This is a genomic window from Umezawaea sp. NPDC059074 (genome assembly GCF_042738955.1).
Classification (GTDB): Bacteria; Actinomycetota; Actinomycetes; order Mycobacteriales; family Pseudonocardiaceae; genus Umezawaea.
In genome coordinates this window covers 1-55,165 of sequence record NZ_JBHYHC010000031.1, presented here as the reverse complement: position 1 = coordinate 55,165, position 55,165 = coordinate 1, and the positions used below count along the sequence as shown (strand labels likewise).

The following is a 55,165-nucleotide window of genomic DNA, read 5'->3' as shown; positions in this document are numbered from 1 at the left end:
ACGTGCGGAAAAAAACCTAGCAGGTCAGAGCGGCTGCGAGAGCCACTCTGACCTGCTCGGAAGACGGTGAGATCAGTTCTTCTGGATCTGGTCGAAGCTCAGCTCGACCGGGGTCTCGCGACCGAAGATCGACACCAGGACCTTCAGCTTCTGGCCGTCGGCGTTGACCTCGCTGATCGTCGCGGGCAGCGTCGCGAACGGGCCGTCCATGACGGTGACCGACTCGCCGACCTCGAAGTCGACCTCGATGGTGGACTTGGCCGGGCCGGACGTCGACTTCTTGCCCTCGGCCGCCTTCGGCTCCACCTGCGGGAGGAGGAACTTCAGCACGTCGTCGATGGTCAACGGGGAGGGCTTGGACGTCGCACCGACGAAGCCGGTCACGCCAGGCGTGTTGCGCACCGCGCTCCACGAGGAGTCGTTGAGCTCCATGCGGACCAGGATGTAGCCGGGCAGCACCTTGCGCTGCACCTGCTTGCGCTGGCCGTTCTTGATCTCGGTGACTTCCTCGGTCGGCACCTCGACCTGGAAGATGTAGTCCTCCATGTCGAGCGTCTGGATGCGCGTCTCGAGGTTCGTCTTGACCTTGTTCTCGTACCCCGCGTACGAGTGCACGACGTACCAGTAGCCGGGCGCCGCACGCAGTGCGTCGCGCATCTCGGCCACCGGGTCGGCGGGCTCGGCGTGGATGTCGGGCAGCTCGGCGGCCGCCTCGTCGTCCCCGTCCTCGACGGACTCGACGTCGCCACCCGACTCGGGCTCCGCATCGGTCTCGTCGTCCACGTCGGTCGCGGACCCCTCGGTGTCCTCCAGCTCGACGACCGGTTCGACGTGCACGGAGTCGCCGTCCTGAGCGGCGGCGAACACCTCTTCGTCGGTCAGGTCGGTCAGCTCGTGGGCGTCAACGCCGTTCTCGGAGGTCACTGCGGGTCTCGCTTCCTTTCGTGCATCACGTGTTCGGCCACCTCAGCGGAGGCCGGCGCCATTCGGCTCAGCCGAACAGCTCGAACACGGCCCAGCCGAAACCAACGTCCAGGCCGTACACGAGGGCGACCATGAAGGTCACGAAGACCAGCACGACCCCGGTGTACGTGACGAGCTGCTTGCGCGTCGGCCAGATGACCTTGCGCAGCTCGCTGACGACCTCGCGGATGTAGCGGAAACCCCTGGAGATCAGCGAAGGCCGCTTCTCCTGGGCGTCCCGAGCCCGCGTGGCACGGCCCTTCTTCGACGCCGAGTCCTCGTCCTCGTCGGACGCGGACACCTTCTTGGCGTCGTCCTTGCGGGAAGCCGGACGGGCGGAAGCACGACGCTCACGCCGGGCCGCAGCGGTGACCGGCCGAGCCGCGCTCTCGCGCTCCTCCGGCTGATCCTGCTCGCGGTCGTCGCTCATGCCGTCCTCCACTCGCCGTGCATTTCGACGCAGGGGCGACAGGAATCGAACCTGCAACCTGCGGTTTTGGAGACCGCTGCTCTGCCAATTGAGCTACGCCCCTTTGGGGCCTGCGTGCTGCCCCTGGCTTTGGACGCCTTCCAGCCTCCCCGTGGGGGTCCACGGAGCACCTGGTTGGACTTCCAAGTCCGGAAGCATACGGCACGAACACCCGCACACTCCAACTGCCCCGGTCAGCGTGCTGACTGGACTGTCAGGCAACAGCCTACCCACATCGGGGGGTGGGGTGCTGCGGGAGGGGGCTGTTGGTGGGGGCTGGCGGTGGGGGTGGTGGGGGTGGGGATCCTGATCTTCTTTCGGGTTTTGTCGGGGGTCTTGGGGTGTTGCTGCCGGGGTTGGGGTTTTCTTGGTGTTTCTGGGTTGGGGTTTTCTGGAGGCTTCGTGGGGGTTGTGTTTGCTTGGGCGGTGTTGGTGGGGGCTTTGGCGGGGCGGGCTTCGTGCCGTAGGGCTTCTGCCTGCGGGTTTCGGCCTGGTCGTCAGGGTGGCCGCCGGTTCCAGCGTGCTGTGGCCGATTTGATTTGGGGCCCCTAGATTTGCCCCTTGATCGGGCCAAAAGGCAGTGCCCCAAAGCCCTGCCCGATCTCCAATTTTAAGGGGCAAATCCCCCAAATAAAATCGGCCACGTTCCGTGGCCGGGCCCCAGTCCCGTAGTGGGTCGGGTTCAGGGAAAAAGACGAAAACCTTGGGCTCTGGGCCTCGAGGCTCTGGGGGGCCTCTTGGGGGCCTCTGGCCGACGCCAGCAGGGTTGTCGGGGCTGCTGGGCCGCTGGGGCTGCTGGCGTCGGTTCGGGCTGTGGGTTGTGCGCTACGGGTCGCGGACTGCGGACTGCGGGTTATGGGAGGCGGACGCGGGCTGTGGCGCCGCCGAGTACTGACTTGCCGTCGAAGGTTGCGGTGATGGCGATCTTGAAGGTGCCGTCTTCCAGGTGCTTGGTGACCTTGGCGGTGACCTCCACCGTCGCGCCCTCTGCCGTGTCCGGGACTGGGACGGGCCTGCCGAAGCGGACTCCGTACTCGACCACCGCTCCGGGGTCGCCGGTCCAGTCCGTGACGATTCTGGACGCCATGCCCATCGTGAGCATGCCGTGGGCGATCACGCCGGGGAGTCCTACCTCTTGCGCGAAGCGCTCGTTCCAGTGAATCGGGTTGAAGTCCAGTGACGCGCCCGCGTAGCGGACCAGGTCCGCCCTCGTGATGGTGAGGGTCAGCGGGGGCAGGGTGGTGCCTTCGGTGACTTCTTCGGCCTTGATCATGCCTGGTCCTCCGTGGCGGTGCCCCTGGCTACCAGGGTGGAGCGGGCGGTGGTGATCTGCTCGCCCTCTTCGGTGCTGACCTCCGCGCGGACGCTGATGATGTCGTTGCCCATGCGGGAGTTGATGGCGTCGACGTGCGTGGTGACCACGAGGCGGTCGCCCGCCGTGATGGGGCGGTGGTGGGCGAAGGTCTGGTCGCCGTGGACCACGCGGGTGTAGTCGAGTCCCAACTCCGGGTCCTTGACGAGGACCTCGTTGGCCTTCATCGACACGAGGATCGCGAAAGTCGGTGGGGCGATCACGTCGGGGTAGCCCGCCGCTTTCGCGGCCTCCTGGTCGCGGTGGAGGGCGCTGGGAGCGCCCACCGCTTCGGCGAACTCGCGGATCTTCTCCCTGCTCACCTCGTACGCGGGTGAAGGGGGGTAGGAACGTCCGATGAACGATTGGTCCAGTGCCACGGGGGCAGATTACGCGAAGAGGCCGCCCCCACTCGGGGACGGCCTCTTCGTGAGCTCGCGGGAAACGCTGGTGTCAGCGGGTTTCCTTGTGCGCGCGGTGGGTCTTGCAGTTCGGGCAGAACTTCTTGATCTCCAGGCGGTCGGGGTCGTTCCGACGGTTCTTCCTGGTGATGTAGTTCCGGTGCTTGCACTCCTCGCACGCGAGAGTGATCTTCGGACGTACGTCGGTTGCAGCCACGGCCTTGCCTTTCTAGAGCTCGGTTCCCCTCGAAGACTCCGCGGAGGGCTTACCCCCGCGGCGAGGTCCGGGCGCCCAGTCGCCCGGCTGTGGGTCCAGGCGAACCTGGCTGGGAGCTAACTGTGTAGCGGTGGCCGGACTTGAACCGGCGACACAGCGATTATGAGCCGCTTGCTCTACCAACTGAGCTACACCGCTTTGCACGACTCGGCCGCGGTGCGTACTGCACATGCACCGCGGCCGGGTTGTGGAGCCCCAATACGGAATCGAACCGTAGACCTTTTCCTTACCATGGAAACGCTCTACCGACTGAGCTATTGGGGCACTTGCTCCTTGCGGGGCAAGAAGAATCTTACACACGACGTCCCCGAAGTGGAAATCGGGGGGTGGCCTTAGTGGACCAAGGTGAGCACCGTCTCATCGCGGGCGCCCCTGACCTGCACCGTTCGTGCTCCGAGCCACGCCTCGAAGCGCTCCTCGGACAGCGGGCGGGAGATCAGGTAGCCCTGGGCGATGTCGCAGCCCATGCTGACCAACTGGTCGCGCGCGGCGTCGTCCTCGACGCCCTCGGCGACGACCGTGAGGCCGAGCGAGTGGCCGAGTTCGACGATGCTCCGGACGACGGCCATGTCGCCGAGGTCCGTGCCCATGCCGAGGACGAAGCTCTTGTCGATCTTGACCTCGTCGACCGGCAGCTGGCGCAGGTACGCGAGCGACGAGTAGCCGGTGCCGAAGTCGTCGACCGCCAGCACCACGCCCAGCGCGTGCAGCCTGCGCAGCACGGGCAGGGCGCGTTCCGGGTCGGCCATCACGCCGGACTCGGTCAGCTCGAACGTGAGGAGCTGGGGCGGGACGTTGTGGTGTTGCAGGGCCGTGGCGACGCGGTCCGGGAACTCCTCGTCGGCCAGCGTGCGCACGGAGAGGTTGACCGCGATGGACATCCGCAGGCCGCGGTCCATCCAGCCGCGGACGCGTTCCAGTGCCTTGTCCATGACGAAGTCGGTGAGGACGTCCACCAGTCCGGTGGCCTCCACGGCGGGCACGAACTCGTCCGGGTCGACGCGGCCGAACTCCGGGTGCTTCCAGCGGACCAGGGCCTCGGCCCCGACGACCTGACGGCTCGGCAGGGCCACCTTGGGCTGGTAGTGCACGGAGATCTGGCCGGTCTCCAGCGCCTGGCGGAACTGGGTGACGAGCTGGAAGCGGCGCAGGAAGATCTGGCCCATGCTCGGCACGTACGAGCGCACCGGCTCGGCCTCGCTGGTGGCGCGGACGGCGACGTCGGCGCGTTGCAGCAGGACGTCGACGTCCGGGTCGTCCTCGGACTCGTCCGTGGAGACGTAGCCGACGACGGCGCTCGCTTCGACGGTGAGGCGGTCGACCGGGTACGGGACCGACAGGGCCGAGCGGAGGCGTTCGGCGATCTCCTGGGCGCGGTCGGCCATGCGGTCGACGAGGAGCGCGGCGAACATGCCGCCCTCCAGTCGGGCCAAGGCGACCTCGGGGCCGAGTTCGTCGCGCAGCCTGCGGCCCGCGGCGACGACCATGCGGTTGCCCCAGGCCTGGCCGAGCGCGTCGGAGACGGTCGACAGGACGTCCAGGTCGATGCGCAGGACCACGGGCTTGGTGTGCTGGCGCAGCGGCTCGGCGGCGGCCTCGCGGAAGCCCGCGCGGTTGAGCAGGCCGGTCAGCGGGTCGTGGTAGGCGTCGTGGCGGAGGCGGGCGAGCAGCCTGCGGTTGTCCACGGCGGTCGCGAGGTGGCTGGCGAGCGTGCGGAGCAGTTGGATGTCGGCCTTGCCGAAGCCGCGCCACCGGCTGAGCCGGTCGTGCGCCTCGACCGCTCCGAGGAGTTGGGTCGCGCCGCGCAGCGGCACCACCAGCGCCTCCTGCGCGTCGCGGCGGGCGAGGGCCTCGGTGACGTCCTCGTTCGAGTCGACGACCCGGAAGTAGCGGACGTGCGTGCCGGGGAGCTGGAGCATCGGGTCCTCGCGGACGACGCGGGAGTCGACCACGGGCCTGCCGGGCAGCGGCTCGCCGGCGACCAGCGTGCGCATCGGCTCCTGCGGGTCCGTGCGCAGCCGGAGCACGACGCGGTTGGCGTTGAGCTGCTCGCGGATGCGCTCGGCGATGAGCTGCCACTCGTCGTCCTCGTTGCCGTCCTCGTCCTGGCCCGGTGTGTTGCGCGGGCCGGTCGCGTTCTGGCCGGACCGGGCGACGCGCAGCGAGACCTCGCTGAGCGCCTCCAGGTCGCGCTGCTCGCGCAGGAGGGAGGAGTACGCCACGTAGATGGCCGTGATGCCCGCGAACACCAGCGCGATCAGCAGGCCGCCCCACTGGGTGGTCGACGCGATCTCGTAGGCCACGAGGCCCGCGGAGGTGTTCAGCAGGGCGACGATGAGGGTCTGGCCGACCAGGCGGAGGCTCGCGGTGACCCGCATCCCCTTGCCCATGATCCGCAACGCGGTGAGCCCGAGGACGCTGGCCAGCAGCGGGACGGCGATCGTGCCGAGGAACGGTCCGGCCCAGAACGGGCCGTCTTCGCCGAGCGCCTGCTTGACGCCGTGGGCGACCGCGAACGCGACCGAGATCTCCATGAACATCAGGCCCGCGTTGTAGGCGACGCGGTTGAGCACGCGGCGGCCGAGCAGCGTGCCGACGCCCGCCACGACGTGCGCGGCCAGCACGACCTCGAACGGCGCCACCAGCAGACCCAGGACCAGCGGGATCTCGGTGAACGAGATCGTCCACGCCACCCCGCTGCGGACGTCGACGTTGATGGCGAGCTGCTCCGCGAGCAGGAAGCCGATGACGAGCAGCGGGCCGGTCCAGAACAGGCGGGTGTCGACCGGGTGGTCGGGCAGCCAGCCGCCGACGAGCACGGCGCAGGACACCCCGGCGACGAGGAGCACCGCCGCGAAGAGGTTGAAGTTCAGCGACCTGTTGGGGGTCCTGCCTGACCCGCGCACTGCCGAGTCCGACAGTGTGGCCGACGCACGGTCGGACATCCAGCCTCCTCGTCGGCCCTCGTGTCGGTGGGCCGGGTCGCGGCCGTCGAACTCGGCGTGACTGAGGGGTCCCGAACAGTGACCAGGACCCCTCTAAGAGCATCAATGTACCTCGGTTGGGCGATGAAATGGCAGGTCGACGAGGCATATACCACGTGAAGTGACGAAACCGGTCACACGGTCAGCTCTCCGCGCAGCACCGTGACACCTTGGCCCGCCAATCCGACGCGGTCGTCACGGAGGGTCATCTGGACACGTCCGCCGCGTGGGGACGCTTGTTCGCCGAGCAGCGTCTGACGGCCCAGCCTGGGCGACCACCACGCCGCGAGCGTGCAGTGAGCGGATCCGGTCACCGGATCTTCCGGCACGCCGAACGACGGGTAGAAGCAGCGGCTGACCACGTCGACGCCCGGCAGGTCGCCGCGGGCCGTGACGATCACGCCCCGCCCCGGCACGTCGTCGAGCAGCACCAGGTCCGGCCGCAGCGCGCGCACCTCGGCGGCCGACGCGACCTCGACGAGCACGTCCGACACGCCCCTCGCGACGGCCTTCACCGTCACGCCGGGCAGGGCCGCGCGCAGCAGCGGCGTGGCGTCAACCGGGACCGGCGGGTCGGCCGGGAAGTCCATCTCGACCCACCCGTCCTTCCCCGCCGTGCAGGTGAGGAACCCGCTGCGGGTGCTGAACACGGCGGAACCGCCCAGCACGTGCGCGGTGGCGAGGGTGGCGTGGCCGCACAGGTCGACCTCGGTCGTCGGCGTGAACCAGCGCAACGGGAACGGCCCGGAACCGGACGCCTCGACGAACGCGGTCTCGGCGTGCTTCATCTCCGCCGCGACGGACTGCATCCACGCGGGGTCGGCGGGTTCGGGGAGCAGGACGACTCCGGCGGGGTTGCCGGAGAACGGACGGTCGGTGAACGCGTCCACCACGAAGATCTCCACGCGGCTCAACGCTAGACCAGCACCAGGTCGTCGTCGGGCGCGTTGCGCGCCAGTTCGAGCCGCAGCTCGTCGAGGCAGTTCTTCGCCTCGCCCGCCGCGAGGTGCTGGGCGGCGCCGCTGCCGGACGCCTCGCGGATCAGCAGCCACACCGCCGACAGCGGCGACGGCTGCTCGTCGGCGCGGACGGCCGACACGAGTTCCCGCTGCTCGGGGAACGGGTGCAGCGCGATCTGCTCGGTCCGGCCGCGCAGCTTCGCGAAGAGGGCCGACGGGGCGCCCGCGACGACGAGCCGGTCGAGCTTGGCGGACAGGTCGACGTTGAGGAGTTCGGAGGCGCTGAGCGGGCCGAAGTTCCGGATCGTGTTCAAGGCGTACTCGAGGTCGTCCACAGCGTGCAGGAGTTCCCTGTGGGCAGTGCGTTCCACGGCAGGTCTCGGCGGCGGCGGCGTGGCTGAGCGAGGCCGCGGCCGACGCAGGAACAGGCCGACCGACACCCCGATCACGAGAGCGGCCAGGGCAACAAGGATTTCGCTCATGTCTTGGCCATCGGCACCAGGCTCCGGCCGACCGCCCCCTCGCGCGACAACGGGTCCGAACCGAGCGCCGACCGGTCGTCGAACTTCGGTTGGGCTGAACAGTCCAGCCGATCGGCGTGGCGACATGATCGAAACGCCCGACCGGAGCAAGGTGGGACGGCACGAACCCCGCGGAGGTATTCGCGGGTCGGGTCCGACCTCCTAGAGGAACAGGGAGCACGACCGGAGAGAAGCGGGGGACCCGATGACCACCACGACGTCACGAGAGCTGTCCGGCCGTGCGCTGGCGATGCTGCGCGCGGTCGACGCGGGCCGAGCCGAGTTCACCGCGGGCCGCGAACCGGACCTGTACGTCGACGGTCTCCCCTGCTGCGACCAGACCGCCACCCACGACCTCGTCCACGCGGGCCTGCTGCGCCCCACCACGGCCGCCCTACCCGGACAACTGGTCCGCGCCGAGCTGACCGACGAGGGCAGGGCGGCACTCCGAACAGCCTGACCAGTCGAACATGTGTTCGACATGGGTTATGCTGCCGGAGCGGGGCCTGCACGCAAGGGAGAGGAAGCCCTTGCGCGCAGGCCTCGTCCAGTTCAAGGTCCGTGCATGCCCATGATCACCGTAGACATGTTCCCCGGCCGCACCGAAGAGCAGAAGCGCGCACTCGTGCGGGAGATGACCGACGCGATCGTCCGCACGTGCGACGTGAAGCCGGAAGGCGTGTGGGTCGTGATCCGCGAGGTCGAGGCGGGGAACTGGGCGATCGGCGGCCAACTGGTGTCGGACCGCTAGGCCCAGATGGCTGCCGCAGCCGAGAAGTGGTCAGCCAAGGCCTCCCTGCTGGGCGGGGCGACTCCCAATCTGCGACCGCGCAGTGCTCGATAGGTCGGGTAGTCGTCCAACCGCGGTGAGACGTGCACCTCGAGCGTGTCGGGGTGCACGGCCAGCAGACCCCGGTCGAGCAGGCGGTGAACGTCTCCCCTGAGCAGGAAACCCTCCTCGACCTCATGTCTCTGATGGATGGCGAAGGCCCTGAGGTGCGCGGCCTCCAGCGCCTCCTTCGGACAGGCGCCGGTCATGGCGCAGGTGGCGCCGTACTTGTCGAGCAGCGCCTGCCGGAACGACTGCTGACCGATCCGCACGGAAACGAGTGCGATCCGGCGCCCACCGTCGATCTTCGTCACCGGCGCGGCTTCAGGCGGGCTCGGGGGAACACCCAGATCACGCAGGGCCTGCTCCACCGAATCGGGCTTGAGCGCCCGGATCGAATGCTGCTGCCCCTGCTTCTCGGCGAACCCGTTGAGGTCGCTCAACGACAGTTCGCCGTTGAGGTCGCTCAACGACAGTTCGCCGTTGAGCGGTCGCCACGTGCCCGCATAGTTGGCCACGTACTTGGTGACCGTGATCATCTCCTCGTCCGGCCGGTCGAACACATGCTTGCAAGACGGGCAGAAGAACCGGGGCGACATCGTGGTACGCCTCTTGAAGCCGGTTGCACGACACTCCGGGCACCTCTTCCGGACCTTCGCCGCACCGGTTTCCCTGGCGATCTGCCGCACCCACCCCAGACCGCGCACGGACGTCTTGTCGCGGACGAACACCAGGTCACCCTCGGCGATCCGGCCGGAGTTGGGAACGGACGAGTCGTAGAGGTACATGAGCTCCAGGACGTCCGCGTACCCGGTGTTGCCCTGGAAATGCCGGTCCTCGCCGAACGACAACAGCGACCATGCCCCCACGTGCACCCCAAACGTCGTCCACCTTCGTTGGCCAGTTGTACCAACCAGGTCCGACAGTGACGTGCGAGTTCACTCGAGGAGTGCGGACCACTGAGCCGAGGGGATAAGCGCGACGCTTAGGTGACAACACCTGGACGAAAAACACCCCGTGACCTGTTTTCCCAGGTCACGGGGTGTTAACCAGTTGTGGCGGGTGTAGGATTCGAACCTACGTAGGCGTAAGCCGACGGATTTACAGTCCGCTCCCATTGGCCGCTCGGGCAACCCGCCTTGCGCCCGGTGGTGTCGGGTGCGAACAAGAGACTACATAACCCCGTGGAGGGGTTCGCAACCGGGTTACCCCGGTAACATCGGGGCTCGTCAAAGGCCCATCTACGCGGAGGTATCGAGCACGTGGCGGATCCGTCATTCGACGTCGTGAGCAAGGTCGACCGGCAGGAGGTCGACAACGCTCTCAACCAGGCCGCGAAGGAGCTGGGGACGCGGTTCGACTTCCGCGGGACCGGGACCGAGATCGCCTGGTCCGGTGAGGAGGCCATCGCGTTCCAGTCGGAGACCGAAGAGCGGTGCCGGGCGGCGATCGACGTCTTCCAGGAGAAGCTGGTGAAGCGCGGCATCTCGATGAAGGCGTTCGAGATCGGCGACCCGTCCATCTCGGGCAAGATCTACAAGGTCACCGGGACGCTGGTGCAGGGCATCACCTCGGAGAAGGCCAAGGAGATCGCGAAGAAGGTCCGCGACGAGGGCCCGAAGGGCGTGCAGGCGCAGATCCAGGGCGACCAGCTGCGGATCTCCGGCAAGAAGAAGGACCACCTCCAGGAGATCATCGCGTTGATCAAGGGCTCCGACTTCGGGATCGCGCTCCAGTTCACGAACTACCGGTAGCGGCGTGAAGGGCATCGTCCTGGCGGGTGGCAGCGGCACCAGGCTGCACCCGATCACGCAAGCGGTCTCGAAGCAGCTGCTGCCCGTCTACGACAAGCCGATGGTCTACTACCCGATCTCGGTGCTCATGCTCGCCGGGATCCGCGAGATCCTGCTGATCTCCACGCCGACCGACCTGCCGCACTTCCGCAGGCTGCTGGGCGACGGGTCGCAGTTCGGCCTGCGCGTCGAGTACGCCGAGCAGGCCGAGCCGAACGGGCTGGCCGAGGCGTTCGTGATCGGCGCGGACTTCATCGGCGGCGACACGGTCGCGCTGGTGCTGGGCGACAACATCTTCTACGGCCAGGGCTTCTCGCGGATGCTCCAGGAGCAGGTCGCGAAGCTCGACGGCTGCGTGCTGTTCGGCTACCCGGTGAAGGACCCCGAGCGCTACGGCGTCGGCGAGGTCGACGCGGGCGGGACGCTGGTCTCCATCGAGGAGAAGCCGTCGAAGCCCAAGTCGAACAAGGCGATCACCGGCCTGTACTTCTACGACAACCGGGTCGTGTCGATCGCGAGCGAGCTGAAGCCGTCGCCCAGGGGCGAGCTGGAGATCACCGACGTGAACCTCGCCTACCTGCGGGAGGGCCGGGCGAACCTGGTGGACCTCGGTCGCGGTTTCGCGTGGCTGGACACCGGGACGCACGACTCGCTGCTGGAGGCGGGCCAGTTCGTGCAGGTGCTGGAGCACCGGCAGGGCGTGCGGATCGCGTGTCTGGAGGAGATCGCGCTGCGGATGGGGCTCATCACGCCGGACCAGTGCTACCGGCTGGGCGAGGCGCTGTCGAAGTCCGGGTACGGCCAGTACGTGATGAACGTCGCACGCGAGGCGGGCGCGACCGCCTAGGGGCGGCGGAAGGCCAGTTCCTCGAGGCGCCGGATGCGCTCGGCCATCGGGGGGTGGGTGGAGAACAGCCTGCTGAGCGATTCGCCCGGCAGGAACGGGCTGGCGATCATCAGGTGCGACTGCGCCACCACGGCGGGCTCCGGTGCGAGCGGGGCCGCCTTGGTGCCGTGGTCGAGCTTGCGCAACGCCGAGGCGAGCGCCAGCGGGTCGCCGGTCAGCTCGGCTCCGGACGCGTCCGCCTGGAACTCGCGGGAGCGGCTGACGGCCATCTGCACGATGCCCGCGGCGACCGGGCCGAGGATCGCGATCAGCAGCAGCGCGAGCGGGTTCGGCCGGTCGTCGTCGCCACCGCCGAAGATGCCCGCGAACAGGGCGATGTTGGCGACCGTGCTGACCACGGACGCCAACGCGCCCGCGACGCACGAGATCAGGATGTCGCGGTTGTAGACGTGCGACAGCTCGTGGCCGAGGACCGCGCGCAGCTCACGCTCGTCGAGCAGTTCGAGGATGCCGGTCGTGCAGCAGACGGCGGCCGTGCGCGGGTTGCGGCCGGTCGCGAACGCGTTCGGGGCCATCGTGGGGCTGATGTACAGCCGCGGCATGGGCTGCCGCGCGGCCATCGACAGCTCCCGCACGATGCGGTGCATCGCGGGCTGCTCGACCTCCGACACGGCCCGCGCCCGCATCGCGCGCAGCGCCATCCTGTCGGAGTTGAAGTAGGCGTACGCGTTGACGCCCAGCGCCAGCAGCAGGCCGAAGAGGAGCGCGGTGCGCCCGAAGAACGAGCTGATCAGCACGATCAGGCCGCCCATCGCGCCGAGCAGCAGCGCGGTCTTCAACCCGTTGTAGTGCTTGTGCACGCTGGTTCGCCTCCGGGTTCACGTCCTCCCTCTCAACGCTCCCGGCCTGCGCGCGGTTCCTGAACCGCCGCGTACCGCACGTGTGGCGGTCGTCTCCGGGGCGGGTTCGGCGGCGGCGTCGAGCGGCGGGGGCGGCGGGACCTCGGCGATCCACGTGGCCAGCACGTCGCGCTCGTGGACGAGTTCGGCGACCGCGCCGTCGCCGTCCGCGCTGCCCGTGCCGGGATAGCCGAACTCCGGGGCCCAGTGCAGGGCGTCGAACGGGCACACCTCGACGCAGATGCCGCAGTAGAGGCACTGGCCGTAGTCGATGGCGAAGCGGTCGAGCACGTTGTGGGCGCGCGGACGGGCGTGACCCGGCGTTTCCACGGTCTCCGTGTGCGACTCGATGTGGATGCACCAGTCCGGGCACTCGCGGGCGCAGATCATGCAGACCGTGCAGTTGGACTCCAGCAGCGCGATCACGCCTCGGGTCCGGGGCGGGAGTTCGGCGGTCACGGCTGGTTCTCCTCTTTGCGTGGACCCCAGGTCACCGGATCCGGGACACCGGGCGGCAGGGTGCGACGACGGCTGGGCGAGGACGTGGAGTCCTCGCCGGGTTCGAGGCTGCCGGGCCACGGCCGCACGACGCGGGCGGCCAGCACGAAGTCCTTGCGCAGCGGGTGGCCCGCGAACGTGTCCGGCAGCAGCAGGCGGGCGACGGGTTCGGCGAGGGTGATGCCGAACATCTCCGCGGCTTCGCGCTCGTGCCACGCGGCCCCGGCCCACAGGCCCGCCACGCTGGGCAGCACGTCGTCCGCCGCGAGTTCGGTGCGGAGCAGGAGCCCGGACCGGGTGTCCGGGTGCAGGACGTGCAGCAGCACGGCGTGCCGGACCCCGCTGGCGCCGGGGCGACCGGCGTCCTCGACGCCGAGCCAGTCGAACGCCGCGCAGCCGAGGTCGTCGCGCGCGAACCGGGCGGCCGTTGACCACTGGTCCAGTTCCACGTGCGCGGTGCTCTGACCGAAGGCCGTCTTCACGACCGCGCCGGGCACGAGCGCGGCGAGGTCGGCGGACGCGGCGCTCACGAGACGACCAGCTTGTGCAGCGCGGCCAAGCCCTCCAGGAGCGCCTCGGGGCGCGGCGGGCAGCCGGGCACGGCGACGTGGACCGGCAGCACCTGGTCGATGCCCTTGGTGACGCTGTAGGAGTCCCAGTACGGCCCGCCGGTGTTGCTGCACGCCCCCACGGACAGCACGTAGCGCGGCTCGGGCATCTCCTCGTACGTCGCGACCACCGCGGGCAGCATCACGTCGGTGACGGTGCCGGACACGACCAGCACGTGCGCCTCTCCCCCGTCGCGCACCGGGTCGACGCCCAGGGCCTCGAGGTCGGCGGTGCCGCGACCGTCGAAGGCGGCCATCACCTCGACCCCGCAGCACGCGAGACCGAGGTCCAGCACGGTGATCCGGAAGGTGATACCCCAGTCGAGGCGCAGCCCGCGCTCGGCGAACATGGAAACCGTCACAGTCCGGAAGGCTAATACGTGGGGGCCCGCCAAGCTTGCGCCCGGCGAGCCCCCAACCCCCCTAATCCCCCCATAGGATTGCACCCCGCGATCTCTCAACCGGATGCGTGGAAAGTCTCTTACGAAACTCCTATACGTGTCCAGGGAAATGGGACAGAATCTAAGGATTATTTGTAGCCGAAGTGTGGTCAGGTTCAGTACAACTGATCGGTAGAACATCTCGCGGCCCGACGCGACGACCTGAGAGGCCCCCATGTCCAGCTCGGCACAGCTGCTGCTCCCCGCGGGAAACCAGCTCAGCAGGCTCCTGCACTCCCCGAACGCGCTGTTGGACACGACGATGGACCAGCTCAGGACGTTGCTGGCCGTCCACGAGACCCGCTCCGCGCTCCGGGCCGCGCGCGTGCTGGGCCGCGAGCAGTCGAGCGTGCAGAAGCAGATCGACACCCTGAACCGGAACTTCCGATCACTGTGCGGCGAACCTCTCGTCGTCAAGCAGGGTCGTGGAAAAGATGTGCTGATCACGCAAACCGGCGAGGCGCTGGTGGAATTGGCGCGCACCACGCTGGGCGATTGGCTCGACTCTATTCACGAGTGCAGGCGAAAGCTGGGGACCACGCTCACCGTCGGCACGACCCGGTTCATGCTCGACTCGCTGGCCAAGGCGTGGCACCACGTGGCGGACGAGTTCCAGCAGCGCGACGTCGAGCTGAAGGTCGTGCACATCCGCACGCGAGACATCTGGACGAAGCTGGAGAGCAAGGAGGTGGACGTGGTGTGCGGCAGCGTCGTGACGCACGCGGGCCACACCGGGCACCTGGACGAGTTCGACGTGATCGAGTGGCGGCGCGGCGGGCTGGCGCTGCTGACGAACCTGCCGGAGAAGCGCCTCGGCGACAGCGCGGGCGTCGGCGAGCTGCCGCGGCTGCCGCTGGTCGTGCCGGGCGACGGGCTGATCGCGGAGTTCCTGCGCGGCTGGTTCGGGCCGGACTACCGCAACGAGCTGGACATCGCGGCGGAGATCGACGAGATCCAGTACGGCATGTCGCTGCTGCGGTCCGGGCTCGTGCAGGGCTGCATGATCGTCACGTCCGGGCTGGGCGTGGTGGCGGCGAACCAGGAGCTGCGCGAGGGCAGCGGGCTGCGGGTCGTGGAGCTGAAGAACGACCGGGAGCCCGTGCTGGAACGGCTCGTGGGCGTGTTCGCGCGCAAGGAGGAGCGGGCCAAGTTCCCCGCGGACCACCCGCTGAACCTCCTGTGGGCCGCGTTCCAGGCCGAGGCGGGTTAGACCCGCAGCGGAGGCGCTAGGCGGCTTGGCGGTACCAGGCGCGCACGCGGGGCAGCGCCGTCAGGACGCCCGCGGCGGCCAGCGCGAGCGCGGACCAGGCCGCGTGCTGCCCCAGCAGGGCGATGACGACCACCACGACCGTGGCGACGAGCGTGCGGTGCACCCGGACGCTGCCGAACCACGCGGCGCCCGCCAGGATAGTGATCATCAGACCGCCGACGGCCGCCGTGGCGGCCAACGGGCCCGTGTCCGGGATCAGCAGGCCGACGACCGCCGCGGTGAGGCCGAGGGCCATCAGCACCGCGGTCGCGATCCCCAGCTCCACCGGCCGGGCGCTCCGTTCGACGTGGGACACGCGCTCCAGGATAGGGCGGAAAGGCCGCAAGGGCCGCTCACCGAGTGGCGAGCGGCCCTTGCGCGGTGGTGACTACTCCGGCTGCGCCTGGCTCGGGCGCTTCCGCTCGGCCTGCTTGACCAGCCACTCCAGGCCGTTCTTCGGCCGCTGCGCTTGCGGCGCTTGGGGCTTCACCTGCTCTTCGGCGGGTTCCTGCACTGGCGACGGACCTTGGGCGTCGAGGTCGTTCACGGCACGCTCCCTACCTGGTCGACAACAGGTGCCGTCGATCGGAGCATCGAGGGGGTGCTCGACGCTAGACCGATCAGCCCTCTGGGTGAACCCAGACAGATGACCAGAGCAGATGGGGTGTCGAATCGGTGTAGGTTTCTACGCCGCCGCTGGTGCCGGGCTCACGGCGTCCAGCTTCCGCCTTTCGAGCGCCGACCGCACCGCGAGGAAGAGGACGAGCGCGAACGGCGACAGGAAGATGGTCAGGACCAGGATCGGGCCCTCGACCAGCGGGTGCAGGCCGAGCCGCCGGGATTCGAGGTGGATCCAGCGGCCGATGAAGAGGTCGAACGAGATGATCTGGGCCCAGATCGCGGCCGCCCCGTAGGGCTCGCGGACGAAGGCGACGAGCGTGTCGAGGTTCGGGACGCTGACCACGTCCCACAGCTGGCCGAAGTGCGGGAGGGCCAGCAGGAAGTACACGACCAGTGGAAGAGCGGCGATCCACGGCGTGGCGACGATCTTGGCGGTGACCTTCGTGGTGGGCGCGAAGATCATCAGCAGCCAGAACGGCACCGTCAGGTAGAACGTGACGTCGAACAGGAACCGGGTGCTCATCCGACGGTCGCCTTGGTCTTGGCGTTCACGGCCCAAACCGCTCCCACGACCACGGCGACGACGATCGCGGCGGCCGCGGTGAGCGTGAGCGAGTCCGGAGCGGTGATCGGCTGACCCCGCTCGGCCTGCCAGAGCACCAGGCCGAAGAACAGCCCGTACCCGACGCCCGCGACACCGACCAGGCGCGTGCGCACGGCCTCGTCGGCGAGCACCGGCAGGCGCGTGGCGAGCACCGTCATGAGCAGGACCAGCAGCGGCAGCACCTGGAGGGCGTGCATCCCGAAGAAGTGCGGGATGCGCAGGTCACCACCGGTCGTGCTCCACCCCGTCACCGCCATCACCGGCCCGCCGTCCTCCTGGCCGACGGTGTGCGCGCCGATGACGCCCTTGAACGTCCCGTCGGTCATCGACGCGCGCTGGGAGGCGGTCGGCGACGTCATCAGGGCCCCCATGCCGATGCCCGCCAACGAGATCACCGCCCCGAAGCGGAGCGCCCACCGCGTGGCCCGATCGGCGAACGGCGTGCGCAGCACCAGGATCGTGAGGATCAGCGTGCCGGTCCACAGGACGGCGATGGACACCCCCATGACGGCGAAGACGGTGGAGTCGAGCGCCGTCATCACGTTGAAGTGGCTGCCCCGCCCGCGCACCACCTGCATGACGATGAGCGCCTGCTCCAGCAACAACACCGACGCCAACACGACCGACACGCGTTGGGCGAGCCGCTTACCGACCTTGAGCAGCGAGATCAGCCACGCCCAGGTGATCCCGTAGACCGCGATGGACACCGCGAACTTGAGCGGCTTCAACCAGATCGGCGCCCCCACCAGGATCCGCTCGTCCACCACCAGCCCCACGAGCGCAACAGCGATCAACGGCACCATCGCCCACGCCGTGACCAGCATCGGCCGGTTCCACCCCGCGGTTGACACGGACAGAGCTCTCATGACTGTTCCCCTCGAATGGATAGCTGCACTCGCCATAATGGAACGTAGCACTATCCATGTTGGCCGTCCAGCACTTCCCGAACACGACGAAGGCCCCCGGAAGTGTTCTTCCGGGGGCCTTCATCCGTCCAAGATCAGCCGCGCAACTCCATGGTGCAGCACTTCGGGCCGCCGCCGGATTTGCGGAGTTCCGAGATGTCGACGAAGACGGGGACGAAGCCGTGGGCTGTCAGTTGGGCCGCGAAGTCCGTTGCCTCCACCGGGAGGTAGACGTGGCGGCCGTCCGAGACCGCGTTGAGGCCCAGGCAGGCCGCGTCCGCCGCTGTGGCGATGATGGCGTTGGGGAAGAGGCGGCGGAGGACCTGTTGGGAGCCTGGGGAGAAGGCGTCCGGGTAGTAGGCGATCAGAGGGGTCGGGGACTGGTCGTCGAGGACGACCAGGGCGACGTCCAGGTGGTAGTAGCGGGGGTCGACCAGGTGCAGGGAGACGACGGGGACGCCTAGGACTTCCTGGGCCTCGGCGTGGGCTGCTGGGTCGGTGCGGAAACCGGTGCCCGCCAGTAGGAGGGTGCCCGTCCAGGCGAAGTCGCCTTCGGCCTCGTTGGTGCGTTCCGGCATCACCACGTCGCGGTAGCCGTTGTCCAGGAACCAGCGGCGGAAGTGGTCGGCCTCGGCGGCGCGTTGTTCGGCGCGGAAGCGGGAGCCCAGGACCCTGCCGTCGATGACGGTGCCGGAGTTCGCCGAGAAGACCATGTCCGGCAGGCCTGCCTGGGGTTCGATGACCTCGACCTTGTGCCCTGCGGACTCGTAGGCGTCCTTCAGAGCGGTCCACTGGGCCATCGCCAGGGACGTGCTCGTGGGGGTGGTGGGGTCCATCCACGGGTTGATCGCGTACTCGACGGTGAAGTGCTCCGGCGGGCACATGAGGTACCTGCGGGTCGTCGGCACGCGCAGGGGCGCGGCGGGCGCGCCTAGGTCCAGCACCAGCGGCTCGTCGCCGGGGCCCAGAATGGATACCGAGGTCATGGATCGAAATGTAGATGGCCGCCCGACCCTCGAACAACGCCACAATATTGCGTCTTTTAGGGCACTATGTTGCGTGTGGACTCCATCGACCATCGAATCATTTCGTGCCTCATGGCCAACGCCCGGTCCAGCTACGCGGAGATCGGGAACGTGGTGGGGCTGTCGGCTCCCGCGGTGAAGCGGCGGGTGGACAAGCTGCTGGACACCGGGGTGCTGCGCGGGTTCACCGCGGTGGTCGACCCCGAACAGCTCGGGTGGGGCACCGAGGCGTTCGTCGAGGTGCACTGCCGCGGCAACGTGTCGCCCAGCGACATCCAGAACCGGCTCGAACCGATGGCCGAGGTGATGGCCGCCTACACGGTGTCGGGCGCGGCGGACGCGATCGTGCACCTGCGGGCCGCCAGCATCCACCACCTGGAGACGGCGCTGGAACGGCTGCGGGCCGTCGAGATCATCGACCGGACCGTGTCGACGGTCGTGCTGTCCCGCCTCCTGGACCGGCCACCGGCTCCGTAGAGTCCCCCGCATGGCTGAGGTCGCACTGGAGCGTTCCGACCGCATCGCGGTGATCACCGTCCGGGACCCCGAACGCCGCAACGCGCTGACCCTGGAGCTGTCGGAGCAGTTGGCCGACGCCGTGCGCGCGTGTGAACGGGATCCCGAAGTCACCGCGGTGGTGGTGACCGGGGCGGCGCCCGCGTTCTGCGCGGGGGCCGACCTGACGGCGCTCGGCGAGGCCAAGGAGGAGGGCCTGCGGAGGATCTACGCGGGCTTCCTGGCGGTGGCGGACTGCTCGCTGCCGACGATCGCCGCGGTCAACGGGGCGGCGGTGGGCGCGGGGCTGAACCTGGCGCTGGCCTGCGACGTCCGGGTCGCCGGGCCGAGGGCGCGGTTCGACGCGCGGTTCCTCCAGCTGGGCATCCACCCCGGTGGCGGGATGACGTGGATGCTGCAACGGCTCGTCGGGCCGCAGACGGCCACGGCGATGACCTTGTTCGGGCAGATCCTGGACGCGGACGAGGCCGTGCGCACGGGACTGGCCTACACCCGGTCGGGTGATGATGTGGTCGCCGCCGCGCGGGACCTGGCGAAGGCGTCCGCCGAGGGGCCGCGGGAGCTGGTCCGGACCATCAAGGCGACGATGCGGACGACCGCGGCGCTCGACGACCACGCCGAGGCGGTGACCACCGAACTCGGACCGCAGGTCACGTCGATCGGGTCGCCGGAGTTCGCCGCGAAGCTCGCGGCGTTGAAGGACCGGATCAGCGGACGCCCCTAAATCTTCCCCCTACCGCAAGTAACTGTTACTGGGAGTACGCCGATCGGGCGTACATGCTGTGACCTGCACCGCCTTTGGCGGTCCGCGGGTGCCGTGCTGCCTACCGTCGAGTTGCGGACAAGCGAAGCCAGTGAGTCAGGGGTTCCCGCATGGTGGCACTCGGGCCACCGTTGCCTTAGCACAAACGACTACCCTCGCAACTGCACATGTGATGCGGGACAACAGTTCGGCCTGTCCACGAAGAGAGGGATCGGCGTAGGAGATGACTACCGACCTGGGTAACGGCGCACTGCCTGGAGCCCCCGAAACACGCAAGCTGGATCGAGTGGTGATCCGGTTCGCCGGGGACTCCGGTGACGGCATGCAGCTCACCGGTGACCGCTTCACCTCCGAGGCCGCCGCCTTCGGCAACGACTTGGCGACCCAGCCCAACTTCCCCGCCGAGATCCGGGCGCCCCAGGGCACCCTGCCGGGCGTGTCGTCGTTCCAGCTGCACTTCGCGGACTACGACATCCTCACCCCCGGCGACCGCCCCGACGTGCTCGTGGCGATGAACCCGGCGGCGCTCAAGGCGAACATCATGGACCTGCCCAAGGGCGGGATCCTGATCGTCAACACCGACGAGTTCAACAAGCGCAACCTGCAGAAGGTGGGCTACGCGGCCAACCCGCTGGAGGACGAGTCGCTGGCGGACTTCCAGGTCCACGAGGTCGCGATGGCCACCATCACGATCGGCGCGCTGGAGGAGACCGGGCTCGGCAAGAAGGACGCCGAGCGCGCGAAGAACATGTTCGCGCTGGGCCTGCTGTCGTGGATGTACCACCGGCCGACCGAGGGCACGGAGCGGTTCCTGCGGGAGAAGTTCGCGAAGAAGCCGGACATCGCCGAGGCGAACGTCCTGGCGTTCCGCGCGGGCTACTACTACGGCGAGACGACCGAGTCGTTCGCGGTGACCTACGAGGTCGCCCCGGCGAAGCTGAACACCGGCACCTACCGCCAGATCACCGGCAACACGGCGCTGGCGTACGGCCTGGTCGCGGCGGGCCAGCAGGCCAGGCTGCCGATCGTGCTCGGCACGTACCCGATCACGCCGGCGTCGGACATCCTGCACGAGCTGAGCAAGCACAAGAACTTCGGCATCACGACGTTGCAGGCCGAGGACGAGATCGCGGGCATCGGCGCGGCGCTGGGAGCGTCGTACGGCGGCGCGCTGGGCGTGACGTCGACGTCGGGTCCCGGTGTGGCGCTGAAGTCGGAGACCATCGGCCTCGCGGTGATGACCGAGCTGCCGCTGCTGATCATCGACGTGCAGCGCGGCGGCCCGTCCACGGGCCTGCCGACCAAGACCGAGCAGGCCGACCTGCTCCAGGCGATGTTCGGCCGCAACGGCGAGTCGCCGGTGCCGATCGTGGCGCCGCAGTCCCCGTCGGACTGCTTCGACGCGACCATGGACGCGGTGCGGATCGCGCTCACCTACCGCACGCCGGTGCTGCTGCTGTCCGACGGCGCGATCGCGAACGGCTCCGAGCCGTGGCTGATCCCGAACGTCGACGAGCTGCCCGACCTGTCGGTGGAGTTCGCGACCGAGCCCAACGCCACCGACGGCTCCGGCGAGTTCTGGCCGTACGTGCGCGACCCCGAGACGCTGGCCCGCCCGTGGGCGATCCCCGGCACGCCGGGGTTGCAGCACCGCATCGGCGGGCTGGAGAAGGCCGAGAACACCGGCAACATCTCCTACGAGCCGGAGAACCACGACCGGATGGTGCGGCTGCGCCAGGCGAAGGTCGACGGCATCACCGTGCCGGACGTGGTCGTGGACGACCCGACCGGCGACGCCAAGGTCCTGGTCATCGGCTGGGGTTCCTCGTACGGCCCGATCGGCGCCGCGGCCCGCCGCGTGCGCAAGCTGGGCCTGCCGGTGGCGCACGCGCACCTGAGGCACCTGAACCCGTTCCCGAAGAACCTCGGTGACGTGCTTTCCCAGTACGACAAGGTGATCGCGCCCGAGATGAACCTCGGCCAGCTCGCGCTGCTGCTGCGGGCGAAGTACCTCGTGGACGTGATGAGCTACACCAAGGTCCAGGGGCTTCCGTTCAAGGCCGAGGAGCTCCAGGACGTGCTCGCCGACGTGATCAAGGGGGTTGAAGCGTGACGGCGATTGATCTCGGCCTGCCCGCGCTGGGTGGGCTCGACGGCGTCCCGACCACCGACGAGCCGCAGAAGGCCAAGGACTACAAGTCGGACCAGGAGGTCCGCTGGTGTCCCGGCTGCGGCGACTACATCGTGCTCAACGCGGTGCAGTCGTTCCTGCCGACGCTGGGGCTCAAGCGCGAGAACATCGTGTTCGTGTCCGGCATCGGCTGCTCCAGCCGGTTCCCGTACTACATGAACACCTACGGGATGCACTCGATCCACGGCCGCGCCCCGGCCATCGCGACCGGCCTCGCCGTGTCGCGGCCGGACCTGTCGGTGTGGGTCGTGACCGGTGACGGCGACGCGCTGTCCATCGGCGGCAACCACCTGATCCACACGTTGCGGCGCAACGTGAACCTCAAGATCCTGCTGTTCAACAACCGGATCTACGGGCTCACGAAGGGCCAGTACTCCCCCACGTCCGAGACGGGCAAGATCACCAAGTCGACGCCCGCGGGCTCGCTGGACAACCCGTTCAACCCGGTGTCGCTGGCGCTGGGCGCGGAGGCCACGTTCGTCGGCCGGGCGCTGGACTCGGACAAGAAGGGCCTCACCGAGGTGCTGCGGCAGGCCGCAGAGCACCGCGGGTCCGCGCTGGTGGAGATCTACCAGAACTGCCCGATCTTCAACGACGGCGCGTTCGACGTCCTCAAGGACGCCGACGACGCCAAGCGGCGGATCATCAACCTGGAGCACGGCAAGCCGATCGTCTTCGGCCTCGAGGGCGAGTACGGCGTCGTGCGGTCCGGGTTCGCGGGCCTGGAGGTCGCGAAGGTCTCCGAGGTGGGGCTGGAGAACGTGGTCGTCCACGACGCCACGCTCGAGGACCCGTCGTACGCGTTCGCGCTGTCCCGGCTGTCCACGCAGGACCTCTCGCACACCGTCACGGGGGTGTTCCGCAACGTTCGGCGGACCACCTACGACGACGCCGCGCGCGACCAGGTCGAGCAGGCGAAGGCGGCCAAGAAGGCCGACCTCGCGGCGCTGCTGCGCGGCAAGGACACCTGGACCGTGCTGAGCGACTGAGTACCAACGCAAAAGGCCCCCTCCACTGTGGAGGGGGCCTTTTGCGTTGGCACTACTACGCGGGACGGAAGCCGGCTTTCTGGGCGTCGGCCTCGGTGCGGAACCAGACGTCGGCCCTGGTGTCGTCGAAGCTGGACGTGCCGGGGCGGAAGTAGCGGCGGCCGGTCAGGGTCGCCTTCACCTCGAAGTCCGCCGCGGGGGCGTGGCCGTCCGACTTGGGGAGGACCGAGCCCGGTCCGAACGGGGAGCGCGGGTTGAAGCCCTCCGGCTGCTGGTAGCGCGGCGCGACGGGGGCGGACGGTTCGCTGCGGCCGCCCGTGGAGGGGCTGAAGCCGACCGGGCGCGGGCGCACGGGCAGGGGTTTGGCCTGCGGCGGTGCGACCGGCTGGGGCGGGCCCAGCAGCGGAGGGGACGTCATGGGCGGCGGGCCGCCCGCCGGGCGCTGGGGGCGCTGCGGCAGGCCGTTGGAGCCGCGCTGGAGCAGTTCCGGGGCCAGGGTCGGGACGAACGGCTGGTCGTCCGACGGCGGCAGGTGGCGCACGGTCTCCGCGGGCTCCGGGTCGTCGTCCGAAGCGCCGACGATGGGCTCGAAGAGGGACCGGGGGCGTTCCGCCGCGGGCTGGGCCGGGGCGGGCTTGGCCGCCTTCGGCGCGGGGGCCTCCGGCTCGACCGGCTGGGGCGCGAAGAAGTCGGCGGCGCGCGGGGCGGCCGCGCGCTTGTCGACGATCGGGGGCAGCTCGGCCGGGAAGAACTCGGTCGCCGGGGCTTCCGGTTCCGCCGCCTTGGCCGCGGGCTGCTCGGCCTGGAAGGGCGCGGTCGACGCGCGCTCGCCGGAGAACGGGGCCACCGGCGTGCCCCCGGCGGGGGCCCAGCCGCGGGACTCGGTCGGCGCGGCTTGGGCGGCGCGGAAGTCCGCGCCCCGCGTCTCGGCGTCGCGGGTGTCCTCGGTGTCCTGGGGCTCGGCGGCCGCAGTGACCTCGTCCGGGTCGTCGCGGCGGTCGTCGGGGTCGTCCGGCTGCACGCCGAGCTGGCCCTTGCTGGACTCGATCGCGTCCGTGACGGCGGCGATCGGGAACTGGCCGGTCAGGCTGTGCTCGGGCCACGGCTGGCGCTCGGCGTCCGACTCGGCCTCCCGCTCGGCCTCCGCGCGGGCGTCGGCCGCGTCGATGGCGCGCTGCACCTCGCCCGCGGGGATGACCGACGTGGTCTCGGTCTCGTCCTCGGGCGTCTCGTCGACGACCTCGGCCTCCTCGGCCTCCTCGACCGGCTCGGCGACCTCGGCGTCAGCCTCGACTTCGGCTTCGGCGGGCAGCACGTCGTCGGCCGCGAAGTCCTCTTCACGGTCGTCGAGCAGCTCGGCCTCGGGCCGTTCGGCGTCCTGCTCCGCCTCGGTGGGCCGGTCGACCTCGAGCTGCGCCTCTTCCTCCTCGCGCCACATCTCGCGCGGGTGCCACTCCTGCACCTCCGGCGGGGCCGTCGGCTCCTCCTGGGCGGGCGCGACCTCGGCCGTCACGGGGTTCAGGTAGCGGGTGCGGTCCGCCGGGATCTCGGGCACGTCCGGCAGCTCGTCGAGGTCCGCGCGCCGGAACACGGTCGGCTCCTGCGCCGGGTTGAGCGGCACGGGCTCGGCCTGCACCTCGTCCTCGGTGGACAGCCGCTGGAACAGGCTGCGCGGCTTCTCCTCCTCGGGCACGTCGACGGGCTCGACGATCCGGGACGGCTCGGCGTCCTCCGGGATGCGGGTGAGCGCCGGGGGCAGCTCGTCGTAGTTGTCCGAGTCCGGTTCGGGCTCCGGTTCCGGGGCCGCGGCGAACGCGCTCAGCGGCGGGAACGGGGCCACGTCGTTCGACTGGCGCGGTTCGGGCGTGCGCGGCAGGGGCGCGTAGGGCTCCTGGCCGTACGGCTCCTGGGGCCTCGGCGGCTCGACCAGCCGCTGCGGCTCCAGCGGGCGCAGCGGCTCGCCGGAGCGCGACGGGGGCTCGTAGGGCTCCGCGGCGCGCGGGGGCTCGTACGCCCTCGGCGCTTCCTGCGCGGGGCTCTGCGGCCACACCTGCTCGGGCGGCGGGGCCAGCGCGGGATCGGAGGTCGCGCGGGCACCGACGTGCCAGTCGTCGAACTCCTCGTCGCGCATCGGCGACGACACCGGCGACGGCGGGGCCTGCGGTTGCGGTCGCGGCGGTCCGGCTGGGGCGCTGAGCCTGTTCGCCTCCAGCTCGGCGAGCCGCTGCTTGGCCGGTCGGACCTGCACGAGCCAGGTCACCAGCACACCGGCGACGAAGGACAGCAGGCTCCACAGCCAGACCTGCCCGAAGAGCGACACCACTGGAAGTTCCTCCAACTGGCAAGTCCTGTTACGCCCCGACGCGCTCGCACGCCGAGCTGTTCACCCGGTAGTGGAAGCGGTGCCAAACTACCCTGACCTCGTGGTCAGTCGCGGTCGGCCGCCCACTGGCGAACGGATGTGTCGATAGTAGGCCACCGGGCGCAACTGACCAGGTCAAAGGGATCCACGTCGCGGCGTAGAGTGCGGCGAGTGCCCCCGTTGACCAACTCCGACGCCACCGCGGTGGAAGTTCACCGCCCCGATCGGGGAATCGCGTACGGCGTCGGCGCGTACGTGCTGTGGGGCGTCGTCCCCGCCTACTGGCCCCTGCTGCTCCCGGCGACCCCCGTGGAGCTGCTGGCCCACCGGATCGCGTGGTCACTGGTGGTGATGGCGGGGATCACCCTGGCGCTCGGCCAGTGGGGCGCGCTGCGCCGCCTGTCGGCCAAGGGCTGGCTGATGGTCGCGTGCGCCTCGGTGCTGATCGCGGTCAACTGGGGCGTCTACATCTACGCGGTGAACAGCGCCCACGTGGTCGAGGCCTCACTGGGGTACTTCATCAACCCGCTGGTCAGCGTGCTGCTGGGCGTGCTGGTGCTGCGGGAGAAGCTGCGGCTGCCGCAGTACGCGGCGCTGGCCATCGCGGTGCTGGCGGTGGTCGTGCTGGCCGTCGACTACGGCTCGCTGCCGCTGATCTCGTTGACGCTGGCGTGCTCGTTCGGCGTGTACGGGCTGATCAAGAAGACCGTGCCGCTGGACTCGACCACGAGCCTGACCGGCGAGAGCGTCGTGCTGGCCCCGATCGCGGTCGGCTACCTGGTGTGGCTCGGCGCGACCGACGCGGGCACGTTCACCTCGAACGGCTGGGGCCACGCGCTGCTGCTGGTCTCGGCGGGCGCGGTCACGGCGGTGCCGCTGATGCTGTTCGGCGCGTCGGCCAGGAGGGTGCCGCTCATCACGCTGGGCATGCTCCAGTACCTGGCGCCGATCCTCCAGTTCGCCTGGGGCGTGTTCGTGAAGCACGAGACCATGACGCCGGTCCGCTGGGCCGGTTTCGGCCTGGTGTGGGTCGCGCTGGCCGTGTTCACGCTCGACGCCGCCCGCACGGGTCACCGGGCCCGAAAGCTCGAACTGGCTCCCCGCCGCGAAGCGGCGGTTGACCTGACACCAGAGTGCCGATGACCACTGCTGAAGTGGAACCGGGATGCGAACGGCCACCCTTGCGGGCGTCCCTTCTCGAGACGCCCGCACCCGAACTGGTCAGTGCGAGCGGGCCACGACGTACTCGCTGAGCGACTCCATCGCGTCGCGGGCCGGGCAGGCCGGGAGCTTGCCCAGTGCGGCGCGGGCCTCGTCGGCGTACTCGTCGAGGGTCTGCCTGGCCTTCGCCAGTCCGGACGACGTGCGCAGCAGCGCCAGCGCCTCGTCGACCTCGGCGTCGTCGGTGATCGGACCGGACAGCAGCCGACCGAGCCTGGTGCTCTCGGCCCCCGGCTCGGCGAGCGCGTACAGCATCGGGAGCGTCTTCACGCCCTCGCGCAGGTCCGTGCCGGGCGTCTTGCCCGACTCCTCCGTCGGCGACGCGATGTCGATGACGTCGTCGGAGATCTGGAACGCCGCCCCGATCACGTCGCCGTAGGCGCGCAGCGCGTCGGTCTGCTCGTCGGTCATCTCGGAGAACATCGCGCCGAAGCGCGCCGCGGTCGCGATGAGCGACCCCGTCTTCTCCTTGATCGTCTTGAGGTAGTGCTCGACGGGGTCCTCGCCCTCGCGGGGCCCCATCGTCTCGCGCATCTGCCCGGTGACCAGCTCGCTGAACGTCTCGGCGATGATCCGCGCCGCGGCCGTCCCCAGGTCCGCGACCAGCGCGGACGCGTGGGCGAACAGGTAGTCGCCGGTCAGGATGGCGATGCTGTTGTCCCACTTGGCGTTGGCGCTGACCGCGCCCCGCCGCATGGTCGCCTCGTCCATCACGTCGTCGTGGTAGAGGGTCGCGAGGTGCGTCAGCTCGACGACCGCGGCCGCCTTGATGACGTTCTCGCGGTCCCACGTCCCGGTGAACTGGGAGGCGAGCAGCGTGAACAGCGGGCGAATCCGCTTGCCGCCCGCGTCCACGAGGTGCAGCGACGTCTCCATCACCGGGTGGAAGTCGCTCTGCACGACCTTCCGCAGAAGTTCTTCCACCTCGGCGAGGCCGTCCTGCACCACCTCCGCCAGCACAGGGTCGACGAACTGGAACCCTGTCCCCACCTGCTCGCTACTGGTCACCCTTGAAGCCTACGTACCACTAGAAGACGAAGCCGCCTGCCCCCGCCCAATCGAGCGCGAACGAGGGGTACACGCCCAGGAACAGGGTGACGGCGGCGCCGATGGTGATCGCGATCGTGGTGAACGCGCCGGGCACGGTCACCGTGGGCCCGTCAGGTGCGGGTTCGCTGAAGTACATGAGGACGATGACCCGCAGGTAGAAGAACGCCGCCACCGCGCTGGCCACCAGCGCGACCACCACGAGCGGTGCGAGACCGTCCTGGATGGCCGCCGCGAACACCACGAACTTGCCCACGAAACCACTCGTCAGGGGGATGCCCGCGAGTGCCAGGAGCAGGAACGTGAAGACCGCCGCGAGCACCGGCGACCGCTTCGCGAGCCCCGCCCACTGCGACAGGTGGGTCGCCTCGCCGTCGGCGTTGCGGACCAGGCTGATGACGCCGAACACGGCGACCGTGGTGAAGCCGTAGGCCAGCAGGTAGAACAGCGTGCCGGACAGGCCCTGCTCGGTCAGCGAGATCGAGCCGATCAGCAGGAAGCCCGCGTGCGCCACCGAGGAGTACGCGACCATGCGCTTCACGTCGGTCTGGGTGAGGCCGAGCACCGCGCCGATGACCATCGAGGCCACGGCGACGCCCCACAGGACGCCCCGCCACTCCCAGTTGGTCCGCTCGAACGCGACGGTGAGCACCCGCAGGATGCCGCCGAAGGCCGCGACCTTCGTGCAGGCCGCCATGAACGCCGTGATGGGCGTCGGAGCGCCCTGGTAGACGTCCGGGGTCCACGCGTGGAACGGGCCGACGGAGGCCTTGAACAGCAGGCCGACGACCAGCAGGCCGAAGCCCGCGAACAGCAGCGTGTCGGACTTGTCGCTGCCCGCCGTGGCGGTCGCGATGTCGGCCAGCTTCACGGAGCCCGCGTAGCCGTAGAGCAGCGCGAGGCCGTAGAGGAAGAACGCCGAGGCGAACGCGCCGAGCAGGAAGTACTTGACCGCCGCCTCCTGCGAGAGCAGGCGGCGACGGCGGGCGAGCCCGCACATCAGGTACAGCGGCAGCGACAGCACTTCCAGCGCGATGAACATCGTCAGCAGGTCGTTCGCCGCGACGAACACCATCATCCCGGAGAGCGCGAACAGCGTCAGCGGGAAGACCTCGGTCTGCATGCCCGTGCGGGACGCCTGCGCGCGGTCCTGGACCGTGCCGGGGCGGACCGCGGCGTCGGCGACGAACGCGCCGCCGGGCTCGACGGACCGGTCGGCGATCAGCAGCACCGAGCCGAACGCCAGCATCAGCAGCGTGATCCAGAGGAAGATCACCGGCCGGTCGACCGCGACCGCGTCCGACAGCGTGGTGACGCCCTGCTTGGTGTTCGCGTCGCTGGACGCGTAGACGACCGTCCACGCGCCCGAGGCGATGAGGGCGAGCGCGGTCAGCGCGACCTGCGCCGCCCACCGCTGGTGCTTGGGCAGGAAGGCCTCGAACAGCACGGCGACGCAGGCGGCGCCGAGCACGATCAGCACCGGGGTGATCGCGTCGTACTTGATGTCCGGCGCATCGATCAGCTGGACCTGGGCGAGGAACGTCACGTCACTTGCCTTCCTGCGCGACCGGGTCGGACACGCCGACCTCGCTCAACGTCGCCCCGATCGACGGGGAGATCACGTCCAACACCGGCTTGGGGTAGAACCCGAGCACGAGGACCAGTGCCACGAGCGGCGCCAGCACGGCGATCTCCCGCTTGTCGAGGTCCTTGATCTCGGAGCGCTCCGGGTCCTTGGCGGTTCCGGGGCCGCCCGCCACGTTCAGCAGCGCGGTCCCGCGCACCGGGCCCTGGAAGACCCGCTGGTAGACCCACAGCACGTACAGGGCCGCGAGCACCATGCCGAGCGTGGAGACGATGGTGAACACCGGTTGGTTGGGGTACGAGCCGATGAGGACCAGGAACTCGCTCACGAACGAGTTCGTGCCGGGCAGCGCCAGCGAGGACAGACCGGCCACGAAGAACAGGCCGCCCAGCACCGGGGTCAGCTTCGCCATGCCGCCGTAGTCCTGGATCAGGCGGGAGCCGCCGCGCGACATCACCATGCCCACGACCAGGAACAGCATGCCGGTCGAGATGCCGTGGTTGACCATGTACAGCACCGAGCCCGTACCGGCCTGCGAGCTGAACGCGAAGATGCCCAGCGCGATGAAGCCGAAGTGGGCGATCGAGGTGTACGCGACGAACCGCTTCATGTCCGTCTGGCCGACCGCGAGCAGCGAGCCGTAGATGATGCCGACGACCGCGAGCACGAGCACCAGCGGCGCGAGCTGCTTGCTGGCCGCCGGGAACAGCGGCAGGCAGTAGCGCAGGAAGCCGAACGTGCCGATCTTGTCCAGGACGCCGACGAGCAGCACGCCCGCGCCCACCGGCGCCTCGGCACCGGCGTCGGGCAGCCAGGTGTGCAGCGGCACCAGCGGGGCCTTGATCGCGAAGGCGATGAAGAACCCGAGGAACAGCCAGATCTGCGTGGACGTCGGCGCGTCCTTCATCACGGTGACGAGCGTGGCCCAGTCGAGCGTGCCCTGGCCCAGCTTGTCCGCGCTGGTGACGTACAGGCCGATCACCGAGGCGAGCATGATCAGGCCGCCGAGCAACGAGTAGAGGAAGAACTTCATCGCCGCGTACTGCCGGTTCGGGCCGCCGAAGCGGCCGATCAGGAAGTACATCGGGACGAGGACGGCCTCGAAGAACACGTAGAACAGGAACACGTCGGTCGCGGCGAACACGCCGATCATGCCGGTCTGCATGGCCAGCAGCAGCGAGAAGAACCCGCTCGCGCTGCGGCCCTCCGGCAGCTTGTCCGACCAGGCGCCGCCGATGACGACCGGCATCAGGAAGGCGATCAGCGCGATCATGACGAGCGCGATGCCGTCCACGCCGAACGACAGGTGCACCCCGAACGTCGGGATCCAGTCGGCCGAGCTGGTCAGCTGCAACCGGGCGGACGACGACGGGTCGTAGGCGATCCAGGTCACGACCGCGAGCGCGAGTTCCACGAGGGAGAACCCGAGCGCGGTGAACTTCGCGATCCGGTCGTTCCCCCGCAGGAATGCCACCACCAGGCTGCCGACCAGCGGCAGCAGGAGCAGCGCGATCAGCGTCCAGCTCACGAGAACCTCACCATCAGAAGCGCGCCCAGCACGCAGATCGCGCCCAGGAGCATGGAGAGCGCGTACGAGCGCACGAAACCGGTCTGGAGACGGCGCAACCGGCCGGAGCTACCGCCGAGCAGCGCGGCGGTCCCGTTGACGAGGCCGTCGACGCCCTTGTTGTCCACGAACACGAGCGCGCGGGAGAGCCAGGTGCCCGGCCGCGCGAACAGCGCCTCGTTGAGCGCGTTGCCGTACAGGTCGGCGCGCGCGGCGCGGACCGGGAAGGACACCCGCAGCGGGCGTTCCACCGGCTGCGGCTTGCGGCCGAAGAGGAGGAACGCGATGGCCACGCCCACCAGCGAGAGGCCGACGCTGAGGATCGCCACGGTCGTGTGGTCGATGACCCCGTGCGTCTCCTCCAGCGGGCCGAGGGACGGTTCGAGCCAGCCCGCGAGCCGGTCGCCGCTCTCCAGGAACCAGCCGATGCCGACCGAGCCGACGGCCAGGACGATCATCGGGATGGTCATGGACAGCGGGGACTCGTGCGGGTGGTAGTCCTTGCCGTCCGCCGTCTTCAGGTCCTTCCAGCGGGCCTTGCCCAGGAAGACCAGCAGCAGCAGGCGGGTCATGTAGAACGCCGTGAGCGCCGCGCCCAGCAGCGCGACGCCGCCGAACACGTAGCCGCGCCAGCCCGGCTCGCCGAAGGCGGCCGCGATGATGGCGTCCTTGGAGAAGAAGCCGGAGAACGGCGGGATGCCGATCAGCGCGAGGTAGCCGAGGCCCCAGGTCGCGAAGGTGATCGGCATGTACTTGGCGAGCCCGCCCATGCGGCGGATGTCGCCCTCGTCGTTCATGCCGTGCATGACCGAACCCGCGCCGAGGAACAGGCCTGCCTTGAAGAAGCCGTGGGCCAGCAGGTGCAGGATGCCCAGCGCGTACCCGACCGGGCCGAGGCCGACGGCGAGGATCATGTAGCCGATCTGGCTGACCGTCGAGTAGGCGAGGACCTTCTTGAAGTCGTCGTACGCCATGCCGATGAGGCAGCCGATCAGCAGCGTCACCGCACCGATGATCATGACGACCAGTCGGCCGTCCGGACTGAGGTCGTACAGCGGGTGCGAGCGGGCGATGAGGTACACGCCCGCGGTCACCATCGTCGCCGCGTGGATCAGGGCGGAGACGGGCGTCGGACCCGCCATGGCGTCGGGCAGCCAGGCCTGGAGCGGGAACTGGCCGGACTTGCCGCAGGCGCCGAGCAGGAGCAGCAGCGTGATCGCCAGGATCGAGCCGGACGACAGCTCGTCCACCCGCGCGAACACGTCGGTGTACTGGGTGGTGCCCAGCTCCTTGAACATGATGAAGATGGCGATCGCGAGACCCAGGTCGCCGACCCGGTTCATCAGGAACGCCTTCTTGGCCGCGGTGGCCGCCTCCGGCTTGTACTGGTACCAGCCGATGAGCAGGTAGGACGCGAGGCCCACACCCTCCCAGCCGAAGTACAGCGTCACGAAGCCGTTGCCCAGCACCAGCAGCAGCATCGCGGAGACGAAGAGGTTCAGGTAGGCGAAGAACTTGCGCCTGCCGTCCTCGTGCGCCATGTAGCCGATGGAGTAGATGTGGATCAGGGACCCGACACCGGTGATCAGGAGCACGAACGTCAGCGACAGCGGGTCGATCCGCAGGCCGAACTCGACGTTCAGGGCGCCGACCGGGATCCAGTCGAACAGGTGGAGCTCGCTCGTCCGCTCCTCCGGGCCCTGGCCGAGGGTCGTGAAGAAGAGCGCGACCCCGTAGGCGAACGCCGCGATGATCGTGGCGCAGCCCAGCAGGTGGCCCCACTTGTCGGCCCGCTTGCCCGCCAGCAGCAGCACAGCCGCACCGAACGCGGGCAGGGCTAGCAGCAACCAGGCGAGACTCGCGAGCCCGCTGGCGGCAACTGATTCCGTCACCGGTGACCTCTCAGTACTTCAGCAGGTTGGAATCGTCGACCGAGGCCGAGCGACGCGTGCGGAAGATCGACATGATGATCGTCAGGCCCACCACGACCTCGGCGGCGGCCACGACCATCACGAAGAAACCCATCACCTGGCCGTCGAGCTCCCCGTGCATGCGGGAGAACGTGACCAGCGTGAGGTTCACCGCGTTGAGCATCAGCTCGACGCACATGAACACGACGATGGCGTTGCGCCGCACCAGAACGCCCACCGCGCCGAGGCTGAACAGCAGCGCGGACAGGAGCAGGTAGTAGGTAGGAGTCATCACTCCCCCTCCTTGGCTGACGCGGAGCCGGTGAGCGCGTGCGCGTCGGCGTGGTGCCCGGTGCCGGACACCCCCGCGACGTCGTCCGCGAGGCGTTCCTTGGTGGTCGTCTCGATGAGCGCCGAGAGCGACTCCTCCGCGACGGAACCGTCGGGCAGCAGCGCGGGCGTGGCGACGGAGTTGGCCGTGGCGAAGACGCCGGGGCCGGGCAGCGAGCCGGGGCGGTCACCCTTGAAGCGCTCCTCGACCAGTTCGCGCTGGGTCTTCTTCTCGCCCTTGCCGTGCCGGTCGGAGTACGCCAGCACCATCGCGCCGACGGCGGCGGTGATCAGCAGCGCCGACGTGAGCTCGAAGACGAACAGGTACTTGGTGAACAGCTCCGAGCCGATGTTGGCGACGTTGCCGCCGCCGGAGTTGTTCACCGAGGCGAGGCCGACCGAGCGGACGCGGGTGAAGGCCTGCGCGAGCGAGCCGACGACCAGGCCCGCGAAGCCGACGCCGAGCACCGCGGCGGCGAGGCGTTGCCCGCGCAGCACCTCGACGATCGAGTCCGAGCTGTCCCTGCCGACGAGCATCAGCACGAAGAGGAACAGCATCATGATCGCGCCGGTGTACACGATGATCTGCACGAAGCCGAGGAACGGCGCCTGCTGGACCATGTAGATGACGCCGAGGCTGAGCATGGTCAGCACCAGCCACAGCGCGGAGTGGACCGCGTTGCGGGCGAAGAGCATGCCGAGCGCGCCCGCGAGGGACAGCGGTCCGAGGATCCAGAACGCGATCGTCTCGCCGGTGCCGATGGTGTCGGCGACCGGGGCCGCGGGCTGCGCGACGGTGACGAAGTCCTGCGCCAGGTTGAGAAGGCTCACTGCCCCGCCTCCGCGTTGCGGGCGAGCGCCGGGCCGTTCACGTAGTAGTCCTGCTCGTTGTCGCCGAGCCGCATGGGGTGCGGCGGCTGCTCCATGCCGGGCAGCAGCGGGGCGAGCAGGTCCTCCTTCGTGAAGATCAGCTTCTGCCTGCTGTCGTCGGCCAGCTCGTACTCGTTCGTCATGGTGAGCGAACGGGTCGGGCACGCCTCGATGCAGAGGCCGCAGCCGATGCAGCGCAGGTAGTTGATCTGGTAGTCGGCGCCGAAGCGCTCACCGGGGGAATACCGGGCGTCCTCGGTGTTGTTGCCACCTTCGACGAAGATCGCGTCCGCCGGGCAGGCCCACGCGCACAGCTCGCAGCCGACGCACTTCTCCAGCCCGTCGGGGTGCCGGTTGAGCTGGTGCCGCCCGTGGAACCGCGGCGCGGTGACCTTCTTGACCTCGGGGTACTCCTCGGTGACGACCTTCTTGAACATCGTTCCGAAGGTCACGCCGAAGCCCTTGATGGGATCAAACATCCCCATCGCTGGCCTCCTTCGATGCTGTTACCGCAACGGGTTCCTTGGGCAGCTGCGCGACGACCGGGGTACGCCGCGTCGGAGCCTTGGGGACTTCCAGGTCGAGTGGCGGCACGGGGTACCCGCCGCCGGTGATCGGGACCGCGTTCGGGTCTTCCGCGACCTTGCGGTCCGGCAGCAGCAGCGAGAGCAGCACCAGCACGCCGAGCACGACGCCGAAGATCGTCAGGAACTGGTTCCGGCTGAAGCCGCCGGAGTTGTTCAGCGCGCGCACGAGGGCCACGGCCACGATCCACACGAGGCTGATCGGGACGAGGACCTTCCAGCCCAGCCGCATGAACTGGTCGTAGCGCATGCGGGGCAGCGTGCCGCGCAGCCAGATGAAGATGAACAGGAAGAACAGCGTCTTGGCGACGAACCAGAGGAGGCCCCACCAGCCGGTGTTCATGAAGTCGCCGCCCCACGGCGCCTTGTACCCGCCGAGGAACAGCGTGGTCGCGAGCGCGGAGACCGTCACCATGTTCACGTACTCGGCGAGGAAGAACAGCGCGAACTTCAGCGAGCTGTACTCGGTGTGGAAACCGCCGACCAGCTCGGACTCGGCCTCGGGGAGGTCGAAGGGCGCGCGGTTGGTCTCGCCGACCATGGAGATGACGTAGATCGCGAAGCTCGGGAACAGCAGCACCACGAACCAGAGGTTGCTCTGCGCCTGCACGATGTCCGAGGTGGACATGGAGTGCGAGAACATCACGACGCCGACGATCGACAGGCCCATCGCGATCTCGTAGGAGATCACCTGCGCCGCCGAGCGCAGGGCGCCCAGCAGCGGGTACGGCGAGCCGGAGGCCCAGCCGGAGAGCACGATGCCGTAGACGCCGATCGAGGAGCAGGCCAGCACGACCAGGACGCCGACCGGGAGGTCGACGAGCTGGAGCGAGGTGCGCTCGCCGAAGAGGCTGACCTCACCGGCGATCGGGATCACCGAGAAGGCGACGAACGCAGGGATGCAGGAGATGACCGGCGCGAGGAAGAACACCCACTTGTCCGCGAGGACCGGGCGGATGTCCTCCTTGAACGCCAGCTTCAGGCCGTCCGCCAACGACTGGAGCCAGCCGTTGGGGCCGACCCGGTTGGGGCCGGGGCGCTGCTGCATCCGCGCGACGACCTTGCGCTCCCAGTTGATCATGAACAGCGTCATGACGACGAGGAACGCGAAGATCCCGACGACCTTGATCAGGATGATCCAGATCGGGTCGTCCGCGAGAAGTTCGGCGGTGGTCATGCCTTGCCTCCACTAACGGCCACGAGGGAACCGTGACCCGCGACGAGGTTGCGGCGCACGGTGACCGGGCCCGAGTTGCCGGGCAGCCAGACGACGCCGTCGGGCAGGTCCGCGACCTCGACGGGCAGCGTCACCGACCCGCGCTCGGTCGACACGGTGATGTCGGCGCCCGGTTCGAGGCCGAGGTTCACGGCGGTGTTCGCGGACACCTTCGCCACCACCGGGCGGGCGGTGCCCGCGAGGTTCGGCTCGTCGTCCTGGAGCGAGCCGTTGTCCAGCATCCGGCGCCAGGTCGCGAGCACGGCCTGACCGGCCGTGGGCTGCACGAGCAGCGGCGCCGACACGGTGGGGGCCGAGGCCTCCGCCACGTTCGAGCCGAGCCGGTCCAGGTCGGCGGCCGCGGCGGCGGGCGTCTGGGTGAACAGGTCGGCGTCCATCTCGACGGCCAGGGTGTCGAGCACCCGGCAGTCGGGCAGCGCGCCGGTGCCCTCGAGCGTGGTGCCGAAGTCGCGGCGACGGCCTTCCCAGTTCAGGAAGCTGCCGGACTTCTCGACCGACGGGGCGATCGGGAGGACGACGTCCGCGTGGTCGGTGGCCGCGCTCGGGCGCAGTTCCAGCGAGACCACGAAGCCCGCGAACTCCAGCGCCCGCTGGGCGAGGCCGGGGTCCGGCAGGTCGTACGGGTCGACGCCCGCGACGACGAGCGCGTCCAGCGCGCCGCTCGCGGCGGCGACCAGGATGCCGTTGGTGTCGCGGCCCGCGCGGCTCGGCAGCGTGCCCGCCACCAGGCCCCAGGACTTCTCCACCTCGGCGCGCGCGGCGGCGTCGCTGACGAGCCTGCCGCCGGGCAGCAGGTTCGGCACCGCGCCGACCTCGAGCGCGCCGCGCTCACCCGCGCGACGCGGGATCCAGGCGACCTTCGCCCCGGTGGACTCGGCGAGCCGGGCCACCGCGGAGAACAGGCCGGGCACCTCGGCGGCGCGCTCGCCGACGAGGATCACCGAACCGCTGGTGGACAGCGCTTCCGTCACGTCGGGAGCGTGCTCCGCCAGGCCGTTCAGCGCGGCGGGCTCCTGACCGGGGACGCAGGCGAGCAGCGTGCCGAAGGTCTTCTCCACGGCGGGCGAGGTGTACTGGCCCAGGTGGAACACCTTGGTCTTCTTGCGGGCGGCCTTGCGCAGCCGCAGGAAGACGATGGGCGCTTCCTCCTCCGGCTCGAACGCGACGCACAGCACGGCGGGCGCGGCCTCGATCGCCTTGAACGTCACGCCGCCGTTGTCCGGCGTCGTGCCGAGGATCGTGCTGGTCAGGAACTCCAGCTCCTCGGCCGAGTGCGCGCGGGCCCGGAAGTCGACGTCGTTGGTCTTGAGCGCCACGCGGGCGAACTTCGCGTAGGCGTAGGCGTCCTCGACGGTCAGGCGACCGCCGGTGAGCACGCCGACGCCCTTGGCGTCACGGGCGGCGGCGAGACCGGCCGCGGCGACCTGGAGGGCCTCGGTCCACGACGTCTCGCGCAGCTCACCGGACTCCGCGTCGCGCACCAGCGGGCGCGTGAAGCGGTCGGCGGCCGTGGCGTAGCGGAACGCGAAGCGGCCCTTGTCGCAGATCCACTCCTCGTTGACCTCGGGGTCGTCACCGGCGAGCTTGCGCTGCACCTTGCCGCGCCGCCAGTCGGTGCGCTCGGCGCAGCCCGACGAGCAGTGCTCGCAGACGCTCGGGGTGGAGATGAGGTCGAACGGGCGGGCCCGGAAGCGGTAGGCCGCGCTCGTGAGGGCGCCCACCGGGCAGATCTGGATGGTGTTGCCCGAGAAGTACGACTGGAACGGCTTGCCGTCCGCCACGCCGATCTGCTGCTGCGAGCCGCGCTCCAGCAGCTCGATGAACGGGTCGCCCGCGATCTGCGCGGAGAACCTGGTGCAGCGCTGGCAGAGCACGCAGCGCTCGCGGTCCAGCAGCACCTGCGTCGAGATCGGCAGGGGCTTCGGGAACGTGCGCTTGTGCTCGTGGAAGCGGGACTCCGCGCGACCGTGCTTGAGCGCCTGGTTCTGCAGCGGGCACTCGCCGCCCTTGTCGCAGATCGGGCAGTCCAGCGGGTGGTTGATGAGCAGCAGCTCCATCACGCCCGCCTGCGCCTTGTCCGCGACGGGCGAGGTCAGCTGGGTCTTCACGACCATGCCGTCGGCGACCGTCATCGTGCAGGAGGCCTGGGGCTTCGGCATCGGCCGACCGCCCATCTCGACCTCGACGAGGCACTGGCGGCAGGCGCCCGCGGGCTCCAGCAGCGGGTGGTCGCAGAACCGCGGCACGACGATGCCGAGGCGCTCGGCCGTGCGGATCAGCAGCTCACCCTTGGGGGCGACGACCTCGAAGCCGTCGATCACGAGCTTGACGTGGCCCTCGGGGACCGCGACCTCGCTCTTCTCCGGTGCCAAAGTCATCAGTGGGCTCCTGCCAACACAGCGGAGTTCTTGTCGCACAGCGCCAGGAACTCGTCCTTGAAGTACTTGATGCCACTGGTGATCGGGCTGACCGCGCCGTCGCCCAGCGCGCAGAACGAGCGGCCGAGGATGTTGTCGCAGACGTCGAGCAACGTGTCGATGTCGCTCGCGGTGCCGTTGCCCGCCACCATGCGCTGGAGGATCTGGACCAGCCAGTACGTGCCCTCGCGGCAGGGGGTGCACTTGCCGCACGACTCGTGCTTGTAGAACTCGGTCCACTTCATGACCGCCCACGGGACCGAGACGGTCTCGTTGAACAGCTGCAACGCCGTGGTGCCGAGCATGGAACCGGCCTCGGCCGCGCCCTCGAAGTCCAGCGGCACGTCGAGGTGGTCCGCGGTGAACAGCGGGGTGGACGAGCCGCCCGGCGTCCAGAACTTCAGCGGGATGCCGTCCTTCATGCCACCGGCCAGCTCCAGCAGCTCGCGCAGCGTGGTGCCCATCGGCGCCTCGTACTGGCCGGGCCGCGTGACGTGGCCGGACAGCGAGTAGATCTTCGGGCCGGGCGAGCGCTCGCGCCCCATGGTGCGGAACCAGTCGCTGCCGCCGTTGACGATGAACGGCACGCTGGCGATGGTCTCGACGTTGTTCACCACGGTCGGCGACGCGTAGAGCCCGGCGGTCGCGGGGAACGGCGGCTTCAGCCTCGGCTGGCCGCGCTTGCCCTCCAGCGAGTCGAGCAGCGCCGTCTCCTCGCCGCAGATGTACGCGCCCGCGCCGGCGTGCACGACGACGTCGAGGTCGAAGCCGCTGCCCAGGATGTTCTTGCCCAGGTACCCGGCGGCGTACGCCTCCTTGACGGCGCCGTCGAGCCTGCGGATGCAGTGCAGGGCCTCACCGCGCACGTAGATCGCGGCGAAGTTCGCCCGGATCGCGTACGAGGTGATGATGATGCCCTCGATGAGGGAGTGCGGGTCCGCCATCATCAGCGGGATGTCCTTGCAGGTGCCCGGCTCGCCCTCGTCGGCGTTGATGACGAGGTAGTGCGGCTTGCCGTCGCCCTGCGGGATGAAGCCCCACTTCATGCCCGTGGGGAAACCCGCGCCGCCCCGGCCGCGCAGGCCGGAGTCCTTGCACTGCTGGATGATCTGGTCCGGGTGCGCGCCGAGGGCCTTGCGCAGCGCGGTGTACCCCTCCAGCTGCTCGTAGGTCTTGATCGTCCACGAGCGCGGGGAGAGCCAGCGCTTGGTCAGCACTGGAGTGAGGCTGTCAACCATGGCGTGCCCCTACTTCTTTTCCGGGAGCGGCGGGAAGGCGACGTCGTCCGACATGGACGGTGCGGTCCAGCCGTTGTCCGCGGCGATGCGGGCGCCCCGCACGGTCTCGGCGGCGGCCGACGGGCCGTCCAGGTCGGACTCGCGACCCTCGAAGAACCCGGCCAGCTGGAGCTCGGCCTGGCGGAAGTCGGTGAGCGGGGCACCGCGCGTCGGAGCGGGCTTCTCCCCCGCCTGCAACGCGGTCACGAGCTCCAGCGCCTTGTCCGGCGTCTGGTTGTCGTAGAACTCGTAGTTCACCTGGAGGACCGGGCCGAGGTCGCAGGCCGCGAGGCACTCGGCGTGCTCCAGCGTGATCGAGCCCGGCGTGCCCGGCTCGCCCGAGGTCTCCTCCTGGCCCAGCGGCTTGCCCTCGCTGCCCAGGTGCTCGCGCAGCTTCGCGAAGATGGCGTCGCCGCCCAGCGCCGCGCACAGGGTGTTCGTGCACACGCTGACCAGGTGCTCGCCGCACGGCTTGCGCTTGTACATGGTGTAGAAGGTCGCGACCGCGCTGACCTCGGCGTTGCTCAGGTCGAGCTGGCCCGCGCAGAACGCGATGCCCGCCTGGCTGACGTAGCCCTCGACCGACTGCACGAGGTGCAGCATCGGCAGCAGCGCCGACCGCGACAGCGGGTAGCGCGAGATCAGCTGCTGCGCCCGCGCGACGATGTCGTCACCGAAGACGCTCAGGTCCGCAGTGGACGGTTCAGAAGTCTGGGTCATCGGTCACAACCACCCATCACCGGGTCGATAGAGGCCACCGAGGCGATGACGTCGGCGACCATGCCGCCCTCGCACATCGCGGGCATCGACTGGAGGTTCACGAAACTTGGTTCGCGCACGTGCACGCGGAACGGGCGCGTGCCGCCGTCGGAGACCACGTGGTAGCCGAGCTCGCCGCGCGGCGACTCGATCGGCACGTAGACCTGGCCCGCCGGGACGTCGAAGCCCTCGGTCACCAGCTTGAAGTGGTGGATCAGGGACTCCATCGACTGGCCCATGATCTTGCGGACGTGCTCGAGCGAGTTGCCCATGCCGTCCGCGCCGATCGTGAGCTGCGCGGGCCACGCGATCTTGGCGTCCTCGACCATGACCGGGCCCGGCTCCAGCCGGTCCACGGCCTGGCGGACGATCCGCAGCGACTGGTGGATCTCCTCGACCCGCATCAGGTACCGCGCGAAGCTGTCGCCCGCGTTCGACGTGGGGACGTCGAAGTCGTAGGTCTCGTAGCCCGAGTACGGCTCGACCTTGCGGAGGTCCCACGGGAGGCCCGCGGACCGCAGGATCGGGCCGGTGATGCCGAGCGCGAGGCACGCGTCGACGGGCAGGTAGCCCACGCCCGCGAGGCGGTTGCGCCAGATCGGCTGGCCGGTGAGCAGCTTGTCGTAGTCCGGGAGCCGCTTGTCCATGATCTTGAGGAACGAGCGGATCTTCTCGACCGCGTCGGCCGGCAGGTCCTGCGCGACGCCGCCGGGGCGGATGAACGCGTGGTTCATCCGGAGACCGGTGAGGTGCTCCAGCAGGTGCAGGACTTCCTCGCGCTCGCGGAACCCGGCGGTCATGCCGGTCAGCGCGCCCAGCTCCATGCCGCCGGTGGCCAGCGCCACCAGGTGCGAGCTGACCCGGTTGAGCTCCATCAGCAGGACCCGGATGACCTGGGCCCGCTGCGGCGCCTCGATGCCGAGCAGCTTCTCCACGGACAGGCAGTACGCGGCCTCGTTGTGCAGCGGCGCCAGGTAGTCCATGCGCGTCACGAACGTGACGCCCTGGGTCCAGTTGCGGTACTCGAGGTTCTTCTCGATGCCGGTGTGCAGGTAGCCGATGACGGACCGGGCCTGCGTGACCGTCTCGCCCTCCAGCTCCAGCACGAGGCGGAGCACGCCGTGCGTCGACGGGTGCTGCGGGCCGAGGTTCATGACGATGCGCTCGTCGCCCGCGGCGTCCGCGAGCACCTCGTCCCAGTCGCCGCCGGTCACCGTGTAGACGGTGCCCTCGGTGGTCTGGCGCGAGTCGGCGACGTCGACGGACGGGCCCGCGGCGATCGTCGCGGCCTCGTCGGCCCGCGCCTGGCCTGCCTGGGCGTCGGCGTCGCGGCTGTCGCTGCCCTCGGCGCTCGTGTCGGTGCCGGTCGACGCGTCGGCGACCGACTCGGTGCGGGTGCCGCCGCCGAGGGTCTCCTCGCGCGCCTGGTCCGCCTGGTTTTCGCTGCTCACGAGTAAGACCGCCTCTGGTCTGGCGGGGGGATCTCCGCGCCCTTGTACTCCACCGGGATCCCGCCGAGCGGGTAGTCCTTGCGCTGGGGGTGACCGTCCCAGTCGTCCGGCATGAGGATGCGGGTCAGGCCGGGGTGACCGTCGTAGACGATGCCGAACATGTCCCAGGCCTCGCGCTCCTGCCAGTCCGCCGTCGGGTAGACCGAGACGACGCTGGGGATGTGCGCGTCGTCCACGTCGACCGAGACCTCCAAGCGGATGCGCCGCCGGTAGGTCATCGAGGTCAGGTGGTAGACGGAGTGCAGGCGGCCCGCGACGTCCGCGCCGTAGTCCACGCCCGACACCGAGCTGCACAGCTCGAAGCGCAGGGCGGGGTCGTTGCGGAGCACGGAGCAGAGGTCCACCAGCTCCTCGCGGCGGACGTACAGGGTGATCTCGCCGCGGTCGATCGTGACCTGCTGGATCACGTCGGCCGGGATGTCCTTCTCGCGCATGGCGCCGAGCAGCTCGTCGACGAACTCGTCGAACCAGCCGCCGAAGGGGCGCTCGGCGGGGGTCGCGATGTACGCGGGCAGGCGGAGACCGCCGAAGCCCGACGTGTCACCGGTGCCCGTGACGCCGAACATGCCCTTGCGGGCCTTGCCGGTCTCCAGCGGCGCCTTCGGCTCCGCGGGCGCCACCTCGGTCGGCTGCAAGCCGTCCTCGGCGGGCCGCTGCGCGCTGGAGTTCTCTTCCCCTGGCTCCCTCATCGCCTGCTCACTTCTTCTTCGCGAAACGCTCGGACGACGGCATGAGGTCCGTGCTGTAGCCGCTCTCCAGGAGCGCGGCGGCACGAACGGCGCCCAGCGGCTCGTCCATGATCTTGGCGTGGATCTTGAGGATCGCGTCGATCAGCATCTCCGGCCGCGGCGGGCAGCCCGGCAGGTACATGTCGACCGGGACCACGTGGTCCACGCCCTGCACGACGGCGTAGTTGTTGAACATGCCGCCGGTCGACGCGCAGACGCCCATGGCCAGCACCCAGCGGGGCTCGGGCATCTGGTCGTAGATCTGCCGCAGCACCGGCGCCATCTTGTTGGTCACGCGACCCGCCACGATCATCAGGTCGGCCTGGCGCGGCGAGGCGCGGAAGACCTCCATGCCGAAGCGGGCGAGGTCGTAGCGCGGACCGCCCGTCGTCATCATCTCGATCGCGCAGCACGCCAGCCCGAAGGTGGCTGGCCACAGCGAGGACTTGCGGGTCCAGTTGACCAGCTTCTCCACGCTGGTCAGCAGGATGCCGTTCGGGAGCTTCTCCTCGAGGCCCATGACTGTCGCCTTCCCCGGTGCTTAGTTCCAGTCGAGGCCGCCGCGACGCCACACGTAGGCGTACGCGAAGCCGACTGTCGCGACGAACAGGGCGATCTCCACCAGCCCGAAGAGGCCGAGCCTGTCCGCGGAGACCGCGAACGGGTAGAGGAACACCATTTCGATGTCGAACAGGATGAAGAGCATGGCCGTCAGGTAGTAGGCGACCGGCATGCGGCCGCCGCCCACGATCGGGGCCGGTGAGGGCTCGATGCCGCACTCGTAGGCGTCGAGCTTGGCCCGGTTGTACCGCCGCGGCCCGATGTACGGCGCGGCCGTCACCGAGAACAGCGCGAACGCCCCGGCGAGCAGGAACATGAATACGAGGGGGAGGTAGGGCTGAAGCACTCTCCGTCGTCCTTTCCTCGCTGTCGCGACACAAGCGAGCCGCTGACCGATCCGCACCCTAAGGGGTGTTCTAGCCCGACTTGCCGGTAAGGCACGCCTAACATTCGGAGGTCCGCTTGTGAAACAGTTCACAAGCCGATCCGTGGACTTGTGAAGTGATTCACAAGACCATCGGCCAGTGTAGAACGTCACACAGCGGTGTTACACGCACCCCCACGCAGCGCGCTGACCTGCATCAGAGCACCCCTCGGCGACCCTGGGGTGAACGGCGCCACAGCGCACGAGAAATGGCGCCGGTACAAGACCGACGCCATTTCGTTGGTTAGGGCGCACTAACCTGAGGGTTAGGGTCGCCTAACTTTGCGCTATTCGGGGTATTACCTGCGGCTTTACGCGCTGGGAGCCAGTTTCGTCGCCGCCGTGATGATGCGGTCGAACGAGTCGCCGTCCTTCGGGTCGTACAGACCGGCGAGCAGCTTCAGCACCAGCTTCATCAGCGTCTTGCGCGGCATCCCGTACTTGGTGGCCGTCCGCATGACCGTCGGGTTCCCGATCAGCTTGCTGAAGATGTTGCCCAGCCGGTAGTAGCTGCCGAGCGACTGCTCGATGCGCGCCGGGTAGCCCGCGAGCGCGTGCTCGCGGCTCAGGCCCGCGGGCCGGGCCAGCGCCTGCACGACGGTCTCGGCTGCGATCCGGGCCGACTCCATGGCGTAGCCGATGCCCTCGCCGTTGAACGGGTTCACCATGCCGCCCGCGTCGCCGACCAGCAGCAACCCGTTGCGGTAGTGCGGCTTGCGGTTGAAGCCCATGGGCAGCGCGGCGCCGCCGATCTTGCTGGTGGCGTTCTCCTCGCGGAAGCCCCACTCCTCGGGCGTGCCGTCCAGCCAGCTCTTCAGCAGCGCGCGGTAGTCCGTCGTGCCGTAGGCCTTCGACGTGCTCAGGATGCCGAGGCCGACGTTCACGCTGCCGTCGCCCATGCCGAAGATCCAGCCGTAGCCGGGCAGCAGCTGGGGGTTCGCCGGGTCGCTGCGGTCCCACAGCTCCAGGTGCGACTCGAGGTAGTCGTCCTTGGTGCGCGGGCTCGCGTAGTAGCGGCGGACCGCCACCCCCATCGGACGGTCGTCGCGCTTGTCGATGCCGACGCTCAGCGCCAGCCGCGCGCTCACGCCGTCGCACGCCAGCACCAGCGGGGCGCGGAAGGAGACGGGCGTCTTCTCCTTGCCGACCTTCGCGTTCACGCCGACGATCCGGCCGGTGCGCTCGTCGGTGATGGCGCCGGTGACCGTGGTCAGCTCGTGCAGCCGGGCGCCGGCGGCCTTGGCCGTGTTCGCCAGCATCTCGTCGAAGTCCTGCCGGGGCCGCACCACGCCGTAGGGCGGGAACGAGGCCAGGTCCGGCCAGTCCAGCTCCATCGTGACGCCGCCGCCGACGACGCGCAGACCCTTGTTGTGCAGCCAGCCCGCCTCTTCGCGGGTGTCGATGCCGAGGTCGATGAGCTGCTTCACACCGCGGGGCGTGAGACCGTCGCCGCAGACCTTCTCGCGGGGGAAGCTGCTCTTCTCCAGCAGCAGCACGTCCAGGCCCGCGCGTGCCAGGTAGGTGGCGGCCGTGGAGCCCGCGGGCCCCGCGCCGACCACGATCACCTCGGCGTCCTCGCCTGCCTGACGGCGGCTGGGAGTAGTCATCCCGACTCCTTGTGCATCAGTTCACAAACTCCTGTGAGTCTAACCGTGAGCTGCTGAGAGCCGCCGATCTCACTCGGGCTTCGTCGCGCGGTGCAGTGCGACCATGCCCCCGGTGAGGTTGAACCAGGCCACGTCCTCCCAGCCCGCCTCGGAGATCATCTCGCCGAGGGCGCGCTGGTCCGGCCACGCGCGCATGGACTCCGCGAGGTACTGGTAGGCCTCCGGGTTGGAGGACACGACCCGGCCGACCAGCGGCAGCACGCGCAGCAGGTACCGCATGTAGACGAACCGGAACGGGCGGAACGTGGGGGTCGACACCTCGCAGATCACGAGCCGTCCGCCGGGGCGCACGACGCGGGCCATCTCGCGCAGCGCGGCGACCGTGTCGCTGAAGTTGCGCAGGCCGAAGGAGACCGTGGCGGCGTCGAACACGCCGTCCGCGAACGGCAGGTGCAGCGCGTCGGCCGCGACCTTCGGCACCGGGCGGTGGGCGCCGCCCTGGAGCATCCCGAGGGAGAAGTCCGCCGCCACGCACCACGCGCCGGAGGAGGCGTACTCGACGGTGGACACGGCCGTGCCCGCGGCGAGGTCCAGCACCTTCTCGCCGGGCTGCGCGTCGAGCACGCGCCTGCTCCACTCCCGCCAGCGGCGGTCGAACCCGAGTGTCATCACGGAGTTCGTGCGGTCGTAGCCCTTGGCCACGCCGTCGAACATCTCGGCCACTTCGCGCGGGTTCTTGTCCAGGCCAGCTCGCGACATGTCCGAAGACTATGTGACGGCCAGAGCGGCCAGCATCCCGTCCACCGCCGCGCGCCACGGGTAGTCCTCCGCACGGGTCCTGGCAGCGCCCCGACGTGCGGGTTCGGCGGTGTCGAGGAGGCCGCGCACGGCGTCGGCGAACGCGGGCGCGTGGTCCTCGACGGCCGCGCCGCAGCCGGGCCGGACGATCTCGCCGAGCGCCGAGCGGGCGGAGACGACGACCGGGGTGCCGGACGCGAGGGCCTCCAGCGCGGCGAGGCCGAACGTCTCGTGCGGGCCGGGGGCGAGGGAGACGTCGGCGCTGGCGAGCAGGTCGGCGACGTCGTCGCGGCGGGCGACGTGGCCGAGGAACGTGACCGGCAGTCCCCTGGCCCGGCGTTCGAGCGCGTCGCGCCGCGGGCCGTCGCCGACGACGACCAGCCGGGTCCTGGTGCCCGAGGCGTGCAGGGCGGCGGCGGTGTCGACGCTGCGCTCGACGTGCTTCTCCGGGGAGAGGCGGCCGCAGTGCACCAGCAGCGCCTCCGCGCCCTGGGCCAACTCGTGGCGCAGCGAGCGGTCGTGGCGGGTCGGGGTGAAGGTGTGGAGGTCGACGCCCAGTGGGACCTGGGCGACGTTGTGGACGCCGATCCGGTCGAACTCCTGCTTGGCGAACCCGGTGGTGCAGACGACGGTGTCGTAGGCGGCGGCCATGCGGGCGTTCGCCCAGTCCGCGACCCGCTCGGCGGGCCGGGTGGGCAGCAGGAACTGCTCCAGCAGGCGGTCAAGGCGCTCGTGGGAGATGACGACGCTGGGAATGGCTCGTTCGCGGGCCCAGTGGCCCATGCCGCGCAGGGTCAGCCGGTCGGACACCTCCAGCCGGTCCGGGCGGAGGTCGTCGAGCAGCGCCTTCACCCGCCACGGGTCGACCGCGCGGTAGCCGCCGGTGCCGGGCAGGCGCGGCGCGGGCAGGGTGATCCGGCGGACGCCGTCGGGGAGGAGCTCGTCGGCTCTTCGCCTGCCGGGGACGACCAGCACGACCTCGTGGCCGCGAGCGGCGTAGCCCGCGCCGAGGTGGTGCAGCGCGGTCCGCAGACCACCGGAGCGCGGGCCGTAGAAGTTGGCCAGCTGGGCGATCCGCATCAGGCGGCCCGGCGCTGCTCGACGCGCCTCCCCTGCACCGCGTGGTAGTGGCCGAGCAGTTCGGCGCACAGCGCGGGCCACGTCCGGTGCCGCACCGACGCGCGGGCGTTGTCGCCGAACTGCTTGCGCCGCAACGGGTCCCGCAGCGCGTCGACGCCCGCGCGGAGTTCGGCCGGGTCGTCGGACAGCAGGTACCCGGTGCGGCCGGGCTCGACCAGGTCGCGTGGACCGCCCTGGTTCGGGGCCAGCACGGGGAGTCCGCTCGCCAGTGCCTCCTGCACGGCCTGGCAGAACGTCTCGTGCGGTCCGGTGTGGACGAACACGTCCAGGCTCGCGTAGGCCGTGGCGAGGTCGACGCCGGTGCGGAAGCCGAGGAACGCGGCGTCCGGGAGTTCCTTGCGCAGCGAGGCTTCGTCCGGTCCACCGCCGACGACGACCACGCGCACGCCCGGCATCCCGTTGAGCGCGGCGAGCCGGTGCACCTGCTTCTCCGGCGACAGCCTGCCCACGTACCCGACCAGCAGCTCGCCGTTGGGCGCGAGTCGTCGCCGCAACTCGTGGTCCCGCCGGTCGGGCCGGAACAGGTCGACGTCCACGCCGCGACCCCACCGGTGCACGCGCGGCACGCCGTGCTCCTCCAGCGCCTCCACCGCCCACGTCGACGGCGCGAGCGTCCGGTCGGCCATCGAGTGCACGCGCTTGGTCCACCGCCACGCGGCGCGCGCCGTGATCCCGAGCCCGTAGCTGCCCGCGAAGCCGGCCACGTCGGTCTGGTAGACGGCCACCGTCGGCAGGCCGAGCCTGCGCGCGGCCTGCACGCCTCTCGCGCCGAGCACGAACGGCGACGCCAGGTGCACGACGTCCGGCCGGAACGCCGCCAGCGCGGACAGCACCTTGCGGGTGGGCACGCCCACGGGCAGCGAACTGACCCGCGGCAGGTCCACGGCGGGCACCCGCACGACCGGGGTGCCCTCGTAGCTGTCGTCACCCGCTCCCGGCGCGATGACCAGCGCCGGGCCGGGCAGGTTCTCGAGGACGCGGAGGACGGAGTTGGTGACCCCGTTGACCTGGGGCAGGAAGCTCTCGGTGACGATCGCGACGCGCACGGGCCCACCGTGGCGGTACAACACCACGGGGGCGTGACAGCACGTGGAACGCCCGCCGAACGTCTCCCGACACGGACACCGTTGACCAGGTGATCCTCGCCCGGTCACCTCGTGGACGCGTGACGGCCATCCGGGAGGATGAAACTAGCTCGGCATGACCGTCTTGTCGTCCAGGCCCGCCCAGCCCGTCGATCCCGCGCTCGTTTCCATCGCGCTGGAAGTGGCCGGTCGCCTCGCCAACGACGCGTCCGACGTCATCATGGCCACCGCCGGGCGCGGGGCGCGACCCGATGGCGACGATTCGCCGTTCGACTGGGTCACCGACACCGACCACACCCTGGAACGCCACACCAGGCGCGTGCTGACCACCGAGTTCCCGTCGATACCGGTGTTCTGCGAGAACGTCGACGTCCCGTTCGAGGCCGAGTTCCGCTGGGTCGTGGACCCGATCGACGGCACCGCGAACTACGTGGCGGGGGTGCCGTGGTGCGCCTACTCGCTGGCTCTGGTGGACCGGTGGGGGCCGGTCGTGGGGGTCGTGGCCGATCCCTACCGCGGGCAGATCTACGCCGCGGCCCGCGGGCGCGGGATGCGGGCGAACGGGATGCCGGTGCGCCTGGGGGCGCAGGCGTCGGCGGCGATCGTGTGCACGGAGATGACGCGCACCGGGCCGTGGCCGGGGATGGGCGAGTTCATCACGCGGGCGGCGACGTCGGGGACCGGCGTGCGGGTGCTGGGCTCGAAGGCGCTGGCCGTGGCGCAGGTGGCACTGGGCCACGCCACCGCCGCGGTGCTGCACGGGTACCACGAGTGGGACGTGGCCGGGGCGGTGGCGCTGGCCGTGGAGTCAGGCGCTGCGGTGCTGGACCGGCGGGGCGAGGGGTCGCCGTTGCCGGTGGACGGGCTGCTGGTGGCGGATCCGGAGATGGCGGACCAGGTGCTGGAGTGGTGGCAGGCGGCTTTGGAGAAGTAGCCTGCTCAGTGCGGATCGGCTCCCAGGCTCGGGAGTTGTTGTTCGAGGAATTCGAGGTCGTTGCGGGCCCTGTCGAGTTCCGGGCGGTCGAACATCTTGAGGGCCACTCTGCCCACCTCGGTCTCGAAGGTGGCGAAGTCGCGGGCCGCGGCGAACAGGCGTTGGGACGCCGGGTGCTCCTCGTCGACCGCGCCCATGGCCCTGGCGAGCTTGGCGATGCCGCGGACGTCCTCCAGTTCCGCCTCGAACTGGCTGGCGATGCGGGTCATCCACTCCTTCGCCGGGGACGCCGGGACGGTGTCCACGACGGCCGCCACGCGGCGCACCGACTCCTCGCAGCGCGCGACCACCGCGGACCACTGGTCCGCCGGGGTGGTCGGGACGTACAGCGGGCGCGGGTACGGCAGCGGTGGGGGCGGGGGTGGGAAGCGCTTCTGGTTCGAGTTGCGGATCGAGCCGACCAGCAGGCCGATCAGCGTGCCGGGGACGCCGCCGAACATGGCCGACATGATCAGCAGCGCCACGAGGCTGGCCGCGAAGTTGTCGTACGGGGCCGTGCTGACCATCATGATCAGGCCGAAGAACAGGAACACCGCCCCTGAACCGATGGCCAGGCCCCACAGCACCGATCTACCGACGACTCCCATCACTCGATACTGCCATGTGAGACATTCGTCAGGCGTCGAAATCCACCGTTACCTCGGCGCTGACGGGTGTCGATTGGCACGTGAGCACGAAACCCGCCTCGACTTCCCGCGGTTCCAGCGCGTAGTTGCGGCGCATGTCGACCTCGCCCTTCACGACCAGCGCGCGGCACGTGCCGCAGACGCCGCCCTTGCAGGCGAACGGCAGGTCGGAGCGGACGCGTTGCGCGGCGTCCAGGATGGCCACGTCCGGCGGCACGGGGACGGTGGTGGTGCGGCCGTCCAGGATCACCGTCGCCTCGGCGGCGGACGCGAGGACGGCGGTGTCCTCGGCGCGACGCGGGGCGGGCGGGGGCTCGTCGACGTAGAACAGCTCGTGGTGCACCGCGTCGACGTCGACACCGCGTTCGGCCAGCACCGCGCGGGCGTCCTGGACCATCGCGTACGGGCCGCACAGCCACCACTGGTCCACGTCGGCGGCGGGCACGACGGTCGTGAAGAGGGCGCGGAGCTTGTCGGCGTCGAGCCTGCCGGTGAACAGCTCCACGTCGCGGGGTTCGCGCGACAGGACGTGGACGAGCTGCAACGTCGGGCCGTAGCGGTCCTTCAGGTCGGCCAGTTCCTCGGCGAACATGACCGTGTCCGTGCGGCGGTTGCCGTACAGCAGCGTCACGCGCGCGCCGGACGCCAGGACCGTGGCCGCGATCGACAGCGCCGGGGTGATGCCCGAGCCCGCCACGACGAACGCGTGGTGCGCGCCGCCGTCCGGGGTGAAGGCGCCCTGCGGCGGCAGGACCTCCAGGACGTCGCCCGCGCGCAGCTCGTCGACGAGGTGGCTGGAGAACAGGCCGCCCTCGACGCGGCGGACGCCGATGCGCGGGGCTGCGCCGACGGCCGCGCAGATCGAGTACGACCGGCGCTCGTCGCCGCGCTTGATCGTCAGGTACTGGCCCGCGCTGAACGCGAACTCCTCCGCCAGCTCGGCGGGGACGTCGAAGGTGACGGCGACGGCGTCGTCGCACAGCCGGTCGACGTCGGCCACCACGAGCCGGTGGAACGTCGTGCGGCGGCGGGTGGGCGCGGAGGCCGTCACTAGATCTCCTTGATGTGCTCGAAGGGCTCCGCGCAGTCCTCGCAGCGCCGCAGGGCCTTGCAGGCGGTGGAGCCGAAGCGGGACAGCTCGGTGGTGCGCGGCGACCCGCAGCGCGGGCACGGCACGCGTTGCGACGGCGGGGTCAGGTTCAGCGGGATCGGGCCCGCGACCTTCGGGCCGATGCGGTTCGGCGGAGCGATCCCGTAGTCCAGCAGCTTCTGCTTGCCCGACTCGCTGATCCAGTCCGTCGTCCACGCCGGGTGCAGCGACGTGCGCACCTCGACCTCGGCGTACCCGGCCGACGTCAGCGCGCGGCGCAGGTCGGAGCCCATCTCGTCGATCGCCGGACAGCCCGAGTACGTCGGCGTGATCGTGACGAGCACCCGGCCGTCCGACTCGGTCACGTCCCGCAGCACGCCGAGGTCGGCCAGCGTGAGCACCGGGAGTTCCGGGTCGCGGACCTGCTCGGCGATCTGCCTGGCCGTGGTCACCAGACCGCTCCGGGCATCGACCGGTGCAGGTGCTGCATCTCGGCGACCAGGAAACCCATGGCCTCGGTGTGCACGCCCTCCCGCCCCGCCTGACCGGCGACGAACGCCGTCGGGATCGGCTCGGGCCTGGTCAGGCCGGACGCCTCGAACACCGCGTGCAGCACGCCGTCCACCTCGGACCGCAGTTCGGCCGGGTCGACGGCGACCCCCGACAGGCGGGCCTCCACCGCGCTGGCGTGGAACAGCTCGTCCACGAACGGCCACACGCGGTCGACCGCGGCGACCATCCGCCGGTGCGACTCCTCGGTGCCGTCGCCGAGCCGCACGGCCCACTGGGCGGCGTGGTCGCGGTGGTAGGCCAGCTCCTTGAGGCCCTTCGCGGCGATGGCCGCGAGCACCGGGTCCGCGCTGCCGCGCAGGCGGGAGAACTGGGCGATCTTCCACGACGAGAACACCAGCAGCCGCACGATCGTCGTGGCGAAGTCACCACCGGGGCCGGGCCCGCAGTCGATCTCGGCGAGGTGCACGTTCCGGAACTCGCGCTCGTCGCGCAGGTACGCCAGCGCGTCCTCGTCCCGACCCGCCCCCTCGACCTCACCGGCGCGCGTGAGCAGCAACCGGGCCTGGCCGAGCAGGTCCAACGCGATGTTGGCCAGCGCGATGTCCTCCTCCAGCTCCGGCGCGCGCGAACACCACGCGGCCAGCCGCTGGGACAGGACCAGCGAGTCGTCGCCGAGCATCAGGCAGTAGGCGACCAGGTCCGCGCGGTCGACCGTGGCCGGAACCTCGCGGTCCACGCCCTCCAGCGCCGTGTGGAACCCGGTGCCGAACGCCCAGTGCGCGTCCTCGTGGTCGATCAGCGACTCGTACGCGTTGTCGAAGCTCATCACGCCTCCACGGCGAAAGCGGTGCTCACAGGTGCGGCACGTCGTCGGGGATGGCGTAGAACGTGGGGTGCCGGTAGACCTTGTCGCCCGCGGGCTCGAAGAACGGGTCCTTCTCGTCCGGCGACGACGCCGTGATGGCCTCGGCGGGCACGACCCAGATCGACACGCCCTCGTTGCGGCGGGTGTAGACGTCCCGCGCGTTGCGGACGGCCATCTCGGCGTCCGGCGCGTGCAGCGACCCGACGTGCACGTGGTTCAGCCCGCGCTTGCCGCGGACGAAGACCTCCCACAACGGCCACGACGTGCTCATGCGACACCCTCCCGTGCCTGGACGGCCTTGGCGGCGTGCGCTGCGGCGGCTTCCCGAACCCACGCGCCGTCCTCGTGCGACTTGCGGCGGTGCGCCACGCGCTGGCTGTTGCACGGCCCGTGCCCACCGACGACCTGCCAGAACTCGTCCCAGTCCGGCTGCCCGAAGTCGTAGTGCCCGCGCTCCTCGTTCCACGCCAGAACCGGGTCCGGGAACGTGACGCCGAGCTTCGCGGCCTGCGGCATCGACATGTCCACGTACTTCTGCCGCAGCTCGTCGTTGGTGTTGCGCTTGATCCGCCACGCCATCGACTGCTCGGTGTTCGAGCTCTCCGAGTCCGGCGGCCCGAACATCATCAGCGACGGCCACCACCAGCGGTTGACCGCGTCCTGGACCATGTCGCGTTGGGCCTGCGTTCCCCGCATCATGGTCATGAGCAGTTCGTAGCCCTGCCGCTGGTGGAAGGACTCCTCCTTGCAGATGCGGATCATGGCCCGCGCGTACGGGCCGTACGAGGTGCGGCACAGCGGCACCTGGTTGCAGATGGCCGCGCCGTCGACCAGCCACCCGATCACGCCCATGTCCGCGAACGTCAACGTCGGGTAGTTGAAGATCGAGGAGTACTTCTGCTTGCCGTCGATGAGCTTCTGCGTCAGGTCGCCCCGGTCCGCGCCCAGCGTCTCGGTCGCGGCGTACAGGTACAGCCCGTGACCCGCCTCGTCCTGGACCTTCGCCAGCAGGATCGCCTTGCGGCGCAACGAGGGCGCGCGGCTGATCCAGTTGCCCTCCGGCTGCATCCCGATGATCTCGGAGTGCGCGTGCTGGGCGATCTGCCGGATCAGCGTCTTGCGGTAGCCGTCCGGCATCCAGTCGCGGGGTTCGATCCGCGCCTCGGAGGCCACCGTGTGCTCGAAGCGCGCCGACAGGTCATCCACCATGAGGAGGATGTTACACCTGAACGGCGATTTCGGGAGAAACTGTCACAAACGGCGGAGTCCCCGCCGGACGAACCAGATCGACGGCAGCAGCACGGCCCACACGACCAGCAGGAACGTCGACACGGGCAGCAGCGACAGCGACGCTCCACGCCCCCAGATCCGAGCCAGTTCGGGGTTCGTCGTGTCGTACTCGATCCGCACGAGCTGCCCGACCTCCAGCCCTTCCGGGTAGAGGACGCCCTGCGAGGGGCTCTGCACCTTGCCGTCCGGCGTGCCGAACCTGATCACCGTGCGGTTGAACGCGACGGACACCACTTCGGCGGTCGCGTTGCCCAGGTGCGCCTCGATGGCCCGGTCGTCCCGCCAGGAGGCGACCACGAGCAGGACCCCCACCAGGGTCACCACCCCTCCGACCACCAGCAACGCACGGGCGACGCCCCGCCGGACGCGGACACCGACGGATGACCGCGGACTGGTCTGCACTGCGTCGTCCACCACAGCTGAGGAGTCTAGGGCTGGTCGGAGGAGGAATCTCAGGAGTGAGTCCATACCCTCGAAGCGTGACCACCGCACCCGCGTCGCGAACCCGACAACGCCTGCGCGTCCACACCGCGCCAGCGACGGGTGAGGACCTGCTGAGCAGGCTCCCCCACCCCGACCACGCACTGGCCTGGGTGCGGGACGGATCAGGCCTGGTCGGATGGGGTGAGGCAGCACGCTTCGACATCACGGGCCCCAACCGCTTCGCCGAAGCGGACCGCTGGTGGCGCGACTACACAGCGACCTTGGACGTCCAAGACGAGATCAACCTCCCCGGCACCGGCCCGGTCGCCTTCGTCAGCATGGCGTTCTCAGATGACCCAGGTCACTCAGTACTGGTGGTCCCAGAAGTAGTCCTGGGCAGACGCGGCAACCAAAGCTGGATCACCACAATCGGCCGCCCGACACCAGCCGAACCCACCCCGATCCAACGCCCGTCAACAGTCCGCTACGCAGACGGCCAACTCTCGGTAACCGACTACCGAGGAGCGGTAGCGGCAGCCGTGGAACACATGCGCGAGGGCCACCTCGACAAGGTCGTCCTGGCCCACGACCTCCTGGCAGTGGCAGACGTCCCCATCGACCACCGCTTCGTCCTGGAGGGCTTGGCCAGGCGCTACCCAGAATGCTGGGTATACGCGGTAGACGGCCTACTAGGCGCCACCCCAGAACTACTACTACGTCGAACAGGCCCAGTAGTCGACTCCCGAGTACTGGCCGGAACAACCTGGCCCCACGACGGCATGTCCGACGAGGAACTAGAAGCAGCACTCCTGTCCTCACCAAAAAACCTAGAGGAACACGACTACGCAATCCGCTCGCTGGTCGACACCCTGAACCCGTTCTGCTCCACGATGTCCGTAGACGGCCCGTCAGTACTCCGCCTACCAAACGTGTCCCACCTGTCCAGCGACGTGATCGGCACCCTCAGCGGCTCCCCATCACTACTGCGCCTGGGAGCAGCACTACACCCCACGGCAGCAGTAGGCGGAACCCCACGAAAAGAAGCCATCGCCCTCATCGACGAACTTGAGGGAATGGACCGAGGCCGCTACGCGGGCCCAGTGGGCTGGATCGACGGCAACGGCGACGGCGAACTGGGCATCGCACTCCGCTGCGCCCAACTGGACGGCCGCACAGCCCGCCTCTTCGCAGGCTGCGGCCTGGTAGCCGAGTCTGACCCGGACAACGAGGTCTGCGAAGCCCACGCCAAGATGCGCCCGATGAGAGACGCACTAGAGGGCCGATAACCACAGCCCCAACCACACAGCACCAGCCCGAACCCAACTCGGACCGATCACACCGCACCGGACTGCCGAGCCCCGCCTCAACTCGACCCCACAACCAACCCGACCCGACCCCTACCTGCACCGACCGGGTCTGCTCTGCCTTCTTCCGGCCCCTGCCGGCACTGGCACCGATCGAAACTGCGCTGTCTTCTTCCGGCCCCCGGCCGGCACCCGCACCGCGCGGTACTGGACCAAATATCTTCCGGCCCCCGGCCGGCACTCGCACCGAGACCAATCCGGACCGTGCCGGCAGGTTCTTTTAACCCCCACCCCGGCCGGCCCCCGATTGTTTTTGCGCCCCCACCCTTTTTCGTCTT

Annotated in this window: 57 protein-coding genes and 4 tRNA genes; 12 read left to right on the top strand and 49 right to left on the bottom strand. The window is 69.8% G+C overall.

Going from position 1 to position 55,165, the window contains the following annotated elements; translation table 11 throughout:
- Positions 1-72 precede the first annotated feature (72 nt).
- The 11 genes from nusG to ACFWW9_RS16640 form a co-directional block, all read right to left on the bottom strand.
- Positions 73-924 carry a transcription termination/antitermination protein NusG gene (gene nusG, locus ACFWW9_RS16690; RefSeq protein ID WP_390377693.1) on the bottom strand — a complete coding sequence of 284 codons (852 nt, stop codon included), beginning with the start codon at positions 922-924 and terminating at the stop codon, positions 73-75.
- A gap of 67 nt (positions 925-991) precedes the next feature.
- Positions 992-1,393: a preprotein translocase subunit SecE gene (secE, locus tag ACFWW9_RS16685; protein ID WP_390377690.1), complete on the bottom strand. Its 402-nt coding sequence runs from the start codon at positions 1,391-1,393 to the stop codon at positions 992-994.
- Positions 1,394-1,423: 30 nt separating this feature from the next.
- Positions 1,424-1,496 (bottom strand) — tRNA-Trp (locus ACFWW9_RS16680).
- 789 nt (positions 1,497-2,285) lie between these two features.
- Positions 2,286-2,705 carry a MaoC family dehydratase gene (locus ACFWW9_RS16675; protein WP_390377687.1) on the bottom strand — a complete coding sequence of 140 codons (420 nt, stop codon included), beginning with the start codon at positions 2,703-2,705 and terminating at the stop codon, positions 2,286-2,288.
- A complete protein-coding gene (locus ACFWW9_RS16670; RefSeq protein WP_390377684.1) occupies positions 2,702-3,163 on the bottom strand; it encodes a MaoC family dehydratase N-terminal domain-containing protein in 462 nt (153 codons plus the stop codon). The genes ACFWW9_RS16675 and ACFWW9_RS16670 overlap by 4 nt, the downstream gene beginning before the upstream one ends.
- Before the next feature lie 73 nt (positions 3,164-3,236).
- The gene (rpmG, locus tag ACFWW9_RS16665) at positions 3,237-3,401 is read right to left on the bottom strand and encodes a 50S ribosomal protein L33 (RefSeq protein ID WP_015105301.1); all 165 of its coding nucleotides are present in this window, start codon (positions 3,399-3,401) and stop codon (positions 3,237-3,239) included.
- Positions 3,402-3,526: 125 nt separating this feature from the next.
- Positions 3,527-3,599: transfer RNA gene (locus ACFWW9_RS16660), tRNA-Met, on the bottom strand.
- Positions 3,600-3,649: 50 nt separating this feature from the next.
- A tRNA-Thr gene (locus ACFWW9_RS16655) sits at positions 3,650-3,725 on the bottom strand.
- A gap of 68 nt (positions 3,726-3,793) precedes the next feature.
- Positions 3,794-6,406, bottom strand: coding sequence for a putative bifunctional diguanylate cyclase/phosphodiesterase (locus ACFWW9_RS16650; protein WP_390377681.1), 2,613 nt, complete (start codon positions 6,404-6,406; stop codon positions 3,794-3,796).
- Positions 6,407-6,579: 173 nt separating this feature from the next.
- Entirely contained in the window at positions 6,580-7,350 is a 771-nt protein-coding gene (locus ACFWW9_RS16645; RefSeq protein WP_390377678.1) for a PhzF family phenazine biosynthesis protein, read from the bottom strand.
- An 11-nt stretch (positions 7,351-7,361) separates the two neighbouring features.
- On the bottom strand, positions 7,362-7,775 hold the full coding sequence (locus ACFWW9_RS16640) for a hypothetical protein (protein ID WP_390377675.1): 414 nt from the start codon (positions 7,773-7,775) through the stop codon (positions 7,362-7,364).
- Positions 7,776-8,130: 355 nt separating this feature from the next.
- Here ACFWW9_RS16640 and ACFWW9_RS16635 point away from each other — a divergent pair, with 355 nt between their 5' ends.
- Positions 8,131-8,385, top strand: a complete 255-nt coding sequence (locus ACFWW9_RS16635; protein WP_390377672.1) for a hypothetical protein — start codon at positions 8,131-8,133, stop codon at positions 8,383-8,385.
- A 111-nt stretch (positions 8,386-8,496) separates the two neighbouring features.
- Positions 8,497-8,676 (top strand): 4-oxalocrotonate tautomerase family protein, encoded by a 180-nt coding sequence (locus tag ACFWW9_RS16630; protein WP_390377670.1) that lies wholly within the window; start codon positions 8,497-8,499, stop codon positions 8,674-8,676.
- Here ACFWW9_RS16630 and ACFWW9_RS16625 read toward each other — a convergent pair.
- Positions 8,673-9,623 (bottom strand): HNH endonuclease, encoded by a 951-nt coding sequence (locus ACFWW9_RS16625; protein ID WP_390377667.1) that lies wholly within the window; start codon positions 9,621-9,623, stop codon positions 8,673-8,675. The two genes, ACFWW9_RS16630 and ACFWW9_RS16625, sit on opposite strands and share 4 nt — an antisense overlap.
- 187 nt (positions 9,624-9,810) lie before the next feature.
- Positions 9,811-9,893: transfer RNA gene (locus ACFWW9_RS16620), tRNA-Tyr, on the bottom strand.
- Between the two features lie 123 nt (positions 9,894-10,016).
- On the opposite strand from ACFWW9_RS16620, the gene ACFWW9_RS16615 reads away from it, so the two are divergent.
- Both ACFWW9_RS16615 and rfbA read left to right on the top strand, forming a co-directional pair.
- Positions 10,017-10,508, top strand: a complete 492-nt coding sequence (locus tag ACFWW9_RS16615) for a YajQ family cyclic di-GMP-binding protein (protein WP_390377664.1) — start codon at positions 10,017-10,019, stop codon at positions 10,506-10,508.
- Positions 10,509-10,512: 4 nt separating this feature from the next.
- A complete protein-coding gene (rfbA, locus tag ACFWW9_RS16610; RefSeq protein ID WP_390377660.1) occupies positions 10,513-11,394 on the top strand; it encodes a glucose-1-phosphate thymidylyltransferase RfbA in 882 nt (293 codons plus the stop codon).
- Here the strand turns inward: rfbA and htpX are convergent.
- The 4 genes from htpX to ACFWW9_RS16590 are packed head-to-tail and all read right to left on the bottom strand — an operon-like array spanning position 11,391 to position 13,761.
- On the bottom strand, positions 11,391-12,254 hold the full coding sequence (gene htpX, locus ACFWW9_RS16605; RefSeq protein ID WP_390377657.1) for a zinc metalloprotease HtpX: 864 nt from the start codon (positions 12,252-12,254) through the stop codon (positions 11,391-11,393). The genes rfbA and htpX overlap by 4 nt on opposite strands.
- Positions 12,255-12,272: 18 nt before the next feature.
- Positions 12,273-12,752: a 4Fe-4S binding protein gene (locus ACFWW9_RS16600; protein ID WP_390377654.1), complete on the bottom strand. Its 480-nt coding sequence runs from the start codon at positions 12,750-12,752 to the stop codon at positions 12,273-12,275.
- Entirely contained in the window at positions 12,749-13,321 is a 573-nt protein-coding gene (locus tag ACFWW9_RS16595) for an NADH-quinone oxidoreductase subunit C (protein ID WP_390377651.1), read from the bottom strand. The genes ACFWW9_RS16600 and ACFWW9_RS16595 overlap by 4 nt, the downstream gene beginning before the upstream one ends.
- Positions 13,318-13,761, bottom strand: coding sequence for an NADH-quinone oxidoreductase subunit B (locus tag ACFWW9_RS16590; protein WP_390377648.1), 444 nt, complete (start codon positions 13,759-13,761; stop codon positions 13,318-13,320). The genes ACFWW9_RS16595 and ACFWW9_RS16590 overlap by 4 nt, the downstream gene beginning before the upstream one ends.
- A 253-nt stretch (positions 13,762-14,014) precedes the next feature.
- Here ACFWW9_RS16590 and ACFWW9_RS16585 point away from each other — a divergent pair, with 253 nt between their 5' ends.
- Positions 14,015-15,049, top strand: a complete 1,035-nt coding sequence (locus ACFWW9_RS16585; protein ID WP_390377645.1) for a LysR family transcriptional regulator — start codon at positions 14,015-14,017, stop codon at positions 15,047-15,049.
- A 16-nt stretch (positions 15,050-15,065) separates the two neighbouring features.
- On the opposite strand, the gene ACFWW9_RS16580 is transcribed toward ACFWW9_RS16585, so the two are convergent.
- From ACFWW9_RS16580 to ddaH, 5 genes are all read right to left on the bottom strand, one after another.
- Positions 15,066-15,404 carry a hypothetical protein gene (locus ACFWW9_RS16580; protein ID WP_390377642.1) on the bottom strand — a complete coding sequence of 113 codons (339 nt, stop codon included), beginning with the start codon at positions 15,402-15,404 and terminating at the stop codon, positions 15,066-15,068.
- Between the two features lie 72 nt (positions 15,405-15,476).
- Positions 15,477-15,635, bottom strand: coding sequence for a hypothetical protein (locus ACFWW9_RS16575; RefSeq protein ID WP_390377639.1), 159 nt, complete (start codon positions 15,633-15,635; stop codon positions 15,477-15,479).
- A gap of 138 nt (positions 15,636-15,773) precedes the next feature.
- Positions 15,774-16,232, bottom strand: a complete 459-nt coding sequence (locus ACFWW9_RS16570; protein WP_390377636.1) for an ABA4-like family protein — start codon at positions 16,230-16,232, stop codon at positions 15,774-15,776.
- Positions 16,229-17,179, bottom strand: a complete 951-nt coding sequence (locus tag ACFWW9_RS16565) for a hypothetical protein (protein ID WP_390377633.1) — start codon at positions 17,177-17,179, stop codon at positions 16,229-16,231. The genes ACFWW9_RS16570 and ACFWW9_RS16565 overlap by 4 nt, the downstream gene beginning before the upstream one ends.
- Positions 17,180-17,313: 134 nt before the next feature.
- Complete coding sequence (gene ddaH / locus ACFWW9_RS16560) at positions 17,314-18,204, bottom strand: dimethylargininase (RefSeq protein ID WP_390377630.1); 891 nt, start codon at positions 18,202-18,204, stop codon at positions 17,314-17,316.
- Positions 18,205-18,270: 66 nt separating this feature from the next.
- Here ddaH and ACFWW9_RS16555 point away from each other — a divergent pair, with 66 nt between their 5' ends.
- The 4 genes from ACFWW9_RS16555 to ACFWW9_RS16540 all read left to right on the top strand — a co-directional run bounded on the left by ACFWW9_RS16555 (position 18,271) and on the right by ACFWW9_RS16540 (position 22,702).
- Positions 18,271-18,720 (top strand): Lrp/AsnC family transcriptional regulator, encoded by a 450-nt coding sequence (locus ACFWW9_RS16555; RefSeq protein ID WP_390377627.1) that lies wholly within the window; start codon positions 18,271-18,273, stop codon positions 18,718-18,720.
- Between the two features lie 10 nt (positions 18,721-18,730).
- Positions 18,731-19,483, top strand: coding sequence for an enoyl-CoA hydratase (locus ACFWW9_RS16550; protein WP_390377624.1), 753 nt, complete (start codon positions 18,731-18,733; stop codon positions 19,481-19,483).
- A 262-nt stretch (positions 19,484-19,745) separates the two neighbouring features.
- Positions 19,746-21,635, top strand: a complete 1,890-nt coding sequence (locus tag ACFWW9_RS16545; protein WP_390377621.1) for a 2-oxoacid:acceptor oxidoreductase subunit alpha — start codon at positions 19,746-19,748, stop codon at positions 21,633-21,635.
- Positions 21,632-22,702, top strand: coding sequence for a 2-oxoacid:ferredoxin oxidoreductase subunit beta (locus tag ACFWW9_RS16540; RefSeq protein ID WP_390377618.1), 1,071 nt, complete (start codon positions 21,632-21,634; stop codon positions 22,700-22,702). The genes ACFWW9_RS16545 and ACFWW9_RS16540 overlap by 4 nt, the downstream gene beginning before the upstream one ends.
- Before the next feature lie 55 nt (positions 22,703-22,757).
- On the opposite strand, the gene ACFWW9_RS16535 is transcribed toward ACFWW9_RS16540, so the two are convergent.
- Entirely contained in the window at positions 22,758-25,025 is a 2,268-nt protein-coding gene (locus tag ACFWW9_RS16535; protein ID WP_390377615.1) for a hypothetical protein, read from the bottom strand.
- A 210-nt stretch (positions 25,026-25,235) separates the two neighbouring features.
- Here ACFWW9_RS16535 and rarD point away from each other — a divergent pair, with 210 nt between their 5' ends.
- Complete coding sequence (gene rarD, locus ACFWW9_RS16530; protein WP_390377612.1) at positions 25,236-26,207, top strand: EamA family transporter RarD; 972 nt, start codon at positions 25,236-25,238, stop codon at positions 26,205-26,207.
- Between the two features lie 78 nt (positions 26,208-26,285).
- On the opposite strand, the gene ACFWW9_RS16525 is transcribed toward rarD, so the two are convergent.
- From ACFWW9_RS16525 to ACFWW9_RS16435, 19 genes are all read right to left on the bottom strand, one after another.
- Positions 26,286-27,293, bottom strand: a complete 1,008-nt coding sequence (locus ACFWW9_RS16525; RefSeq protein WP_390377609.1) for a polyprenyl synthetase family protein — start codon at positions 27,291-27,293, stop codon at positions 26,286-26,288.
- A 19-nt stretch (positions 27,294-27,312) separates the two neighbouring features.
- The gene (gene nuoN / locus ACFWW9_RS16520) at positions 27,313-28,878 is read right to left on the bottom strand and encodes an NADH-quinone oxidoreductase subunit NuoN (RefSeq protein WP_390377606.1); all 1,566 of its coding nucleotides are present in this window, start codon (positions 28,876-28,878) and stop codon (positions 27,313-27,315) included.
- Between the two features lies 1 nt (position 28,879).
- Positions 28,880-30,445, bottom strand: coding sequence for an NADH-quinone oxidoreductase subunit M (locus ACFWW9_RS16515; protein WP_390377602.1), 1,566 nt, complete (start codon positions 30,443-30,445; stop codon positions 28,880-28,882).
- Positions 30,442-32,376 carry an NADH-quinone oxidoreductase subunit L gene (gene nuoL / locus ACFWW9_RS16510; RefSeq protein ID WP_390377599.1) on the bottom strand — a complete coding sequence of 645 codons (1,935 nt, stop codon included), beginning with the start codon at positions 32,374-32,376 and terminating at the stop codon, positions 30,442-30,444. Before nuoL ends, ACFWW9_RS16515 begins: the two co-directional genes overlap by 4 nt.
- Before the next feature lie 10 nt (positions 32,377-32,386).
- Complete coding sequence (gene nuoK, locus ACFWW9_RS16505) at positions 32,387-32,686, bottom strand: NADH-quinone oxidoreductase subunit NuoK (protein ID WP_106187055.1); 300 nt, start codon at positions 32,684-32,686, stop codon at positions 32,387-32,389.
- The gene (locus ACFWW9_RS16500) at positions 32,686-33,555 is read right to left on the bottom strand and encodes an NADH-quinone oxidoreductase subunit J (RefSeq protein ID WP_390377595.1); all 870 of its coding nucleotides are present in this window, start codon (positions 33,553-33,555) and stop codon (positions 32,686-32,688) included. The genes nuoK and ACFWW9_RS16500 overlap by 1 nt, the downstream gene beginning before the upstream one ends.
- On the bottom strand, positions 33,552-34,079 hold the full coding sequence (nuoI, locus tag ACFWW9_RS16495) for an NADH-quinone oxidoreductase subunit NuoI (RefSeq protein ID WP_390377592.1): 528 nt from the start codon (positions 34,077-34,079) through the stop codon (positions 33,552-33,554). The genes ACFWW9_RS16500 and nuoI overlap by 4 nt, the downstream gene beginning before the upstream one ends.
- Positions 34,066-35,355: an NADH-quinone oxidoreductase subunit NuoH gene (gene nuoH, locus ACFWW9_RS16490; RefSeq protein WP_390377590.1), complete on the bottom strand. Its 1,290-nt coding sequence runs from the start codon at positions 35,353-35,355 to the stop codon at positions 34,066-34,068. The genes nuoI and nuoH overlap by 14 nt, the downstream gene beginning before the upstream one ends.
- Complete coding sequence (locus ACFWW9_RS16485; RefSeq protein WP_390377587.1) at positions 35,352-37,793, bottom strand: NADH-quinone oxidoreductase subunit G; 2,442 nt, start codon at positions 37,791-37,793, stop codon at positions 35,352-35,354. Before ACFWW9_RS16485 ends, nuoH begins: the two co-directional genes overlap by 4 nt.
- Positions 37,793-39,070 (bottom strand): NADH-quinone oxidoreductase subunit NuoF, encoded by a 1,278-nt coding sequence (gene nuoF / locus ACFWW9_RS16480; RefSeq protein WP_390377584.1) that lies wholly within the window; start codon positions 39,068-39,070, stop codon positions 37,793-37,795. The genes ACFWW9_RS16485 and nuoF overlap by 1 nt, the downstream gene beginning before the upstream one ends.
- Before the next feature lie 9 nt (positions 39,071-39,079).
- A complete protein-coding gene (gene nuoE / locus ACFWW9_RS16475) occupies positions 39,080-39,829 on the bottom strand; it encodes an NADH-quinone oxidoreductase subunit NuoE (protein ID WP_390377581.1) in 750 nt (249 codons plus the stop codon).
- Positions 39,826-41,148: an NADH-quinone oxidoreductase subunit D gene (locus ACFWW9_RS16470; RefSeq protein WP_390377770.1), complete on the bottom strand. Its 1,323-nt coding sequence runs from the start codon at positions 41,146-41,148 to the stop codon at positions 39,826-39,828. The genes nuoE and ACFWW9_RS16470 overlap by 4 nt, the downstream gene beginning before the upstream one ends.
- A gap of 167 nt (positions 41,149-41,315) precedes the next feature.
- Positions 41,316-42,068, bottom strand: coding sequence for an NADH-quinone oxidoreductase subunit C (locus ACFWW9_RS16465; RefSeq protein WP_390377578.1), 753 nt, complete (start codon positions 42,066-42,068; stop codon positions 41,316-41,318).
- 7 nt (positions 42,069-42,075) lie between these two features.
- Complete coding sequence (locus ACFWW9_RS16460; RefSeq protein WP_390377575.1) at positions 42,076-42,627, bottom strand: NuoB/complex I 20 kDa subunit family protein; 552 nt, start codon at positions 42,625-42,627, stop codon at positions 42,076-42,078.
- Positions 42,628-42,648: 21 nt separating this feature from the next.
- Positions 42,649-43,014 (bottom strand): NADH-quinone oxidoreductase subunit A, encoded by a 366-nt coding sequence (locus ACFWW9_RS16455; protein WP_390377572.1) that lies wholly within the window; start codon positions 43,012-43,014, stop codon positions 42,649-42,651.
- A 389-nt stretch (positions 43,015-43,403) separates the two neighbouring features.
- Positions 43,404-44,699 (bottom strand): geranylgeranyl reductase family protein, encoded by a 1,296-nt coding sequence (locus ACFWW9_RS16450; protein ID WP_390377569.1) that lies wholly within the window; start codon positions 44,697-44,699, stop codon positions 43,404-43,406.
- A 69-nt stretch (positions 44,700-44,768) separates the two neighbouring features.
- Positions 44,769-45,458, bottom strand: coding sequence for a demethylmenaquinone methyltransferase (locus tag ACFWW9_RS16445; protein ID WP_390377566.1), 690 nt, complete (start codon positions 45,456-45,458; stop codon positions 44,769-44,771).
- Positions 45,459-45,467: 9 nt separating this feature from the next.
- A complete protein-coding gene (locus tag ACFWW9_RS16440; protein WP_390377563.1) occupies positions 45,468-46,577 on the bottom strand; it encodes a glycosyltransferase in 1,110 nt (369 codons plus the stop codon).
- Positions 46,577-47,683 (bottom strand): glycosyltransferase family 4 protein, encoded by a 1,107-nt coding sequence (locus ACFWW9_RS16435; protein ID WP_390377560.1) that lies wholly within the window; start codon positions 47,681-47,683, stop codon positions 46,577-46,579. Before ACFWW9_RS16435 ends, ACFWW9_RS16440 begins: the two co-directional genes overlap by 1 nt.
- Positions 47,684-47,837: 154 nt before the next feature.
- On the opposite strand from ACFWW9_RS16435, the gene ACFWW9_RS16430 reads away from it, so the two are divergent.
- The gene (locus ACFWW9_RS16430) at positions 47,838-48,656 is read left to right on the top strand and encodes an inositol monophosphatase family protein (protein ID WP_390377557.1); all 819 of its coding nucleotides are present in this window, start codon (positions 47,838-47,840) and stop codon (positions 48,654-48,656) included.
- 5 nt (positions 48,657-48,661) lie between these two features.
- Here the strand turns inward: ACFWW9_RS16430 and ACFWW9_RS16425 are convergent, their stop codons facing one another.
- Genes ACFWW9_RS16425 through ACFWW9_RS16395 form a run of 7 tightly spaced genes read right to left on the bottom strand, consistent with a single transcriptional unit; the run spans position 48,662 to position 53,517 of the window.
- On the bottom strand, positions 48,662-49,303 hold the full coding sequence (locus ACFWW9_RS16425; protein WP_390377554.1) for a hypothetical protein: 642 nt from the start codon (positions 49,301-49,303) through the stop codon (positions 48,662-48,664).
- Positions 49,304-49,331: 28 nt separating this feature from the next.
- Positions 49,332-50,393 carry a 1,2-phenylacetyl-CoA epoxidase subunit PaaE gene (paaE, locus tag ACFWW9_RS16420; protein WP_390377551.1) on the bottom strand — a complete coding sequence of 354 codons (1,062 nt, stop codon included), beginning with the start codon at positions 50,391-50,393 and terminating at the stop codon, positions 49,332-49,334.
- The gene (paaD, locus tag ACFWW9_RS16415) at positions 50,393-50,884 is read right to left on the bottom strand and encodes a 1,2-phenylacetyl-CoA epoxidase subunit PaaD (protein ID WP_390377548.1); all 492 of its coding nucleotides are present in this window, start codon (positions 50,882-50,884) and stop codon (positions 50,393-50,395) included. Before paaD ends, paaE begins: the two co-directional genes overlap by 1 nt.
- Positions 50,881-51,771, bottom strand: a complete 891-nt coding sequence (gene paaC / locus ACFWW9_RS16410) for a 1,2-phenylacetyl-CoA epoxidase subunit PaaC (protein WP_390377545.1) — start codon at positions 51,769-51,771, stop codon at positions 50,881-50,883. The genes paaD and paaC overlap by 4 nt, the downstream gene beginning before the upstream one ends.
- Before the next feature lie 25 nt (positions 51,772-51,796).
- Positions 51,797-52,081, bottom strand: a complete 285-nt coding sequence (gene paaB, locus ACFWW9_RS16405) for a 1,2-phenylacetyl-CoA epoxidase subunit PaaB (protein ID WP_390377542.1) — start codon at positions 52,079-52,081, stop codon at positions 51,797-51,799.
- The gene (paaA, locus tag ACFWW9_RS16400) at positions 52,078-53,019 is read right to left on the bottom strand and encodes a 1,2-phenylacetyl-CoA epoxidase subunit PaaA (RefSeq protein WP_390377539.1); all 942 of its coding nucleotides are present in this window, start codon (positions 53,017-53,019) and stop codon (positions 52,078-52,080) included. Before paaA ends, paaB begins: the two co-directional genes overlap by 4 nt.
- 42 nt (positions 53,020-53,061) lie before the next feature.
- Complete coding sequence (locus ACFWW9_RS16395; protein ID WP_390377536.1) at positions 53,062-53,517, bottom strand: DUF3592 domain-containing protein; 456 nt, start codon at positions 53,515-53,517, stop codon at positions 53,062-53,064.
- Positions 53,518-53,579: 62 nt separating this feature from the next.
- Between ACFWW9_RS16395 and ACFWW9_RS16390 the strand changes: the two genes are divergently transcribed.
- Positions 53,580-54,809, top strand: coding sequence for an isochorismate synthase MenF (locus ACFWW9_RS16390; RefSeq protein ID WP_390377533.1), 1,230 nt, complete (start codon positions 53,580-53,582; stop codon positions 54,807-54,809).
- The last annotated feature ends 356 nt before the right edge of the window (positions 54,810-55,165 follow it).

Bases quoted from the DNA above. Each gene is read 5' to 3' on its own strand.
- secE (WP_390377690.1), bottom strand. From the start codon at position 1,393: ATGAGCGACGACCGCGAGCAGGATCAGCCGGAGGAGCGCGAGAGCGCG.
- ACFWW9_RS16675 (WP_390377687.1), bottom strand. From the start codon at position 2,705: ATGATCAAGGCCGAAGAAGTCACCGAAGGCACCACCCTGCCCCCGCTG.
- ACFWW9_RS16650 (WP_390377681.1), bottom strand. From the start codon at position 6,406: ATGTCCGACCGTGCGTCGGCCACACTGTCGGACTCGGCAGTGCGCGGG.
- ACFWW9_RS16635 (WP_390377672.1), top strand. From the start codon at position 8,131: ATGACCACCACGACGTCACGAGAGCTGTCCGGCCGTGCGCTGGCGATG.
- ACFWW9_RS16630 (WP_390377670.1), top strand. From the start codon at position 8,497: ATGATCACCGTAGACATGTTCCCCGGCCGCACCGAAGAGCAGAAGCGC.
- ACFWW9_RS16585 (WP_390377645.1), top strand. From the start codon at position 14,015: ATGTCCAGCTCGGCACAGCTGCTGCTCCCCGCGGGAAACCAGCTCAGC.
- ACFWW9_RS16570 (WP_390377636.1), bottom strand. From the start codon at position 16,232: ATGAGCACCCGGTTCCTGTTCGACGTCACGTTCTACCTGACGGTGCCG.
- ACFWW9_RS16565 (WP_390377633.1), bottom strand. From the start codon at position 17,179: ATGAGAGCTCTGTCCGTGTCAACCGCGGGGTGGAACCGGCCGATGCTG.
- ddaH (WP_390377630.1), bottom strand. From the start codon at position 18,204: ATGACCTCGGTATCCATTCTGGGCCCCGGCGACGAGCCGCTGGTGCTG.
- ACFWW9_RS16555 (WP_390377627.1), top strand. From the start codon at position 18,271: ATGTTGCGTGTGGACTCCATCGACCATCGAATCATTTCGTGCCTCATG.
- ACFWW9_RS16550 (WP_390377624.1), top strand. From the start codon at position 18,731: ATGGCTGAGGTCGCACTGGAGCGTTCCGACCGCATCGCGGTGATCACC.
- ACFWW9_RS16545 (WP_390377621.1), top strand. From the start codon at position 19,746: ATGACTACCGACCTGGGTAACGGCGCACTGCCTGGAGCCCCCGAAACA.
- nuoK (WP_106187055.1), bottom strand. From the start codon at position 32,686: ATGACTCCTACCTACTACCTGCTCCTGTCCGCGCTGCTGTTCAGCCTC.
- nuoI (WP_390377592.1), bottom strand. From the start codon at position 34,079: ATGGGGATGTTTGATCCCATCAAGGGCTTCGGCGTGACCTTCGGAACG.
- nuoH (WP_390377590.1), bottom strand. From the start codon at position 35,355: ATGACCACCGCCGAACTTCTCGCGGACGACCCGATCTGGATCATCCTG.
- ACFWW9_RS16485 (WP_390377587.1), bottom strand. From the start codon at position 37,793: ATGACTTTGGCACCGGAGAAGAGCGAGGTCGCGGTCCCCGAGGGCCAC.
- nuoF (WP_390377584.1), bottom strand. From the start codon at position 39,070: ATGGTTGACAGCCTCACTCCAGTGCTGACCAAGCGCTGGCTCTCCCCG.
- nuoE (WP_390377581.1), bottom strand. From the start codon at position 39,829: ATGACCCAGACTTCTGAACCGTCCACTGCGGACCTGAGCGTCTTCGGT.
- ACFWW9_RS16465 (WP_390377578.1), bottom strand. From the start codon at position 42,068: ATGAGGGAGCCAGGGGAAGAGAACTCCAGCGCGCAGCGGCCCGCCGAG.
- ACFWW9_RS16460 (WP_390377575.1), bottom strand. From the start codon at position 42,627: ATGGGCCTCGAGGAGAAGCTCCCGAACGGCATCCTGCTGACCAGCGTG.
- ACFWW9_RS16450 (WP_390377569.1), bottom strand. From the start codon at position 44,699: ATGACTACTCCCAGCCGCCGTCAGGCAGGCGAGGACGCCGAGGTGATC.
- ACFWW9_RS16445 (WP_390377566.1), bottom strand. From the start codon at position 45,458: ATGTCGCGAGCTGGCCTGGACAAGAACCCGCGCGAAGTGGCCGAGATG.
- ACFWW9_RS16440 (WP_390377563.1), bottom strand. From the start codon at position 46,577: ATGCGGATCGCCCAGCTGGCCAACTTCTACGGCCCGCGCTCCGGTGGT.
- ACFWW9_RS16430 (WP_390377557.1), top strand. From the start codon at position 47,838: ATGACCGTCTTGTCGTCCAGGCCCGCCCAGCCCGTCGATCCCGCGCTC.
- ACFWW9_RS16425 (WP_390377554.1), bottom strand. From the start codon at position 49,303: ATGGGAGTCGTCGGTAGATCGGTGCTGTGGGGCCTGGCCATCGGTTCA.
- paaC (WP_390377545.1), bottom strand. From the start codon at position 51,771: ATGAGCTTCGACAACGCGTACGAGTCGCTGATCGACCACGAGGACGCG.
- paaB (WP_390377542.1), bottom strand. From the start codon at position 52,081: ATGAGCACGTCGTGGCCGTTGTGGGAGGTCTTCGTCCGCGGCAAGCGC.
- paaA (WP_390377539.1), bottom strand. From the start codon at position 53,019: ATGGTGGATGACCTGTCGGCGCGCTTCGAGCACACGGTGGCCTCCGAG.